The sequence below is a fragment of the Burkholderia paludis genome (genome assembly GCF_000732615.1).
GTDB classification, from domain to species: domain Bacteria; phylum Pseudomonadota; class Gammaproteobacteria; order Burkholderiales; family Burkholderiaceae; genus Burkholderia; species Burkholderia paludis.
On sequence record NZ_JPGL01000055.1, the window covers coordinates 1 to 57,671 of the forward strand.

General features: G+C 69.0%; 43 protein-coding genes and 1 riboswitch (1 of these 44 running past the window's edge). Of the genes, 16 read left to right on the forward strand and 27 right to left on the reverse strand.

Features of this window, described 5'->3' with window-relative positions; genetic code table 11:
- Positions 1-131: 131 nt before the first annotated feature.
- The 8 genes from GQ56_RS0128180 to GQ56_RS0128215 form a co-directional block, all read right to left on the reverse strand.
- The gene (locus tag GQ56_RS0128180) at positions 132-515 is read right to left on the reverse strand and encodes a VOC family protein (RefSeq protein ID WP_031401838.1); all 384 of its coding nucleotides are present in this window, start codon (positions 513-515) and stop codon (positions 132-134) included.
- Between the two features lie 123 nt (positions 516-638).
- Positions 639-3,947, reverse strand: a complete 3,309-nt coding sequence (locus tag GQ56_RS0128185; RefSeq protein WP_031401839.1) for an efflux RND transporter permease subunit — start codon at positions 3,945-3,947, stop codon at positions 639-641.
- An 83-nt stretch (positions 3,948-4,030) separates the two neighbouring features.
- Positions 4,031-7,144, reverse strand: a complete 3,114-nt coding sequence (locus GQ56_RS0128190) for an MdtB/MuxB family multidrug efflux RND transporter permease subunit (protein ID WP_031401840.1) — start codon at positions 7,142-7,144, stop codon at positions 4,031-4,033.
- A 15-nt stretch (positions 7,145-7,159) separates the two neighbouring features.
- Complete coding sequence (locus GQ56_RS0128195) at positions 7,160-8,497, reverse strand: MdtA/MuxA family multidrug efflux RND transporter periplasmic adaptor subunit (RefSeq protein WP_031401841.1); 1,338 nt, start codon at positions 8,495-8,497, stop codon at positions 7,160-7,162.
- A 253-nt stretch (positions 8,498-8,750) separates the two neighbouring features.
- Positions 8,751-9,575, reverse strand: a complete 825-nt coding sequence (locus GQ56_RS0128200) for an IclR family transcriptional regulator (protein ID WP_031401842.1) — start codon at positions 9,573-9,575, stop codon at positions 8,751-8,753.
- Positions 9,576-10,182: 607 nt separating this feature from the next.
- Positions 10,183-12,147, reverse strand: a complete 1,965-nt coding sequence (locus GQ56_RS0128205) for a PhoX family protein (protein WP_031401843.1) — start codon at positions 12,145-12,147, stop codon at positions 10,183-10,185.
- Between the two features lie 159 nt (positions 12,148-12,306).
- The gene (locus GQ56_RS0128210) at positions 12,307-13,500 is read right to left on the reverse strand and encodes an ammonium transporter (protein WP_031401844.1); all 1,194 of its coding nucleotides are present in this window, start codon (positions 13,498-13,500) and stop codon (positions 12,307-12,309) included.
- Between the two features lie 264 nt (positions 13,501-13,764).
- On the reverse strand, positions 13,765-14,100 hold the full coding sequence (locus tag GQ56_RS0128215) for a hypothetical protein (RefSeq protein ID WP_031401845.1): 336 nt from the start codon (positions 14,098-14,100) through the stop codon (positions 13,765-13,767).
- A gap of 193 nt (positions 14,101-14,293) precedes the next feature.
- Here GQ56_RS0128215 and GQ56_RS0128220 point away from each other — a divergent pair, with 193 nt between their 5' ends.
- From GQ56_RS0128220 to GQ56_RS0128235, 4 genes are all read left to right on the forward strand, one after another.
- Complete coding sequence (locus tag GQ56_RS0128220) at positions 14,294-14,722, forward strand: hypothetical protein (RefSeq protein WP_031401846.1); 429 nt, start codon at positions 14,294-14,296, stop codon at positions 14,720-14,722.
- 90 nt (positions 14,723-14,812) lie between these two features.
- Positions 14,813-15,268, forward strand: a complete 456-nt coding sequence (locus tag GQ56_RS0128225; protein ID WP_031401847.1) for an Rrf2 family transcriptional regulator — start codon at positions 14,813-14,815, stop codon at positions 15,266-15,268.
- Between the two features lie 134 nt (positions 15,269-15,402).
- The gene (locus tag GQ56_RS0128230; RefSeq protein WP_031401848.1) at positions 15,403-16,044 is read left to right on the forward strand and encodes an NAD(P)-dependent oxidoreductase; all 642 of its coding nucleotides are present in this window, start codon (positions 15,403-15,405) and stop codon (positions 16,042-16,044) included.
- 232 nt (positions 16,045-16,276) lie between these two features.
- Positions 16,277-16,747, forward strand: a complete 471-nt coding sequence (locus GQ56_RS0128235) for an Lrp/AsnC family transcriptional regulator (protein ID WP_031401849.1) — start codon at positions 16,277-16,279, stop codon at positions 16,745-16,747.
- Between the two features lie 60 nt (positions 16,748-16,807).
- Here the strand turns inward: GQ56_RS0128235 and GQ56_RS0128240 are convergent, their stop codons facing one another.
- Genes GQ56_RS0128240 through GQ56_RS0128250 form a run of 3 tightly spaced genes read right to left on the reverse strand, consistent with a single transcriptional unit; the run spans position 16,808 to position 20,307 of the window.
- Positions 16,808-17,581, reverse strand: a complete 774-nt coding sequence (locus tag GQ56_RS0128240) for an ABC transporter ATP-binding protein (protein ID WP_031401850.1) — start codon at positions 17,579-17,581, stop codon at positions 16,808-16,810.
- Between the two features lie 4 nt (positions 17,582-17,585).
- On the reverse strand, positions 17,586-19,274 hold the full coding sequence (locus tag GQ56_RS0128245; RefSeq protein ID WP_031401851.1) for an ABC transporter permease: 1,689 nt from the start codon (positions 19,272-19,274) through the stop codon (positions 17,586-17,588).
- Complete coding sequence (locus GQ56_RS0128250; protein ID WP_031401852.1) at positions 19,264-20,307, reverse strand: Fe(3+) ABC transporter substrate-binding protein; 1,044 nt, start codon at positions 20,305-20,307, stop codon at positions 19,264-19,266. The genes GQ56_RS0128245 and GQ56_RS0128250 overlap by 11 nt, the downstream gene beginning before the upstream one ends.
- A gap of 241 nt (positions 20,308-20,548) precedes the next feature.
- On the opposite strand from GQ56_RS0128250, the gene GQ56_RS46105 reads away from it, so the two are divergent.
- Positions 20,549-20,710 (forward strand): hypothetical protein, encoded by a 162-nt coding sequence (locus GQ56_RS46105; RefSeq protein WP_006476417.1) that lies wholly within the window; start codon positions 20,549-20,551, stop codon positions 20,708-20,710.
- Positions 20,711-20,856: 146 nt separating this feature from the next.
- Here the strand turns inward: GQ56_RS46105 and GQ56_RS0128260 are convergent, their stop codons facing one another.
- A complete protein-coding gene (locus GQ56_RS0128260; RefSeq protein ID WP_031401853.1) occupies positions 20,857-22,224 on the reverse strand; it encodes an amino acid permease in 1,368 nt (455 codons plus the stop codon).
- A 286-nt stretch (positions 22,225-22,510) separates the two neighbouring features.
- Positions 22,511-24,802, reverse strand: a complete 2,292-nt coding sequence (locus tag GQ56_RS0128265; protein ID WP_031401854.1) for an FUSC family protein — start codon at positions 24,800-24,802, stop codon at positions 22,511-22,513.
- A 182-nt stretch (positions 24,803-24,984) separates the two neighbouring features.
- Between GQ56_RS0128265 and recC the strand changes: the two genes are divergently transcribed.
- From recC to arfB, 4 genes are read left to right on the forward strand one after another with little or no spacing between them, the layout of a single operon-like run.
- Positions 24,985-28,323: an exodeoxyribonuclease V subunit gamma gene (gene recC / locus GQ56_RS0128270; RefSeq protein WP_031401855.1), complete on the forward strand. Its 3,339-nt coding sequence runs from the start codon at positions 24,985-24,987 to the stop codon at positions 28,321-28,323.
- On the forward strand, positions 28,320-32,027 hold the full coding sequence (recB, locus tag GQ56_RS0128275; RefSeq protein WP_031401856.1) for an exodeoxyribonuclease V subunit beta: 3,708 nt from the start codon (positions 28,320-28,322) through the stop codon (positions 32,025-32,027). The genes recC and recB overlap by 4 nt, the downstream gene beginning before the upstream one ends.
- The gene (locus tag GQ56_RS0128280) at positions 32,024-34,363 is read left to right on the forward strand and encodes an AAA family ATPase (protein WP_031401857.1); all 2,340 of its coding nucleotides are present in this window, start codon (positions 32,024-32,026) and stop codon (positions 34,361-34,363) included. The genes recB and GQ56_RS0128280 overlap by 4 nt, the downstream gene beginning before the upstream one ends.
- The gene (gene arfB, locus GQ56_RS0128285; protein ID WP_031401858.1) at positions 34,360-34,764 is read left to right on the forward strand and encodes an alternative ribosome rescue aminoacyl-tRNA hydrolase ArfB; all 405 of its coding nucleotides are present in this window, start codon (positions 34,360-34,362) and stop codon (positions 34,762-34,764) included. The genes GQ56_RS0128280 and arfB overlap by 4 nt, the downstream gene beginning before the upstream one ends.
- Before the next feature lie 73 nt (positions 34,765-34,837).
- Here arfB and GQ56_RS0128290 read toward each other — a convergent pair whose 3' ends face one another.
- From GQ56_RS0128290 to thiC, 5 genes are all read right to left on the reverse strand, one after another.
- The gene (locus GQ56_RS0128290; protein WP_031401859.1) at positions 34,838-36,118 is read right to left on the reverse strand and encodes a sensor domain-containing phosphodiesterase; all 1,281 of its coding nucleotides are present in this window, start codon (positions 36,116-36,118) and stop codon (positions 34,838-34,840) included.
- A 410-nt stretch (positions 36,119-36,528) separates the two neighbouring features.
- Positions 36,529-37,455 carry a DMT family transporter gene (locus GQ56_RS0128295; RefSeq protein ID WP_031401860.1) on the reverse strand — a complete coding sequence of 309 codons (927 nt, stop codon included), beginning with the start codon at positions 37,453-37,455 and terminating at the stop codon, positions 36,529-36,531.
- Positions 37,456-37,599: 144 nt separating this feature from the next.
- Positions 37,600-37,845: a hypothetical protein gene (locus GQ56_RS0128300; RefSeq protein ID WP_031401861.1), complete on the reverse strand. Its 246-nt coding sequence runs from the start codon at positions 37,843-37,845 to the stop codon at positions 37,600-37,602.
- A 205-nt stretch (positions 37,846-38,050) separates the two neighbouring features.
- Entirely contained in the window at positions 38,051-38,263 is a 213-nt protein-coding gene (locus GQ56_RS0128305) for a glycine zipper 2TM domain-containing protein (protein ID WP_031401862.1), read from the reverse strand.
- Positions 38,264-38,497: 234 nt separating this feature from the next.
- A complete protein-coding gene (gene thiC, locus GQ56_RS0128310) occupies positions 38,498-40,429 on the reverse strand; it encodes a phosphomethylpyrimidine synthase ThiC (protein ID WP_031401863.1) in 1,932 nt (643 codons plus the stop codon).
- 124 nt (positions 40,430-40,553) lie between these two features.
- Positions 40,554-40,670: riboswitch (TPP riboswitch) on the reverse strand.
- Between the two features lie 268 nt (positions 40,671-40,938).
- Between thiC and GQ56_RS0128315 the strand changes: the two genes are divergently transcribed.
- The 3 genes from GQ56_RS0128315 (at position 40,939) to GQ56_RS0128325 (ending at position 42,722) form a co-directional block, all read left to right on the forward strand.
- Positions 40,939-41,184, forward strand: a complete 246-nt coding sequence (locus GQ56_RS0128315) for a pentapeptide MXKDX repeat protein (RefSeq protein WP_031401864.1) — start codon at positions 40,939-40,941, stop codon at positions 41,182-41,184.
- Between the two features lie 87 nt (positions 41,185-41,271).
- The gene (locus GQ56_RS0128320; RefSeq protein ID WP_031401865.1) at positions 41,272-41,904 is read left to right on the forward strand and encodes a cytochrome b/b6 domain-containing protein; all 633 of its coding nucleotides are present in this window, start codon (positions 41,272-41,274) and stop codon (positions 41,902-41,904) included.
- A 29-nt stretch (positions 41,905-41,933) separates the two neighbouring features.
- Positions 41,934-42,722, forward strand: coding sequence for a molybdopterin-dependent oxidoreductase (locus GQ56_RS0128325; RefSeq protein WP_031401866.1), 789 nt, complete (start codon positions 41,934-41,936; stop codon positions 42,720-42,722).
- A 30-nt stretch (positions 42,723-42,752) separates the two neighbouring features.
- Here GQ56_RS0128325 and GQ56_RS0128330 read toward each other — a convergent pair whose 3' ends face one another.
- Positions 42,753-44,471 carry a methyl-accepting chemotaxis protein gene (locus tag GQ56_RS0128330; RefSeq protein WP_031401867.1) on the reverse strand — a complete coding sequence of 573 codons (1,719 nt, stop codon included), beginning with the start codon at positions 44,469-44,471 and terminating at the stop codon, positions 42,753-42,755.
- A 583-nt stretch (positions 44,472-45,054) separates the two neighbouring features.
- Here GQ56_RS0128330 and GQ56_RS0128335 point away from each other — a divergent pair.
- Positions 45,055-46,245 (forward strand): EamA family transporter, encoded by a 1,191-nt coding sequence (locus tag GQ56_RS0128335; RefSeq protein WP_031401868.1) that lies wholly within the window; start codon positions 45,055-45,057, stop codon positions 46,243-46,245.
- A 21-nt stretch (positions 46,246-46,266) separates the two neighbouring features.
- Here GQ56_RS0128335 and GQ56_RS0128340 read toward each other — a convergent pair whose 3' ends face one another.
- From GQ56_RS0128340 to GQ56_RS0128375, 8 genes are all read right to left on the reverse strand, one after another.
- Positions 46,267-47,466 (reverse strand): MFS transporter, encoded by a 1,200-nt coding sequence (locus GQ56_RS0128340; RefSeq protein WP_031401869.1) that lies wholly within the window; start codon positions 47,464-47,466, stop codon positions 46,267-46,269.
- 156 nt (positions 47,467-47,622) lie between these two features.
- Complete coding sequence (locus GQ56_RS0128345) at positions 47,623-48,447, reverse strand: phosphodiesterase (RefSeq protein WP_031401870.1); 825 nt, start codon at positions 48,445-48,447, stop codon at positions 47,623-47,625.
- Positions 48,448-48,534: 87 nt separating this feature from the next.
- Positions 48,535-49,566, reverse strand: coding sequence for an ABC transporter ATP-binding protein (locus tag GQ56_RS0128350; protein ID WP_031401871.1), 1,032 nt, complete (start codon positions 49,564-49,566; stop codon positions 48,535-48,537).
- 13 nt (positions 49,567-49,579) lie between these two features.
- Positions 49,580-50,476, reverse strand: a complete 897-nt coding sequence (locus GQ56_RS0128355; protein ID WP_031401872.1) for an ABC transporter permease — start codon at positions 50,474-50,476, stop codon at positions 49,580-49,582.
- 10 nt (positions 50,477-50,486) lie between these two features.
- Positions 50,487-51,311 (reverse strand): ABC transporter permease, encoded by an 825-nt coding sequence (locus GQ56_RS0128360; RefSeq protein WP_031401873.1) that lies wholly within the window; start codon positions 51,309-51,311, stop codon positions 50,487-50,489.
- Between the two features lie 17 nt (positions 51,312-51,328).
- Positions 51,329-52,357, reverse strand: coding sequence for an ABC transporter substrate-binding protein (locus GQ56_RS0128365; protein WP_031401874.1), 1,029 nt, complete (start codon positions 52,355-52,357; stop codon positions 51,329-51,331).
- A gap of 67 nt (positions 52,358-52,424) precedes the next feature.
- Positions 52,425-53,450, reverse strand: a complete 1,026-nt coding sequence (locus GQ56_RS0128370) for a LacI family DNA-binding transcriptional regulator (RefSeq protein ID WP_031401875.1) — start codon at positions 53,448-53,450, stop codon at positions 52,425-52,427.
- 226 nt (positions 53,451-53,676) lie between these two features.
- Entirely contained in the window at positions 53,677-54,255 is a 579-nt protein-coding gene (locus GQ56_RS0128375) for a TetR/AcrR family transcriptional regulator (RefSeq protein ID WP_034197863.1), read from the reverse strand.
- Positions 54,256-54,587: 332 nt separating this feature from the next.
- Here GQ56_RS0128375 and GQ56_RS0128380 point away from each other — a divergent pair, with 332 nt between their 5' ends.
- The 3 genes in view from GQ56_RS0128380 to GQ56_RS0128390 are tightly spaced (at most 42 nt apart) and all read left to right on the forward strand, a layout consistent with a single transcriptional unit that may run on beyond the window.
- Positions 54,588-55,391, forward strand: a complete 804-nt coding sequence (locus GQ56_RS0128380) for an SDR family NAD(P)-dependent oxidoreductase (protein WP_031401877.1) — start codon at positions 54,588-54,590, stop codon at positions 55,389-55,391.
- A 42-nt stretch (positions 55,392-55,433) separates the two neighbouring features.
- On the forward strand, positions 55,434-56,555 hold the full coding sequence (locus GQ56_RS0128385; RefSeq protein WP_031401878.1) for a DUF5938 domain-containing protein: 1,122 nt from the start codon (positions 55,434-55,436) through the stop codon (positions 56,553-56,555).
- 27 nt (positions 56,556-56,582) lie between these two features.
- A protein-coding gene (locus GQ56_RS0128390; RefSeq protein ID WP_031401879.1) for an AMP-binding protein crosses the window boundary here: on the forward strand, positions 56,583-57,671 show its 5' portion. The gene runs 453 nt beyond the window's last position; 1,089 of the gene's 1,542 nt are visible here — the first part of the coding sequence; the start codon lies at positions 56,583-56,585; its stop codon lies off the right edge, out of view.

Genomic DNA, 57,671 nt, shown 5'->3' on the forward strand with positions numbered 1-57,671 from the left:
ATGCGGTAGCCAATCCGCGGATATCAGCGTGATCCACCGTCGAGACGTACTGCTACGCCGCCCTCAGGAAATTCGAATGGAACCTCTCAGAGAGAACTGAAAGCCGATCCCAATTGACAGCGGGAGTCATATCAGCCGTTCATCGCATACGGCCGCGTCATCACTTCGAGGAAGTGGCCGTCCGGATCGTCGAAATACACGCCGCGGCCACCGTTGTGACGGTAGATGTCGCCGGCTTGCCGCCTGGCCGGATCGGCCCAGTGCGCCAGCCCGCGCTCGCGAATGCGGGCGAGCACGCGATCGAAGCCGGCCTCGTCGATCAGGAACGCGTAGTGCTGCGCGTCGATCTTCCCCGTTTGTTCGTAAAAATCGAGCGACACGCCGTTGTCGAGCGGGACGACCAGCATCGCGCCGAACGGCGTCGGCGGCGGCAACTCCAGAAGCTCGGTGAGGAAGCGGCTCGACACGTGCTTGTCGCGGCACCAGACGATCGTATGGTTGAGCTGGACGTTCATGGTGTGGCCCCGTGAAGGGCACCGCGATGGGCATGCACACACGATAGCCGATAGCGGCCGCGGTTCAAGCGGGACAAGCCTGACAAGCGCGACAAGCGGCCGCCGGACGGGCGGCCGCTTCGATTACTCGCCGGCGATGGCCGGCCCGCCGGTATTGCCGCGGCGGTTGCGCCGCTTCTCGGCCCATACGCGGAAACGGTCCATGTACAGGTAGACGACCGGCGTCGTATAGAGCGTCAGCACTTGCGACACGATCAGGCCGCCGGCGATCGCGATCCCGAGCGGCGCGCGCAGCTCGGCGCCGTCGCCGTTGCCGAACGCGAGCGGCAGCGCGCCGAGCAGCGCCGCCATCGTCGTCATCATGATTGGGCGGAAGCGCAGCAGGCACGCCTCGTGGATCGCGTCGAACGACGACTTCCCGTTGTTGCGCGTCTGGTCGATCGCGAAGTCCACCATCATGATCGCGTTCTTCTTCACGATGCCGATCAGCAGGATCACGCCGATCAGCGCGATGATGCTGAATTCGGTCTTGAACAGCAGCAGCGCGAGCAGGGCGCCGACGCCGGCCGACGGCAGCGTCGACAGGATCGTGATCGGGTGGATATAGCTCTCGTACAGGATCCCGAGCACGATATAGACGGCCAGCAGCGCGGCGAGGATCAGGATCGGCTGGTCGTTCATCGACTGCTGGAACGCCTGTGCGGTGCCCTGGAAGCTGCCGACGATCGTCGGCGGGACGCCGATCTCGCCCATCGTCTGGTAAATCACCTGCGTGGCCTGCGACAGCGACACGCCCGGCGGCAGGTTGAACGAGATCGTCGTCGCGACGAACAGCCCCTGGTGGTTGACCGACAGCGGCGTCGTGCTCGGCCCGAACGTCGCGATGGCCGACAGCGGGATCATCGTCGACTGCGAGGTCGACACGGACGCGCCCGACGACGCGCTCGACTTGCCGCTCGACGCGATCGAGTTGAGCGCCTGGTTGCGCGCGGAATCGGACGCGATCGCCGCGGCGCTTTGCGCGGCCGTGCCGGCGCTCGACGTGCCGGCCGACGTCGCGACGTAGGTGCCGGCGGCCGCGTTGGTGGTCTGCGAACCGTTCGCGCTGCCGCCCGTCGTGCTGATCCACACCTGGTTCAGCATTTCCGGGTGCTGCCAGTATTTCGGCGCGACTTCCATCACGACGTGGTACTGGTTCAGCGGGTTGTAGATCGTCGAGACCTGGCGCTGGCCGAACGCGTCGTACAGCGTGTTGTCGATCTGCGACGGCGTGATGCCGAAGCGCGCGGCCGTCGCGCGGTCGATCGTGACCATCGACTCGAGGCCGCCTTGCTGCTGGTCGGAGTTCACGTCGGTCAGCTCGGGGAGCTTCTGCAGCGCCTCGGTCAGGATCGGCCCCCACTTGTACAGCTCGGTGCTCGAATCGCCGAGCAGCGTGAACTGGTACTGCGCGTTGCTCTGCCGGCCGCCGACGCGGATGTCCTGTGCAGCCTGCAGGAACGTGCGGGCGCCCGCGACGTCCGACAGCGGCGCGCGCAGCTGCTGGATCACCTGGTCGGCCGACAGCTTGCGCTCGGAACGATCCTTCAGCGTGACGAACATGAAGCCCGAGTTGGTCTGCGTGCCGCCGGTGAAGCCCGCGACGCTCTTCACGTTCGGGTTGTGCTGCACGATCCGCATCATCTCGGAGAACTTCAGCTTCATCGACTGGAACGACGTCGCCTGGTCGGCCTGGATGCCGCCGATCATCAGCCCGGTGTCCTGCTGCGGGAAGAAGCCCTTCGGCACGACGATGTACAGGTAGACGTTCAGCCCGACCGTCGCGACCAGGGTCAGCATGATCAGCAGCGGCCGGCGCAGCGCCCACGACAGCGAGCGCTCGTAACCGCGCTGCATGCGGCTGAAACAGCGTTCCAGGAATCGCGCGAAGCGCCCTTCGCTCTGCGGCGTGTGCGACTCGGGCAGCAGGCGCGCGCACATCATCGGCGTGACGGTGAGCGACACCGCGAGCGACACGGCGATCGCCAGCGACAGCGTCAGCGCGAACTCGCGGAACAGGCGCCCGACGATGCCGCCCATCAGCAGGATCGGCAGGAACACCGCGACGAGCGAGATGCTCATCGACAGCACCGTGAAGCCGACCTCGCGCGCGCCGTCGAACGCGGCCTGCATGCGGGTCTTGCCGTTTTCGATGTGCCGCGAGATGTTCTCGAGCACGACGATCGCATCGTCGACGACGAAGCCGGTCGCGACGATCAGCGCCATCAGCGACAGGTTGTCGATCGAGAAGCCGAGCAGGTACATCGCGCCGAACGTGCCGATGATCGAGATCGGCACCGCGACGCTCGGGATCAGCGTCGCGCGCCAGTTGCGCAGGAACAGGAACACGACCATCACGACCAGGCTGACCGCGATCAGCAGCGTGTGCTCGGTGTCCTTCAGCGACGCGCGAATGGTGGTCGAGCGGTCGAGCACGGGCGTGACGGTGATGTCGGCCGGCAGCGACGCGGTGAGCTGCGGCAGCGCGTCGCGCACGCGGTCGATCGTGTCGATGATGTTCGCGCCGGGCGAGCGGTAGAGGATCACGAGCACCGCGCGCTTGCCGTTCGACAGGCCGAGGTTGCGCAGGTCCTCGACCGAATCGACGACGTCGGACAGGTCGGACAGCCGGACGGCCGCGCCGTTGCGGTACGCGACGACCAGGTCGCGGTATTGCGACGCCTCGGACGCCTGGTCGTTCGTATAGAGCTGGTAGTGCTGCGGGCCGAACTCGATCGCGCCCTTCGGCGCGTTGGCGTTCGCGGAGGCGAGCGCCGCGCGCACGTCCTCCAGGCCGATCCCGTAGTGGAACAGCGCCTGCGGCTCCAGCTCGACCCGCACGGCCGGGTTCGCGGAGCCGCTCACCGACACCTGGCCGACCCCGTCGATCTGCGACAGCGACTGCTGCAGCACCGTCGACGCGGCGTCGTACAGCTTCGCGGCCGACGTGGTTTCCGACGTCAGCGACACGATCATGATCGGCGAATCGGCCGGGTTGACCTTGCGGTAGGTCGGGTTGCTCTTCAGCGCGGCGGGCAGGTCGGCGCGCGCCGCGTTGATCGCGGCCTGCACGTCGCGCGCGGCGCCGTCGATGTCGCGGTTCAGGCCGAACTGCAGGGTGATCCGCGAATTGCCGACCGTACTCGTCGACGTCATTTCGGTCACGTCGGCGATCGAGCCCAGGTGCCGCTCGAGCGGGCTCGTCACGCTGGTCGCGACGGTTTCCGGGCTTGCGCCCGGCAGCGACGCCTGCACCGAGATCGTCGGGAAGTCGACCTGCGGCAGCGGCGACACCGGCAGCTTGACGAATGCGAACAGGCCCGCGAGCGCGACGCCGATCGCGAGCAGCGTCGTCGCGACGGGGCGGGTGATGAAGGGGCGCGACAGGTTCATGTCGGCACTCGCTGGGCCGCCCCAAGGGGGCCGACCGCCCCCTTGGGGGGCAGCGAACGAAGTGAGCGTGGGAGTCGTTTCATTTACGCATCCGTGCGCGTGCCGGCGTGGGGGCCGTGGCGTTCGAACCAGCCGCGCACGCGGCGCGCGAGCGAGTCGAAGCCGAGGTAGATCACGGGTGTCGTGAACAGCGTCAGCACCTGCGACACGATCAGGCCGCCGGCGATCGCGATCCCGAGCGGCTGGCGCAGCTCGGAACCGGCGCCGGAGCCGACGATCAGCGGCACCGCGCCGAGCAGCGCGGCGAGCGTCGTCATCAGGATCGGCCGGAAGCGCAGCAGGCACGCCTGGTAGATCGCCTCGCGCGGCGGCTTGCCTTCGACGCGCTCGGCCTCGAGCGCGAAGTCGATCATCATGATCGCGTTCTTCTTCACGATGCCGATCAGCAGCACGATGCCGATGATCCCGATGATGTCGAGATCGTGCCCGGTGATCATCAGCGCGAGCAGCGCGCCGACGCCGGCCGACGGCAGCGTCGACAGGATCGTGATCGGGTGGATGTAGCTCTCGTACAGCACGCCGAGCACGATGTACATCGTGACGATCGCGGCGAGGATCAGGAACAGCTGGTTCGACAGCGACGCCTGGAACGCGAGCGCCGCGCCCTGGAAGCGCGTCTGGAACGACGCGGGCAGGCCGATGTCCTTCTCGGCGGCCTCGATCGCCTTGACGGCCTCGCCGAGCGACGCGCCCGGGGCGAGGTTGAACGACACGGTGGTCGACGGGAACTGCGACAGGTGCGCGACCAGCAGCGGCGACGGCCGCTCGTGGAACGACGCGATCGACGACAGCGGCACCTGGCCGCCGCCCGCCGACGGCAGGTAGATGTCGTTCAGCGATTGCGCGTAGTGCTGCTCCTTCGGCTCGGACTCGAGGATCACGCGGTACTGGTTCGACTGCGTGAAGATCGTCGACACGATGCGCTGGCCGAACGCGTCGTACAGCGCGTTGTCGACGGTCGCCGGCGTGATGCCGAAGCGCGCGGCGCTCGCGCGGTCGATCTCGATGTAGACCGACTGGCCGTTGCTCTGCAGGTCGGTCGCGACGTCGGCGAGCGACGGCTCCTGCTGCAGCCGGGTGACGAGCTTCGGCACCCAGGTCGCGAATTCGTCCGGGTTCGGGCTCGTCAGCATGAACTGGTACTGCGTCGGGCTGACGGTCGAGTCGATCGTCAGATCCTGCACCGACTGCATGAACAGCGAGATGCCGGTCACGTCGCGCACGCGGTGCTGAAGGTCGCGGATGATCTGCGCGGCCGTTTCGGAGCGGTCGTCGCGCGCCTTCAGGTTGATCAGCATCCGGCCGCTGTTCAGCGTGATGTTGCTGCCGTCCACGCCGATGAACGACGTCAGGCTGTCGACGTTCGGATCCTTCAGGATCTCGGTTGCGAGCGCCTGCTGACGTTCGGCCATCGCGCCGTACGAGATGGACTGCGGCGCCTGCGTGATCGCCTGGATCACGCCGGTATCCTGCGCGGGGAAGAAGCCCTTCGGCACGTAGACGTAGAGCAGGGCGGTCAGCGCGAGCGTCAGCAGCGCGACGACGAGCGTCGAGCGCTGGCGGTTCAGCACCCATTCGAGCGCGACCGCGTAGCGCGCGATCACCCAGTCGATCGCCCGGTGCACGCGCGCCTCGAAGCGATGGCTCTCGGGCGGCGGCGAATGGCGCAGCAGCTTCGCGCACATCATCGGCACGAGCGTGAGCGACACGATGGCCGAGATCACGATCGTCACCGCGAGCGTGATCGCGAATTCATGGAAGAGGCGCCCGACCACGTCGCCCATGAACAGCAGCGGGATCAGCACCGCGATCAGCGACACCGTCAGCGAGATGATCGTGAAGCCGATCTGCCTCGAGCCCTTCAGCGCGGCCTCGAGCCCCGACTCGCCTTCCTCGACGTAGCGCGCGATGTTCTCGATCATCACGATCGCGTCGTCGACGACGAAGCCGGTCGCGATGGTGAGCGCCATCAGCGACAGGTTGTTCAGCGAGAAGCCGGCCAGGTACATCACCGCGAGCGTCCCGATCAGAGACAGCGGTACGGACAGGCTCGGGATGATCGTCGCATAGATGTTCGCGAGGAACAGGTACATCACGAGTACGACGAGCGCGACCGCGAGCAGCAGCTCGAACTGCACGTCGCGCACCGCGGCGCGGATCATCGTGGTGCGGTCGGTGACGATCTGCACGTCGAGCGCGGCCGGCAGCGTTTCCTGCAGCTTCGGCAGTTGCGCCTTGATCGCGTCCACCGTCTGGATCACGTTCGCGCCCGGCTGGCGCTGCACGTTCAGGATGATCGCGGGTTCCGAATTCACCCATGCGCCGAGCTTGGTGTTTTCCGAGCCGGCGACGACGGTGGCGACGTCGGTGAGCATCACCGGGCGGCCGTTCTTGTAGGCGACGACGGCGCTGTTGTACTGGTCGGCGCTCGTGAGCTGGTCGTTCGCGTTGATCGTGTACGCGCGCGACGGGCCGTCGAAGTTGCCCTTCGGCGTGTTCACGTTCAGGTTCGAGATCGTCGTGCGCAGGTCGTCGAGGTTCATCCCGTACTGCGCGAGCGCGGTCGGGTTCGCCTGGATGCGCACGGCCGGGCGGTTGCCGCCCGACAGGCTGACGAGGCCGACGCCCGCGATCTGCGAAATCTTCATGGCGAGGCGCGTGTCGGCCAGGTCCTGCACCTGCGTGAGCGGCAGCGTCTTCGACGTGACGGCGAGGGTCAGCACCGGCGCGTCGGCCGGGTTGACCTTCGCGTAGATCGGCGGGGCAGGGAGGTCGGACGGCAGCAGGTTGCCGGCCGCGTTGATCGCGGCCTGCACTTCCTGTTCGGCGATGTCGAGCGGCAGGTCGAGCGAGAACTGCAGCGTGATCACGGACGAGCCGGCCGAGCTTTGCGACGACATCTGGTTCAGCGACGGCATCTGCCCGAACTGCCGTTCGAGCGGCGCGGTGACCGACGAGGTCATCACTTCCGGGCTCGCGCCCGGGTAGAAGGTCTGGACCTGGATCGTCGGATAGTCGACTTCCGGCAGCGCGGCGAGCGGCAGGAAGCGCAGCGCGACCAGACCGGCCAGCATGATCGCCGCCATCAGGAGCGCGGTGCCGACCGGCCGGAGAATGAAGATACGGGAGGGATTCATCGGGCGGCCCGCGCGTTATTGGGCCGCTGCCTGCGACGCGCCGTGCCGGTGTCCGTGATGGCCGCCGGCGCCCGAGGCCGCATGCGCGCCCGACGCGCCTTTCGGCCGGTCCGCCGGGATCGCGATCTTCGCGCCTTCGCGCAGCCGGTCGGAGCCGTCGGTCACCACGCGCTCGCCGATCGCGAGGCCGCTGACGATGCTCGTGCGCTCGCCGTCGACCGGGCCGGGCGTGACCTTGCGCACCGTCACCGTGTTGTCGGCGTTCACGACGTAGACGAACTGGCCGATCGAGCCGCTCAGCACGGCCGAGGTCGGCACGATCGTCGCGTTGCGCATCACGTCGACCAGCAGCCGGGTGTTCACGAACTGATTCGGAAACAGCATGCCGGCCTTGTTGTCGAAGTTCGCGCGCAGCTTGACCGTGCCGGTGCTCGTGTCGATCTGGTTGTCGAGCGTCGCGAGCGAGCCCGTCTCGAGCGGCACCGTGTTGTTGCGGTTGTACGCGGTGACCGACAGCGTCTGGCCGGCGTTCACCTGCTTGAGGATCTGCGGCAGGTTGTCTTCCGACGTCGTGAAGATCACGCTCATCGGCTGCAGCTGCGTGATCACGACGATGCCGTTGGTATCGCCCGGCGTCACGTAGTTGCCGGGGTCGACCTGGCGCAGGCCGACGCGGCCGGATACCGGCGCCGTGATGCGTGCATACGTGAGGTTCAGTTTCGCGGAATCGATCGCGGCCTGGTCGGTCTTGACCGCGCCTTCGTATTGCTTGACGAGCGACGCCTGCGTATCGACCGTCTGCGACGCGATCGAGTCCTGCGACAGCAGCGTCTGGTAGCGCTTCAGGTCGAGGCGGGCGGTCGCGAGCAACGCGGCGTCGCGCGCGTACGTGCCGTCGGCGTTCTCGAGGGCCACCTGGTACGGGCGCGGGTCGATCTGCGCGAGCAAGTCGCCTTTCTTGACGATCTGGCCTTCCTGGAACGCGACCGACTGCAGGTAGCCCGACAGCTGGGTCTTGACCGTCACGTTCGCGAGCGGCGTGACGGTGCCGAGTGCGGACAGCACGATCGGCATCTCGCCCTGCGTCGCGGTCGCGACCTGCACCGGCTGCGGAATGTTCGCCATGGCAGCGGGGCCGCCGCGGCCGCGATGGCCGCCGCCGTTGCCGCCGGAACTCGCGCCCGCGCCGCTCGCGGCGCTGCCGGCAGCCGGCGTGCGGCTCCACGGGTGCCACCACAGCAGGCCGCCGATGACGACGACCGCGAGCGCCCCGATCATCAGCTTACGGCGCGGTGGCCGTGCGTGGGGCGCGGGATCTTTCGAGGGAAGCGTGGGCTTTTGTTCGTTATCCATCGTGTTCTGTCAGGAAGACGGCGCGGCGTGCCGGGAATCGGACTGCTGGGCTGCGCGGGAGCGGGCGGTGCCGGTAGGGGCGGCCCGGCTCGGTCCGGGGCCCCGCCGGCGCGCGCGGGAAAAGAGCGGTGCGCGCCGCGAATGCGGCGCGACGATGGGCATGATGCTACGTCCCGTCCCCGTTAGAGTCCAGTGGTCTATCTTTCACTGGGTTACGGTCGTTACAGAACACGACAGGATGATGACGAAACGATTACACGCGGACGCGCCGGGCCGGCGCGCCGCCGATCTCGCGGGTGATTTTCGCGATGCATTCGTGCAGGGCGGGCACCACGTGTTCCCGCAGCCAGTCGGGCGGGCACTGATGCGACGCGCCGCCGCAATTCACCGAATAGCGCTGCCCCGACGGGCCGACGAAGCCGGCCGCGACGGCATTCAGGCCTTCGCGCCATTCGCCGATCGCGATCGCGTGGCCGTCGCGCATCGCGTCGTCCAGCGCGGGGTTGAGCCGCGCGGACACGTGCGGCCAGTCGTCGCCGGCCGTGGTGCGCAGCGAGTCGATCAGCAGGCGGCGCTCGTCGTCCTCGAGCGCGGCGAGATAGGCTCGGCCCACCGCGGTGCGCGCGATGTCCATCCGCGAGCCGATCTCGAGGCGCGTGACGAGCACGGCCGAGCGCGGCCGGATCACGTCGATCGCGACCATGTCGAGCCGGTCGCGCACCGCGAGGTGCACGGACAGCGACGTACGCTCGGCCAGCTCGATCATGAACGGCCGCGAACGCGCGCGGATGTCGAAGTTGCGCAGGAAACCGTGGCTCAGTTCGAGCACCGAGGCGGTGAGCACGAAGCGCTCGCTGTCGGGCAACTGGAACAGGAAGCCGGCGCTGACGAGCGTCGCGGTGATGCGCGAGACGGTCGGCTTCGGGATGCCGGTCAATTCGGCCAGCTCACGATTGCTGACGGGCGCATCGGCGGCCGCGATGCGGCGCAGCACGGCGAGGCCGCGGGCGAGTGCCGTGATCTCGTCGGGCGACGATTCACGGTCCCGGGACGCGGAAGGGGTTACAGTTGTGGACACGAGGGATTCTCTCTATTTCCGAAACTCAATTTCAATTTTGTTGGTATTGTAGGACTATTGTCAAAAGATGCATGTTCCGCGGGCGAACCGGTCACTGGATGATATTTTACGGGTTCACCCTTGGTTTATTAGGAAAACGCTCAAATGAGCGTTGCTGAAAAGTGCGTGAACCGGTGCAAATACCGCTTGACTTGTCGGGCGGAAACGGAAAGAATGTCTCACGTTTTCGAAACATCGTTTCAGGAGTTTAACCGGCAACGGTGTTTCGCGCAGTCTCTCAGGTTCTAGCACGGCCCTCGGAATGGCTAGAACTTTTTTAGCGCCACGGTCTCCGTGGCGCTTTTTTTTGCCTGTTTTACCGCGCATCCGCCCGGACGCGTCAGACCCGCATTATCCCCCGATCGTTGCAAACACCCGTTCGAACCCGCGCGGCGCATGCCGGCATGTACGGTTCGTGCGATTCGCGCGCGCAAAAAAAAGCGCGACACCCGCACTGGGCATCGCGCATGAAACGGCGTGGAGCGCCGACGAATGAACGGTGATGAAGAAAGTGGCGGCCGGCGAGGTCCGGCCGGCCAGCGGAGGCGGGCCTCCTCGCGCGATCCGGTCAGGCCTTCACGAGCTTGATGCCGGTCTGCTCGGCGGTCAGGTAGCCGACGCTCGCGCCGAAGCGGTCCTTGAAGTTCGCGCGCACGAGCGGATCGAGCGTCGGCTTGACCTTGTCGTGCAGCGGCGACTCCCAGTCGCCCGCATGCTGGAAGTTGCTCATGATGTAGGTCCAGCCGTTGATCTCGTCGACCGCGTGCAGGCCGGTCGATTCCGCGCCGGCCGGACACGACAGCACGCGCACGAGCGACTTCGTGTCGACGTTGTAGGCCCACAGGAAGTTGTTCACGTGCATGCCCGAGTCTTCGCCGATGAAGAGCGTGCGCAGCTTTTCGGAGTACTTCAGGTTGTCGGGGTTCGCGATCTTGTCCGGGTTCGCGAGGTTGCCGAGCCCGTCGGCCGCGGCGAGATCCTCGCCGACGAGCGCGGCAGGCGCGCCCATGTCGACCGGCACCCACTCGCTGTCGATCGCGCCGCCCGTCGTGTCGCGCTGGCTGCCCTTCAGGTTCAGCGCGTAGACGGCGCCCGCCGCGATCTTCTTGTCGACCGCGACGTCGCGCGATACGGCGTTGCCCTTGACCATCGACGTCTCGATTCGCGACATCGCGGTGTAGACGATCTTGTCCTTCGCGTTCACGGTCGTGCCTTCGAGCTTCGTGAAGCCCATGCTGCCGCCGAGCAGCGCCGCGTAGCGGTGTGTCTCGAGGAACGCGGCGGCCTTTTCCATCCCCGGCTTCACGCGCATCCAGTTGAACTTGCCGCCGAAGTGGATCTTCGTAAAGCCCGGATCGTTCGGGTCGGTGGTCGTCAGGTCCATGATGTCCGACGCCTTCAGCGTGTTCGCGAGCGTTTCGATTTCGCCGCTCGTCGCGTGGCCGATCCGGATCCACGTCAGCGTCGCGGTGCCTGCGCCGGCGGACGACGTCTGCGCCCACTTCGCGACGTACAGCGTGCCGGCCGACAGGTCGGCCGCCTTGTCGGCGACGAACATGAACAGGCCGCCGTTGGTGGCGTCGTCACCCATCATCACGGTGCGCTGGTCCGGCATCACCTGGATCAGTTCGTGCGAGATGCGGCCGAGGCAGTAGTGCTTCTTCACGGTGCCCGTGCCGTCCGGATTCACGGTGATCTCGGGCAGGTGGCCGTAGTGGTAGGGGTTCGCCTTCGTTTCGTCGCCGAACGTGTTCTTGCTGAACGCCTTGAACTGCGCGTCGGTAGCGACCTTCGTCGCGTCCGGCTCGTATTCCTCGCTCGACAGATGCGTGCCCCACGGCGACAGGCTCGCGCCGCAGGTGATCCACAGGCCGTGCGCCTTCGACGTGTCGACGTTGTGATACTTGACGACCTTCAGCGCGCCGTTGGCCGGATCCTGATCGAGCGTCAGCACCGCGATCGGCGAAGGCAGCTGCCCGTACTGCGATGCGCTGGCCTGATCGCGCGTCGTGTATTCGAACTGCACGACCGCGAACACCGTATTGCCTTTCACGCCGGGCACGTTCGCGTTCTTCAGCGTGAGCAGCGAACTGCCGTCAGGGCAGTCGGAATAGAACTGGCGCTCCTTGCCGGGCACCGAACGGTCGATGATCGGCTGGTTGTTGATGTCGTAGTAGCCGCCCGCGAGCGTCGTGCCGCCCTTGCCGTCCGGCAGCAGGTCGCCCGTCACGAAGAACGGCCGGTACGCCAGCTTGAAGTTGCGCGTCGAGCCATCCGAAAAGGACACCGACAGCGTCGAGCCGACCGTCGTCGTCGCCATGGCGGCCGCGTTGTCGAGCGTGGGCGCGGCCATCGCCGAGAACGCTGCCGACGTGTAGGCGGCGGCCACCGGGGCCGGCGTCGACGCCGGATTGTCGTCGCCGCCGCAACCCGTCAGCAGGGCCGGCAGCGCGAGACCGGAAAGGGGAAGCATCGGCGCACCGGCGAGGATCTTCAGGGCCTGACGACGGGAAGCATTGGGCAACGCGGGCATGTGGAGTCCAGTTTCAGTTGTTGGAAGAATGGCCTTCGCGAAGCAGGCGAACAGCAAGCTTCGAGAAGGCAAATTGAAAACTGGACGGAAGTGTAAGGACGCTGGATGAAAGTTTTTTGAATTGAAAACGTAATGATGCTTCGGATGTTCGTCAGGTGCTCAATCGCGCTCGGGGGTTGCCGAGATGCGATGGATCGACAGGTCCGCGCCGTCGAATTCGGCTTCGCGGTCGAGGCGCAGTCCGACGGTCGCTTTCAGCGCGCCGTAGACGAGCGTGCCGCCCGCGGTCGCGATCACGATGCCGCCGAGCGTGCCGACGAGTTGCGACATGAACGACACGCCGCCGAGCCCGCCGAGCGCGGGCAGGCCGAACACGCCGGCCGCCAGGCCGCCGAGCGCGCCGCACATGCCGTGCAGCGGCCACACGCCGAGCACGTCGTCGATGCGCCATCTGTTCTGCACGCAGGTGAACATCGCGACGAACAGCGCACCGGCCGCCGCGCCGGTGACCAGCGCGCCGATCGGGTGCATCACGTCGGAGCCCGCGCACACCGCGACGAGGCCCGCGAGCGGCCCGTTGTAGGTGAAGCCCGGATCGTTGCGGCCGGCCATCCACGCGGCGAGCGTGCCGCCGACCATCGCCATCAGCGAGTTCACGGCGACGAGGCCGCTGATCTTGTCGAGCGTCTGCGCGCTCATCACGTTGAAGCCGAACCAGCCGACCGCGAGCACCCACGCACCGAGCGCGAGGAACGGGATGTTCGACGGCGGGTGCGCGGCAATCCGGCCGTCCTTCGCATAGCGGCCATGGCGTGCCCCGAGCAGCAGCACCGCCGGCAGCGCGACCCAGCCGCCGAACGCATGCACGACGACGGAGCCCGCGAAATCGTGGAACGGCGCGCCGAACGCATGCGTGAGCCAGGCCTGCACGCCGAACCGTTCGTTCCAGGCGATTCCCTCGAAGAACGGGTAGATGAAGCCGACGATGATCAGCGTCGCGACGAGCTGCGGGTTGAACTTCGCGCGCTCGGCGATACCGCCGGACACGATCGCGGGAATCGCCGCGGCGAAGGTCAGCAGGAAGAAGAAGCGCACGAGCGCGTAACCGCTGTGCTGCGACAGCGTGCCGATGTCGTCGAAGAATTCGACGCCGTACGCGATGGTGTAGCCGATGAAGAAGTACGCGAGCGTCGACACGGAGAAGTCGACCAGGATCTTCACGAGCGCGTTGACCTGGTTCTTCTTGCGGACCGTGCCCAACTCGAGGAATGCGAAGCCCGCGTGCATCGCGAGCACCATGACGGCGCCGATCAACAGGAACAGTGTATCGACGCCGGATTTCAGACCATCCATGCCGTGGCTTCCTTGCGCAAAAAACGGGCAAGGAACGCAAGTATCGAGCCAACCTGGTGAACGACTGCGTGAAATTGGTGCTCAGGCAATGCGCGATGCGGCATTCCGGTGAATCGTGCACGGGATCGGGGCGCTCCCGGCATGAGGCGGGCGCCGTGCCGGGTGCCCGCGCGTGGTGCGGCAGGTACGGAACTGGTGCGTGAACGGGCGCGGGCGCCGCGGCGTGGTGCGCGATGGTGCGCCATCACGCACCGATCTGGCGCGTCAGTAGCGGGCGAACAGTGGCTGCGGCCGGCGCAGCCGCAGCGCGCACGCCGACCAATAGGCCGCGACGGTCGACAGCCCCAGCGCGGCGAATGCGAGGGCGGCGAAGCCTGCAAGCGACTGGCCGTCGCCGTCGGGGCCGAGGATGCCTTCCGCCACGATCAGCGCGGCTGTCCAGAAGCCGATTATGGCCTGCGTGAGCAGGCGGGCGCATGCGACGCGGCGCGGGCGCCCGGATTCGGCCAGACGGCGCGCCGATGGCGGGCGCAGGCACAGGAACAGGGTGGCTGCGAGCAGCGCGGCGAGGGCGATGAACCAGTCGATGAGGAAAGCCATGAGAAAAAAGGGACACGTATGAAGCGGGTTGAAGCATGCCCACTTTAGTGTCATCGCACCTGCGATTAAATCAGACAAATCCGAAATTGGAAGGTATTTTTAATGTGCCGGCGACATTGGGCCCGTTTCAGAGGCGGTATCATCGACACTGGTACAACTACGAGGTCGTGTCACGCACGGCTGGAGATTGTTGATGAAGATGAAGATGTCGCGGGCGCGTCGCGTGCCCGGGTCCCTGCTGGCCGCTGCGGCCGCCGGCGCGTTGCTGTTGCTCGCCGGCTGCGAGAAGTCCGCCACGCCGGTGGCGCAACCCGATACGGCCGCCAGCGCGGCCGCCGATGCCGCGGACCATGCGGCCAAGGCGCTCGACCAGATGGCGAGCACCGTCAACCAGCAGCTCAACGCCGCGAAGGCCGGCATCGCGTCCGCGGCGTCGGCCGTGCCGCCGTTGTCCGCGAGCGGCCTCGCGTCGGCGGCGCAGGCGCAGATCGACGCGACGGCTTCCGCGGTCGTCGCGCACGCGGCTTCCGAAGCCGGCGCGAAGATCGCGGAAGCCGGCAAGAAGCTCCAGCAGTGGAGCCAGCAGAACGCCGCGGGCGCCAAGCCCGCGAGCGGCGAGTAACGCGGACTTGCATGATCCGCTAAATGTAATTATAGTAGTTACACATGTCGCCGGCCGCGGGATGGGCCGGCGTCGACGAGTGAGTCAGGAATGAATACCAGCAGCCGGTTCGCGTTTGCCGTCCACGTGCTCGCCTTGCTGTCGATGCAGGAAGGGGTGCCGCTGTCGTCCGACATCATCGCGGGCAGCGTGAACACGAATCCGGCGCTGATCCGCCGGCTGTTGTCGATGCTCGCGGCGGCCGGGCTGACCACGTCGCAACTGGGCGCGGGCGGCGGTGCGCTGCTGGCGCGCGAGCCGGGCGAGATCACGCTGTTCGACGTCTATCGCGCGGTCGACGATGCGCAACTGTTCGCGCTGCACCGCGAGGCGCCGAATCCCGCGTGCCTGGTCGGCCGGCATATCCAGGGCGCGCTGATCGGCTATATCGGCGACGCGCAGCGTGCAATGGAGGCCTCGCTCGCAACGCGCACGCTGGCGGACGTCACGGCCGACATGCTGGATTGCGAGCAGCGCACGCAGCACGCGACGCAGGCCGGCGGATAGCCGGTGGCGGCAGGCAGGGCAGGAAGCCGGGCGGCGCGCATGCGCGGCGGCCGGCGCAACAGGGGCTTTGCCCCGTTTTTTTCGACCTTTTGTGTAATTAATTCGGTTACATTTTTTCTTTCTGGAGAATCGACATGACGCAACGTACCTTGAATATCGCGCTGTTCGGCGCCACCGGCACGATCGGCTCGCGCATCGCGGCGGAAGCCGTGCGACGCGGCCATCGCGTGACCGCGTTGTCGCGCCGTCCCGGCGCGGCCGGCGACGGCATCGCCGTGCAGGCGGCCGACCTGTCCGACGCGGCCAGCATCGCGGCCGCGCTGCCGGGCCATGACGTCGTCGCAAGCGCGTACGGCCCGAAGCAGGAAGACGCGGCGAAGATCGTCGCGGCCGCGAAGGCGCTGGTTGCCGGCGTGCGCCAGGCGGGCCTGAAGCGCCTGGTCGTGGTGGGCGGCGCCGGTTCGCTCGAAGTCGCGCCCGGCAAGCAGCTGGTGGACGGCGAGGGCTTCCCGGAAGCGTACAAGGCAGTCGCGCTCGCGCATCGCGACGCGTTCGACTACCTGAAGACGGTCGGCGATCTCGACTGGACGTTCTTCGCGCCGGCTGCGCTGATCGCGCCGGGCGAACGCACGGGCACGTTCCGCACCGGCGTCGGCAAGCTGATCGTGGATGCGCAGGGCAACAGCAAGATCTCCGCGGAAGACTACGCGATCGCGTTCGTCGACGCGCTCGAGCAGGGCAGCTTCGTGCGCGAGATCGCGACGGCCGCGTATTGAGCGGCACACCGGCCGGCGGCGTACGTGCGCCGGAGCGGTCGCGGCGTGCGGGCCGCCCGGTGCGGCCACTTCGGGCGATTCCACCCTGACGGGCGGTGTCGCCCGATCGGTTTGGCGCGAGCGGCGTGCCGGATCGGTGTTTATCCCGGTCGACGCGGCGAGGCGGTTTTCATATTGTTCCCCGTTGTGCAGGATGCATAGAATAAATTTCTATCGACGAGGGACTGGGGAAATGGACGCCATCGATCGCAAGCTGCTGGAGTTGCTGCAGGCGGATGCCACACTGCCGATCGCGGAACTGGCGCAGCGCGTGAACCTGTCGCAGACGCCGTGCTGGAAGCGCGTGCAGCGGCTCAAGGAAAGCGGCGCGATTCGCGCACAGGTCGCGCTATGCGATCCGCGCAAGCTCGGGGTCGGCACCACCGTGTTCGTCGCGATCCGCACGAACCAGCACACCGAGGAATGGGCGCAGCGTTTCACGCAGGCGGTGCGCGACATGCCGGAAGTGGTCGAGGTGTATCGAATGAGCGGCGAGACCGACTACCTGCTGCGCGTCGTGGTGGCCGGCATCGACGATTACGACCGCGTCTACAAGCAACTGATTCGCGCGGTGCCGTTGTTCGATGTCAGCTCGTCGTTCGCGATGGAGCAGATCAAGTATTCGACCGCGCTGCCCGTGCGCGATCTCGCCGAGCCGGCGTAGCGGGGCGGCGGCGCGGCACGGACGCAACCCGTGCCGGGCGACGCGGGCGGCGGTGCGGCGTCAGCGGCCGCGCGCCAGTGCGCGCGCGCGTTCGTCGGCCAGCGCGTCGCGGCGCACGAAATCCGCGACGAACGGGCTGGCCGGGTGGTGGTGCAGCGCATACGGCGTATCCCATTGCGCGAGCCGGCCATCCTTCATCACGCCGATCCGGTCGGCGATCGCGAATGCCTCGGCCTGGTTGTGCGTGACGAGGATCGCCGTGTGACCGGTGCGTTTCAGGATGTCGCGCAGTTCGAACGCGAGCCGCTCGCGCGTATCGACGTCGAGGTTCGAGAACGGCTCGTCGAGCAACAGCAGCTCCGGCGACGGCGCGAGCGCGCGGGCCAGTGCAACGCGCTGCTGCTGGCCGCCCGACAGCTCGTGCGGAAACGCATCGCCGGAATCGGCCAGGCCGACGAGCGCGAGCATCTCCGCGACCCGCCGGCGCCGTTCGGCCTTCGGCTTGCGCCGCAGACCGAACGCGACGTTGTCGGCCGTGCTCAGGTGCGGGAACAGCGCGTAATCCTGGAACATCATGCCGATGCGCCGGCGTTCGGGCGGCACGTCGAGCGACGGCGCGGCGACGGGCGAGCCGTCCAGCATGATGCGCCCCATGCGCACCGGTTCGAAGCCGGCGATCGCGCGCAGCACGGTGGTCTTGCCGCAGCCCGACGCGCCGAGCAGGCAGCCGATGTCGCCGCGCGGCAACGCGAGACTCAGCCCGTCGACCACCGTGCGGCGGCCGTGCGGCGTGTCGTAGGCGAGGCAGAGGTCGTCGAGTTCGAGCAGGTTCACGGGTTCAGGTTCCGATCTGGTGGCGGGTGCGCGCGAGCAGGATCACGGGCACGAGCCCGGCGAGCACGATCGCGAGCGCGGCGACCGCGCCTTCCTCGTAGGTGCCGCGCGCGGCTTCCGCATACAGCCAGGTCGCGAGCGTGTCGAAGTTCAGCGGCCGCAGCAGCAGCGTCGCCGGCAATTCCTTCATCGCATCGACGAACACCAGCAGCGCGCTCGTCGTGAGCGCGGGCCGCAGCAGCGGCAGGTGCACGCGGCGCAGCGTGCCGCCGGCCGTTTCGCCGAGCGAGCGCGATGCCTGTTCGAGCGACGGCGGAATGCGCGCGAGGCCGGCCTCGATGCTGCCGGCCGGGATCGCGAGAAAGCGCACGGTATAGGCGATCACGAGCGCGGCCGCCGAACCCATCAGCAGCAGCCCGTCGCGATCGAACGCGGCGCCGAACAGCCGGTCGGCCGCGGTGAACGGGATCAGCAGGCCGATCGCCAGCACGGTGCCCGGCACCGCGTAGCCGAGGCTCGCGATCCGCGCGCACGCGCGGCCCGGGCCCGCATGGGCGCTGTCGCGTTGCGCGCGCGCGGCCCAGGCGACGACGAGCCCGCAGGCGAGCGTCGCGGCGGTGGCGGCCGCGGCGATCGTCAGCGTGTTCGCGAGCCCCGTCATCAGTTGGGCGGACACGCCGCCGACCAGATGCAGCCGCGTGGCCGTCTCCACCGCGAGGTACGCGGCCGGCGCGCCGAAGCCGAGCAGCACGGGCAGCCAGCCGAGCGCGGCGGCGCCCCATGCGGCCGCGCCGTTCAGGCGGCGCGGTGAGATCGGCCGCATGCGCCGGCCGTGCGCGTAGCGCTGGCGGCGCCGCCCGTAGCGTTCGAGCACGATCATGCCGACGACGATCGCGAGCATCGCGAGCGCGATCTGCGCGGCGCCGGCGAGATCGGAGCGGGTGATCCAGGTCGTGTAGACGGACACGGTGAGCGTCTGTACCCCGAGGAATTCCGACGCGCCGATGTCGTTCAGCGTCTCGAGCAGCGCGAGACTCACGCCGACCGCGATCGCGGGCCGCGCGAGCGGCACCACGACGCGCCAGAACGTCGCGATGCGTCCCGCGCCGAGCGTGCGCGCGGCTTCGAGCAGGCTTGCCGACTGCGTGACGAACATCGCGCGCGTGCTCAGGTACACATACGGATACAGCACGAAGCCCAGCACGAAGATCGCGCCGGGCAGCGAGCGCAGGTCGGGCAGGCGGAACTGGCGCGGGCTGTCGAAGCCGAGCAGCCAGCGGATCGCGCCCTGCACGGGGCCGATCGGGTGCAGCAGGTCGAGATAGGCGAACGCGACGATGTAGGTGGGCACTGCCAGCGGCAGCAGCAGCGCCCACGTCAGCATCCGCCGGCCCGGGAAGTCGTAGGCGGTCACGAGCCATGCGCAGCCCGTGCCGACGATCGACACGATCGCGCCTACGCCCGCGAGCAGCAGCAATGTATTGACGAGCGCCCGCGGCAGCACGAATTCGGCGAGATGGCGCCAGTGCGCGAGATCGGCGCCGAGCGCGGCGGCCACGAGCACCGCGAGCGGCGCCGCGACCGCCGCGGCGATCGCCAGCGCGGCGAGCAGCCACAGGCTGTCCGCGCGCGGCCGCAGGCGCGGCCGGAACGGGACGCGATGCGCGCCGGCGGGCGACGCGTCAGTTGTCAAAACCGACCTTGTCGACGAGCTGGCTGGCCTGCTTGCGATGCTTCGCGATGTCGGTCAGCGGCAGCGGATCGATCTTCAGCATACCGAAGCCCGCGATCACCGGGTCGAGCTTCACGTTCGCGCGTACCGGGTATTCGTAGTTCGCCTGCGCATACAGTGCCTGCGCTTCCGGCGATACGAGGTATTCGAGCAGTTTCACCGCGTTGGCCTTGTTCGGCGCGTACTTCGCGACCGTCGCGCCGCTGATGTTGACGTGCGTGCCGCCGCTCTTCGCGTTCGCGAACGTCGGCCGGACGACCTTGATCGCGTCGCCCCACTTGCGCGCATCGCTGCCGGGCTCCGCATGCTTCATGTGGCCGACGTAATACGCGTTCGCGAGGCCGACGTCGCAGATGCCGCCGAGGATGTCGCGCGCGACGTCGCGGTCGCCGCCCGTCGCCTTGCGCGCGAGGTTCGCCTTCACGCCGCGCAGCCACTTCTCGGTCGCGGCTTCGCCGTCGTGCGCGATCATCGCCGCGACGAGCGCCGTGTTGTACGGATGCTGGCCCGAGCGGATGCAGACCTTGCCCTTCCATTTCGGATCGGCGAGATCCTCGTAGCGGAACGTGTCGACCTTCAGGTCCTTTTCGACGTACAGCACGCGGTCGCGCAGCGACAGCGCGTACCAGTCGCCGTTCGCGCCGCGCAGGTTCGCGGGAATCGCGTCGTCGAGCACCTTCGAGCGCACCGGCTGCGACAGGCCGCCGTCGACGAGATCGAGCAGGTTGCCGACGTCGACCGTCATCAGCACGTCGGCCGGCGACTGCGCGCCTTCCGCTTTCACGCGTTCGAGCAGGCCGTCCTTCACGAACACCGTGTTGACCTTGACGCCGCTCTGCTTCGTGAACGCGTCGATGAGCGGCTGGATCAGTTTCGGCTCGCGTGTGGTGTACAGGCTCACTTCCTCGGCCGCCTGGGCCGGCGGCGCGAATGCGGCCGCGGCAAGGGCGAGGGCGCCGGCAAGCGGCAACAGGCGGGGGCGCGGATTCGACATGAAGACTCCGGAGCGGCAGTGGACGATGGGAGCGTTCCGGGGCGCACCTGCCGCTCAGGCAACCCGAAACATTACAAAATGAAAGATTCCGGATTCTAGATCGAAATGGGAATGGTTATCAAATGAAAGCGCGCGCCGGCAGGCGCGGAAGACGGGAAGGCGAGGGGAAACGGCGCGTCGCGGCGGGGGCGCAAGCGCGTAGAATGCCGGCTTCGACGAATTTGACGGAACCGCCCCGACCATGAACGATCAGCGCAAGAAGAACCCAGTCCGCAACGTGAGCATCCTGATCGTCGTCGCCGTCCTGCTCGTGATCGGGACGATCCTGTACAACGCGATTTCGCAGAAGCACGCGTACGACGAGGCCCATCCGGCCGAGGCCGCGAGCGCCGCATCGCACTGACGCACCGGTCGCGGCCCGGTCGGGCCGCGCACGGTTCGTGCGGCAGGTGGGAGAGGGGGCGGCTTCCGGCACGGCAGGCGCCGGGCGAAGCCGTGCAACGGACGGGCGCCCGCGCGGGCGCGCCGCGCAGGGGGATCAGCCGTGCGTCAACGTGACGCAGGTGCGAACTTCGGGCGGATCCGTGCGTAGAACACCGCCGCGAGCAGCGCGAGCCAGGCCGCGCCGACGTACAGTGCGACGCGCGTGTCCTCGAACCAGCCGAGCATCACGATCACGAAGCCCATGAACGCGATCGTCAGCGCCGGTGCGACCGGCCACATCGGCACCTTGAACTTCAGCGCCGCGATTTCGGCGTTCGACAGGCGGCGGCGCATCGCGACCTGCGACAGCAGGATCATCAGCCAGACCCACACGGTCGCGAACGTCGCGATCGCCGCGACCATCAGGAACACGTCCTTCGGCATCAGGTAGTTGAGCAGCACGCCGACGAGCAGCGCGACCGCCATCACGAGCACGGTGACCCACGGCACCCCGTGCCGCGAGGTCGTCATCAGCACGCGCGGCGCCTGGCCCTGCCGCGCCATCCCGAACATCATCCGGCCCGCGCCGAAGATGTCGCTGTTGATGGCCGAGATCGCCGCGCTGATCACGACCAGGTTGAGGATTGTCGCGGCCGACTTCACGCCGAGCGCGGAGAAGATCTGCACGAACGGGCTGCCGTCGCTGCCGACGCCCGTCCACGGGCTGATCGACATCAGCACGACCATCGTCAGTACATAGAACAGCAGGATCCGCGCGGGCACCGCGTTGATCGCGCGCGGAATCACGCGCTCCGGGTCCTTCGCCTCGCCGGCGCTCATCCCGATCACCTCGATCCCGCCGTACGCGAAGATCACGACCGACAGCGACGCGATCAGCCCGCCGATCCCGTTCGGCAGGAAGCCGCCGTGGTTCCACAGGTTCGCGAACGTCGGCGCGTCGGCCGAATGGCCGAAGTGCATGCCGCTCAGCAGGATCGCGACGCCGCCGCCGATCATCGCGACGATCGCGCCGACCTTGATGATCGACAGCCAGAATTCGAGTTCGCCGAACACCTTCACGTGGCACAGGTTCAGCCCGCAGATGATCGCGACGACGCCGAGCACCCAGATCCATTGCGGGACATCGGGAAACCAGAAGCCCATGTAGATGCCGAACGCGGTGATGTCGGCGATCGCGACGATCACCATTTCGAGCGTATAGGTCCAGCCGGTGACGAAGCCCGCGAACGGGCCGAGGTTCTCGGTCGCATAGTGGCCGAACGAGCCGGCGACGGGATCGCGCACGGCCATCTCGCCGAGTGCGCGCATCACCATGTAGACGGCCGCGCCGCCGAGGAGGTAGGCGAGGATCACGGCCGGGCCGGCGAGCTGGATCGCGGACGCCGAGCCGTAGAACAGGCCCGTGCCGATTGCCGAACCCAGCGCGAGGAAGCGGATGTGCCGCGCGCTCAGGTGGCGCTGCAAGTTTTTCATCGAGTCTCCGATATCGTTATGCGGCGGATCGGGCGACCGAAGCCGGCCCGACTGGCTCAAGTTGTCTATACAACTTAAATATGAACAAATGATAACAAGCCGGGCCGGTCGGCCGGAATCGGGTATTCCCTGACTGGCGCAACGGACGCAACAGGGGGCCGGGCGAGCGCGCGACGGGCGGGCGTGTCGCGTGGAGCGGGCGGGTCATGCTTCGGGGGACTGGATCAGGGGCGCCGGGGCCGCTGCGCTGCATGCGCGGGCGGCCGCCGGCCGGGTCTGGCTGTGCTCAGGCGGGCAGGCGGATCACGCTTGCGTCCTTGCGGATCAGCAACGACGACGCGAGCATCTGCTTGCACTGGTGCGCGAGCACTTTCAGGTCGTGCGTGAGCTCGGCGCCCACCGCGTCCGACCGTTCCGCGGACACGACCATGGCATCGAGATCGCGCGTGATCTGCTTGCTTGCCTCGAGCTGGTGGGCGGGCGGCGGCTCGCCGGCCTCCGCTTTTTCGAGATTCTCGAGTACCGCCGCGAGGCCGCGGTGCAGCGCGTCGTCGTGGACGAGGCTGTCGTCGGCCGAGCACGCGTTGCGGATCAGCGGGGCGGCGGCCGTGATCTGCGCGCCGAGCACGTGCGTCTGCACGAGCAGGTCGTTCAGTTCCGGCACGAAGCGCTGGTGCGCCTTCGGCTCGATCATCATGCGCTGGAATGCCTGGCCGAGGTTCGCGAACGCGATGTGCACGTCCTTGCGCGCGAGGCGGTAGCGGTAGTCGTCGTCGAGCGTCGCGGCCGGGGTTTCGACCGCCGCGGCCACCCCGGGCACGACGGCCGCGCCGTCGGCGGCCGGCACGGGCGGCGGCGACGCGCCGCGCCCGGCACGCCAGACGGCCTCGAAATACTTGCGCGTGGCGGTGAGCATGTCGGCAACCTGCTTGCCCATCAGCCGGTATTCCCAGTACGGGAACAACCGGCTCGCGGCGATCGCGATCATGCAGCCGACCACGGTGTCGATCGCGCGCTCGCCGATGATCCGCATGCTGCCCGGCGCGAGCAGGTGGAACATCAGCAGCACGTACGACGACGTGAACACGACGCTCGCCGCGTAGTTGAACAGCAGCAGGCTGTAGCTCATCACCATCGACCCGAACATGATCGCGATCAGCAGGTGCGGCTCCTTCACGGTGTAGATCAGCGCGATGCTCGCCGCACAGCCGATCAGCGTGCCGATGATCCGCTGCGCGTTGCGCTGCTTGGTGAGCGAATAGCCGGGCTTCAGGATGATGATGGTCGTCATCACGATCCAGTAGGCGTTCGTGAGCGGCAGCAGCCGGCCGATCCAGAAGCCGACCGCGACCGCGATCGTCACGCGCAGCGCGTGACGGAAGCTCGGCGAGCGCATGTTCAGGTTCGAGAAGATCAGCAGCGGCGACATCCGGCGGCGCTGCAGGAAGCGCGTGAGCGCCTTGTCGATCTTCAGTTCGGTTTTCTGCGGATCGGCGTGACCGGACAGGTTGCGGCGCATCCGGTCGATCAGGCGCGTCGCGCTCCAGATGCGCCGGAACGTCGCGAGCACGGCCGCATAGGCTTCCGCGTTGGTGGCCGCGAAGTTCTTCTTGCGCATCAGCTCGATCTCGTATTCGATCGCGCGCAGTTCGGCCTTCACGCTGATCCGCGAATGCGGTGCGCGGTTCTCGAGCACCGCGAGGCCAATCTCCTCGAGGTCGGCCGCCGCCTTGCGGATCAGGTCGCGATAGAAAATGATCAGATCCGAGCCGCCGAACGTGTTGCGCACCAGCGGGTAATCGGTGTGCGCGCCGACGAACAGCTCGTGCAGATCGACGCTGTTGATGAACAGGTTGTACATCGTCGTGCGGCCGGGATCGAGCTTGCCGCGCCGCAGCTTCGGCAGGTTGCGCAGCACGATGTCGCGCGCGGTTTCCTGCGTTTCGACCGCCGTGATCTGCTTGGCGACCAGGTTGCGGTAGCACTCGTCGAGATCGGCGTCGAGATCGTAGAACTGCGCGCGCGCGAGCAGGTAGTCGGCGCACGCGAACAGGCTCTCGGCGAGCGCCTGCTGCTCGATCCGGCGCGCCTGCCATTGCGACACGAGCGTGGCCCAGTACGTGTACCAGAGGCCGCCCGCGAGAATCCAGCCGGCGTTGACGAACGCCTGCAGCGGCGTGAATTTCTCCTCGAGCGTCATCACCATCATGAACAGCGTCGCGAAGCTGATCTGCGGCCAGCGGTTGCCGTAGACGACGATCAGCGACAGCACGAACGTGAGCGGCACGATCGTGAGCCACAGCGCGAAGATGTTCGGCGTGGCGAGGCCGGTTGCGAGCGCGGCGAGGAAACCGATCACGCTGCACGCGAGCATTTCGTTCTGCTTGTACTTGAGCGGGCCCGGCATGTCGACGACGCAGGCGCCGAGCGCGCCGGTCGAGATCGTGAAGCCGAGCTCCCGGTTGTTGAACACGATCAGGCACAGCACGGCCGGCAGCGAGACGCCGATCGCGATCCGCAGGCCGCCGAAAAAGTACTGGCTGTAGAAAAACTTTCTGATTTCGACCGAATAGCGCATCGATGGGCTGAATGGCAGACGAAGACGCCCGGAGGCGGCGTATTGACTGGCGACGAGTCTATCGTATTTCACGGCGCCCAAACCCCTGGCCTTCCGGCCGATTCTCGCGGCCGCGGCCCTTTGCTATCCTTGGTGCTCCTGTTCGCCCGGCTGGCCCGGCGCGACGTACCGACGCCCGCTTCATGCTCCATCTCTTCTATTCGAACCGTCACGAGACACTGGCCGACGCGCTGCTCGAGGATCTGGCCGCGTTCCCGGCCCGCAACGGGCCGTGGGCGCCGCAGCAGGTCATCGTGCCGAGCGCGGCGCTGCGCCGCCGTCTCGAGCTCGACATCGCCGCGCGCAACGGCGTGTGCGCGAACGTCGAGTTCACGTATCTCGCGCAATGGCTGTGGGCGCAGATCGGCCGCGTGCTGACGGTGCCCGCGCGTTCTCCGTTCGCACCCGACCGCCTCGTGTGGCGCTGCTACCGGCTGTTCGCGCAGGCGGCCGGCGGCGCGCCGTGGCTCGCGTCGCCGCGGCTGGCAGCGTATCTGTCCGCGTCCGACGACGCGATGCGCTACGAGCTCGCGCACCGCGTCGCGGCCGTGCTCGACCATTACCTGACCTATCGCCCCGAATGGCTCGCGGCGTGGCAGGCCGGCGAGTCGGTGCTCGCGGGCGACGCCGCGCCGCGCGGGATCGGCGATGCCGCACGCGACGACGAACGCTGGCAGGCCGCGCTGTGGCGCGCGCTGCTCGCCGAACTGAGCGACAGCGGCACGCCGCCCGCGCACCGCTTCCTCGTCGAGGCGCGCCACCTCGATCCTGAAACCGTCGCGCGCGCCGACTGGCCGGAATCGGTCAGCGTGTTCGCGCTGCCGACCATGCCGCCGCTGCATGTCGCGCTGCTGCGCGAGCTGTCGCGCTGGATCGACGTGCGCGTCTATGCGCTGAACCCGTGCCGCGAATTCTGGTTCGACATCGTGACCGCCGCGCATGCCGAGGCGCTCGACGCGGCGGGCCGGCTCGACTACCAGGAAGTCGGCCACCCGCTGCTCGCCGAATGGGGCAGGCAGACGCAGGCGCAACTGCACATGCTGCACGAACTGACCGAAAGCGCCGCATCGGGCGATGCGTCGCGTTTCGTCGAGAATCCCGCGCCGACCTGGCTCGCGCGCGTGCAGAACGCGATCCTCGAACTGCAGCCGGAGGCGCAAGCCGGCGGCGCGCCGGCCGAGCGCGGCATCGAGGTGCACGTGTGTCACAGCCTGGCGCGCCAGCTCGAGGTGCTGCACGACCGGCTGCTCGCGTGGTTCGACGCCGACGCGAGCCTGCAGCCGTCCGACGTGCTGGTCGCGGTGGCCGACCTCGCGGCGGCCGGGCCGCTGATCGACGCGGTGTTCGGCACCGCCGGCGCCGGCGGCGCGCGCGTGCCGTACCGGATCACCGGCCTGCCGCCGTCGCAGGCGAACCCGGTCGCGCGCGTGCTGCTCGACTGGCTCGCATTGCCGGAGCGGCAGGTCGGCGCGCCGGAGCTGGTCGAATGGTTGCGCGTCGACGCGGTGGCGGCGCGCTACGGCATCGACGCGGCCGCGCTCGAGACGGTGCAGACCTGGCTCGCGGCAGCCGGCGCGCGGCGCGGGCTGTCGCCGCTCGCGAGTGACGACGCGGCCGTGCCGTCGCCGCGCCATACGTTCTCCGATGCGCTCGCGCGGCTTTTTCTCGGCTATGCGATGCCGGAAGGCGCGGCGCCGGTCGGCGCATGGCTGCCGATCGAGGCGGCCACCGGCAGCGAGGCCGAGCTGCTCGGCCGGCTCGCGCGCTTCACCGACGATCTCGACGGCTTCGCGCGGCAACTCGGCGAAGCGCACACGCCGCGCGGCTGGAGCGAACTCTTCGCCGACACGCTCGCACGTTTCTTCGATTCGGGCGCCGCGCATGCGGACGCGCTCGCGGGCGTGCGCGACGCGCTCGACGCGATGCTGGCCGCGATGACGGAGGGCGCACCCGACGAAGCGCTGCCGGCGGCCGTCGTCCGGGCGGGGCTGGCCGCCGCGCTCGACGATCCGGCGCGCGGCGGGGTGCCGTGGGGCGGCGTCACGTTCTCGTCGCTGACGAGCTTGCGCGGCCTGCCGTATCGCGTCGTCTGCCTGCTCGGGATGGACGACGGCGTGCTGCCGAGCCTCGCGCGCGCGGACGAATTCGACCTGATGGCCGTGTTGCCGAAGCTCGGCGACCGGCAGCGCCGCGACGACGAGCGCAACCTGTTCCTCGACCTGCTGCTCGCCGCGCGCGACCGGTTGCTGATCGCGTACACGGGCCGCAGCATCCGCGACAACGCGCCGTTGCCGCCGGCGGCGCTCGTCGACGAACTGCTCGACCACCTGGCGCTCGTCACGGCCGGGCCCGACGCCGCGCCGGACGCGGTCGATGCCGCGCGGCGCGCGTTCGTCGTCGAACATCCGCTGCAACCGTTCGCGGCCGCGTATTTCCAGCCCGGCAGCGGGCTCGCCTCCTATGACGCCGAGCGCGCGACACTCGCGTCGCTGCTGGCCGCCGAGGCGGCGCGCGACGCTCCGCGCGAGCAGCCGTTCTTCGCGCAGCCGCTGCCGGTCGAACCGGTCGAGCCGGTCGCATTCGGCGAGTTCGAACGTTTCTGGCGGCATCCCGCGCGTGCGCTGCTGCGTGCACGGCTGGGCATCGTGCTCTCCGACGTGCAGGCCGAACTGCTCGACACGGAGCCGTTCGCGCTCGACTTCGCCGGCAGCGACGCGCTCGCCGAGCGCGTGCTGCCGCTGCTGATCGAATCGGGCGACGGGGCCGTGCACGATCACGCGCTGCGCATTGCGGACGCGAGCCCGGAATTGCCGGGCGGCGCGACGGGCGCCGTATGGCGCGACCAGGCGCTCGGCTCGATGTCGCAACTGGCGTCGAACGTGCGCCGCGCGCTGGCCGAGGGCATGGAACGTCGGCCGTTCTCGCTCGTCGTGGTGCCGGCGTGGCCGGATACGGATCAGGCGCTGTTCGGCGCCGACGACGCGATGCTGTCGGCCGACGCGGTAAGCGCACCGCTCGAATTGCACGGCACGCTGAACCGGCTGACGCCGGCCGGGCAGATCATCTATCGCTATGCGCGGCCGAGTGCGCGCGACTACCTGTCCGCGTGGCTCGCGCATCTCGTCTATTGCGCGGTCGAACCGGACGGCCCGCGCCGCACGTTGTGGTTCGGCAGCGGCGGCGCGTTCGAGCTGACGCCCGTCGCGGCGCCGCTCGAGCGGCTCGCGCCGCTGGCCGCGCTGTTTCGCGCCGGGCGGCGCATGCCGCTGCGGTTTTTCCCGCGCAGCGCATGGGCGAGGGTGTCCGACGGGGAGGCCAAGGCCGCGAGCGTCTGGATCAACGAGCGCGTCGTGAGCGAGGCCGACGATCCGGCCATCGCGATCGCATGGCGCGGCGCGCATGCGTCGCTCGACGAGCCGTTCGGCACGCTCGCGCGGCTCGTGTTCGAGCCGCTCGTCGAGCATCTGAAGGAGGTCGCATGAGTGTCGTGACGCAGCAGTCCGCGCTCGAACTCGACGTGTTCGCGTGCCCGCTCGACGGCGTCAACCAGATCGAGGCGTCGGCGGGCACCGGCAAGACCTGGAACATCTGCGCGCTGTACGTGCGCCTGTTGCTGGAGAAGGACCTCGGCGCGGACGAGATCCTCGTCGTGACCTTCACGAAGGCAGCGACGGCCGAACTGCACGAGCGGATTCGCAGTCGGCTCGCGCAGCTCGCGCACGCGCTCGACACGGGGGACGACGGCGGCGATCCGTTCATCGGGCGCCTGCTCGACACGACGCTCGGCGAACACGGCGCGCTCGATCCCGAAACCGCCGCGAAGCGGATCCGGCGCGCGCTGCGCGCATTCGACCAGGCCGCGATCCATACGATCCACGCGTTCTGCCAGCGCGCGCTGCAGGAAGCGCCGTTCGCGGCCGCGATGCCGTTCGCGTTCGACATGGAGGCCGACGATGCGGCGCTGCGCTTCGAACTCGCGGCGGATTTCTGGCGCACGCGGGTCGAACCGGCCGCCGCGCGCTGGCCGGGCTTCGCGATCTGGCTGGTCGAGTCGGGCGCGGGCCCGGCCGCGCTCGATGCACAGCTCGCGCGCCGGCTGAAGAAGCCGCTCGCGGCGCTGCGCTGGGACGGCGTGACCGAGCCGGACGAAGCCGCCGAGGCGGCCGCGGCCGAATGCTTCGCGGAGGCCGCGCGGATGTGGGCGGCCGAGCGCGATGCAATCGGCGCGTTGCTGCACGCGGCGCAACCCGTGCTCAACCAGCGCTCGCACAAGCCCGACGCTGTTGCCGATGCGCTCGACGCGTGGGCCGCGCATTTCGCGCAGGGCGAAGCGGCGGCCGCGTTGCCGAAGGCGGCGCTGAAGCTCACGCGCACCGCGCTGGCGAAGGCGACGAAAAAAGGCGGCGCGACGCCCGAACATGCATTCTTCGACGTGGCCGACGCGCTCGAGGCGGCCGTGGCGGCAGCCGAGGCCGCGCAGCGCGCGCGCTGGCTCGCGCTGATCGCCGACTGGCTCGACATGGCGCCGGGCGAGCTGGCCGAGCGCAAGCGCACGCGGCGCATCGTGTCGTTCGACGACCTGCTCGCGAACCTTTACCACGCGCTGCATGCGCACCCGTGGCTCGCGCAGACGCTGCGCGCGCGCTATCCGGCCGCCCTGATCGACGAGTTCCAGGATACCGACCCGCTGCAGTTCGCGATCTTCGACCGGATCTTCGCGCCGGGCGGCCCGCTGTTTCTCGTCGGCGATCCGAAGCAGGCGATCTACAGCTTCCGCGCGGCCGACCTGCACACCTATCTTGCCGCGCGCGCACGTGCGAGCGCGTGCTATACGCTCGCGGTCAACCAGCGCTCGACGCCGGCAATCGTCGATGCGTGCAACCGCTTCTTCATGTCGAATCCGCGCGCGTTCGTGCTCGACGGGCTCGACTATTACCCGGTGCGCGCGGGCACGCGCGTGCGTGCGCCGTTCGTCGACGAAACCGATCCGGGCCCGGCCGGCGACTTCCGGGTCTGGGCATTGCCGGGTGGCGAGGGCACGCTGCTCAAGCGCGACGCGCAGGCGCAGGCCGCCCAGGCCTGCGCGGCCGAGATCGCGCGGCTGATGCGCGGCGCGCGCGAGGGGCGCGTGCGGCTGGGCGACGCGCCGTTGTCGCCGGGCGACATCGCGGTGCTCGTGCAGACGCACCGGCAAGGCAGCCTGGTGAAACGCGTGCTGGCCACGTGGGGCATCGGCAGCGTCGAGCTGGCGCAGGCCTCGGTGTTCTCGACCGGCGACGCCGAGCAGCTCGAACGCGTACTGGCGGCGATCGACGCGCCGGGCGACCTGCGGCGTCTGCGCGCGGCGCTCGCGTCCGACTGGTTCGGCCTCGATGCCGGCGCGCTGTGGCGAATGGAGCAGGGCGACGGCGATGCGGCGCGCGAAGCGCCGGCGGCCGACGGCGCCGACGCGATGAGCTGGGTCGAGCGCTTCTCGCGCTATCGGCTGTTGTGGCGCGAGCGCGGGTTCGCGGTGATGTGGCGCACGTTCACGCGCGAGCTGCGGATCGCCGAGCGGCTGATGGCCGGCGCGGACGGCGAGCGCCGCGTGACCGACCTCAATCACCTGGCCGAACTGACGCAGGCTCGCGCGTCCGCCCAGCCGGGCATCGCGCCGACGCTGCGCTGGCTCGCCGCGCAGCGGCTCGACGGCGGCGGCGAGGAAGCGCAGTTGCGGCTCGAATCCGATCGCAACCTCGTGCAGATCGTCACCGTGCACAAGTCGAAAGGCCTGGAGTATGCGATCGTCTTCTGTCCATTCCTGAACGACGGCGGGTTGCGCGAGCCGCCGTCGTCCGCGTTGCCGGATGCCCGCGAGTATCACGACGACGCGGGCGACGCGGTGCTGCATTACGGATGCGACGACGAGGCGGCCGCGCACGCGGCAAGGCAGGCGATGCGCGAGCAGGCCGCGGAACGCGCCCGGCTTGTCTACGTGGCGCTCACACGCGCGGTGTATCGCTGCTATGTCGTCGCCGGGCCGTACCTGTCGTCGCGCTCGACGCGCGAGGCGCGGCGCAGCGTGCTGAACTGGCTGGTCGCCGGCGCCGGCCAGCCGTTCGACGCGTGGCTCGACGAGCCGCCCGACGAAGCCGCGCTCGACGCGGCGTGGCGCGCGCTCGCGGGCGGCCCCGTGAGCGTCGCGCCGCTGCCAGCGCCCGCGCGCCGCGAGCGTCTCGCGGCGGGGCACGACGCAGCGCAGACGCTCGCGGCGCGCCACGCGACGCGCATGCTGCGCGATGCGTGGCGGATGGCGAGCTTCAGTTCGCTGACCGCATCGATGGCGCGCGAGGAGGCGGGCGTCGCGGCCGTGCCGGACGACGAACTGCGGCCCGATCACGATGCGCTCGCCGAGGTGACGCCCGATGGCGCGTCGCTGCTGGCCGACACGGTGGCGCCCGAACCGCCGGACGACGACATCCTCGTGTTCCCGCGCGGCGCGGCGGCGGGCGAGTGCCTGCACCGCCTGTTCGAACTGAGCCGGTTCACGCAGCCCGACTCGTGGCACGCGGCCGCGCTCGGCGCGCTGCACGACCGGCCGGTCGAGGCCGAGCCCGAACTCGCGCCGCGCCTGCCGGCCATGATGGCGCGGCTGGTCGGCGATGTCGTGTGCACCGAGCTCGTGCCGGGCATGCGGCTCGCCGATCTCGATCCCGCGAAGCGGCTCGACGAAATGGGTTTCCTGTTCCCGGCGCCGGCGCTCGACCTGACGGCGCTGCGCCGGCTGCTGGTCGCGCACGGCTACCCGGACGTTGCACTCGAGGCGGGCACGCTCGCCGGTTTCATCAAGGGTTTCATCGACATGATCGTCGAACACGACGGCCGCTTCTGGATCGTCGACTGGAAGTCGAACCATCTCGGCACGACGCCGGATGCCTACGGCCCGCGCGCGCTCGACGTCGCGATGGCCGACCACGCCTATCACCTGCAGGCGCTGCTCTATACGGTCGCGCTGCATCGCTACCTGCGCGGGCGGCTGCCCGACTACGATTACGACACGCACATCGCGGGCTACCTGTACCTGTTCGTGCGCGGCGTGCGGCCCGACTGGCGCAGCGGCGGCGAGCCGGCCGGCGTGCATGCGCGGCGGCCGGCGCGCGAACTCGTCGACGCACTCGACCGGATGATGGACGGGGGCCGCGCATGAACGCATCCGACGACACGCTCGAATTTACCGGCGGCCTCGTTGCACGGCTGCCCGAACCGGCCGATTTCGGCATCGCGCTCGCGGAAGGCTTTGCACGTCGCATCGGCGACCTCGCGCGCCGCGCCGGCGCGCCGGCCGCGTCCGCGCGCTGGGCGGCGCGCGCCGCGTTCGCAACGAGCCGCGCGACCGCCGGCGGTCACGTCTGCGTCGCGCTCGGCGCGCTCGCGCAGCGCTACGAAGCGCCGCTCGACGACGTGCGCGCGGCGCTTGCCGCGAGCGGCGTGGTCGCGTTCGGCACGCTCGCGCGCGGCGACGAGCGGCCGCTGATCGTCGACCGGCACGACCACCTGTACCTGTCGCGCTATTTCGACTACGAGCGGCGCCTGGCCGATGCGCTCGTGGCGCAGGCCGGGGCGGCGGCGCCGGACGGCGGCCTGTCGCCCGACCGGTTGCGCGACAGCCTCGCGCGCTACTTCGGGCCCGCGACCGGCGAGGTCGACTGGCAGCGCGTCGCGGCGATCGTGGCGCTGACGGGGCGCGTGACGATCGTCAGCGGCGGCCCCGGCACGGGCAAGACGACGACCGTCGTCGGCGTGCTGGCGTGCCTGCTCGATGCTCACCCGGGTTTGCGCATCGCACTGGCCGCGCCGACCGGCAAGGCCGCGCAGCGGATGCAGGAAGCGCTGCATGCGCGGGCCGGCGACCTGCCGCCCGAACTCGCGGCGCACCTGCCCGACACGTCGTACACGCTGCATCGGCTGCTGGGCGGCGGCGGGGCGGCCGGCTTCCGGCATCATCGCGACAATCCGCTGCCGTACGACCTGATCGTCGTCGACGAGGCGTCGATGATCGACGTCGCGCTCGCCGCGCATCTGCTCGACGCGCTCGCACCGGGCGCCCGGCTCGTGCTGCTCGGCGACAAGGATCAACTGGCCGCGGTCGAGGCGGGCGCCGTGTTCGCGGAGCTGAGCGCGCGGCCGGCGTTTACCGCCGCGGCGCGCACGCGCATCGCGCAGGCGCTCGGCATCGACGAGGCGGCGTTCGTCGCGGCGTTGCCGGTGCCGGACGAAACGGCAACCGCCGCGGTTCCGGCGGCGAATCCGGTTGCCGCCGCGACCCGTGCCCCGGCATCTCCGCCGGCATCCGCCGTTGCCGTCGCAGCCGTTCGCAAACGGGCGGCGCGGCCGAAAGCCGATGCGCGACAGGCATCGCTGTTCGACGACGAGCCGCAGGATGACGATGCATCCTCGGCCGAAGCGGGGGCGCCCCCGGCCGCCGGCCCGATGCCGGCCGAAACCGGCGAGGCGGCTGGAGCGGGCGTCGCGGGCGTCGTGGGCGACGACTCCGCGTGGATCGGCGCCGACGAACTCGCGTGGCTCGATACCGTCGAGCTGCCGCCGTTCGACGCAGGCGACGCGGCGCTTGCGTCGGTCGCGTCGGCCTGGCCGGGCGACCCTGCCGCCGCTTCCGCCACGCAAGTGCCTGCCTCCGCGCCCGCGCCGCTCGCGGACTGCGTCGTCTGGCTCGAGCGCAATTACCGCTTCGGTCTCGATTCGCCGATCGGGCGGCTGTCGCTCGCGATCCGCCGCGGCGACGTGCAGGCCGCGCTCGATGCGCTCCCCGCGGACGACGCGGCTGCCGCGTCGTTCCACGACGATGCGGGCGATACGCTCGCATCGTCGACGGTCGAGCGGCTTGCGCGCCGGTTCGGCGCTTACCTCGATGCGTTGCGCGACGCGCTGGCCGCGCCGGCGCCCGATCCGCTGCCGCTGTTCGATGCGCTCAACCGGTTCCGGATCCTGTGCGCGACCCGCAACGGCTCGCGCGGCGCGGAGCACGTCAATGCGCTCGTGGCCGCGCATGTGCGGCATGCGGCGCGCGTGCCGCTGGCGGTCGGCGCGCACTGGTTTGCCGGGCGGCCGATCATGGTGACCCGCAACGACTATGCGCTCGGGTTGTTCAACGGCGATATCGGCATCGCGTTGCCCGACGCGCACGGTGTGCTGCGCGTGTGGTTCAGGCGTGCGGACGGCACCGCGCGCGCGGTGTCGCCGGCCGCGCTGCCGCCACACGAAACCGCGTTCGCGCTGACGGTCCACAAGTCGCAGGGCTCGGAATTCGACGAAGCCTCGCTCGTGTTGCCGGCCTCGTTCAGCCGGGTGCTCACGCGCGAACTCGTGTACACGGCCGTCACGCGAGCCCGCTCGCGCGTGCAGGTGATCGGGCCGCGGCGCGTGCTGGCGCAAGCGGTCGCGACGCGCACGCAGCGCGATTCCGGGCTCGCGGCCCGGGTCGACGAAGCGCTCGCCCGGCATCGCATGGAGGTGTCGCGATGATGATCCGCTATACGCTCGATCCGGCCGACGTCGAATGGACGGCCGTGCGCGCACAGGGTGCGGGCGGGCAGAACGTGAACAAGGTCTCGAGCGCGATCCACCTGCGCTTCGATATCCGTGCGTCGTCGCTGCCGCCCGTCATCAAGGAGCGGCTGCTCGCGCTGTCCGACCAGCGCATCACGCGCGACGGCGTCGTGGTGATCAAGTCGCAGGAATATCGCACCCAGGAGAAGAACCGCGAAGCCGCGCTGGCGCGGCTCGATACGCTGATCGGCAGCGTCGCGTTCACGCCGCGCGCGCGGGTCGCCACGCGGCCGACGCGCGCATCGAAGGAACGGCGGCTCGAGCACAAGTCGCGCCGCAGCGCGGTGAAGTCGGGAAGAGGGCGGGTGGACGACTGACGAACGGAAGCGCAACCGCAACCGCAACCGGCGGCAGGCGTGCCGGCCGCCTGGTCGCCCGCCGCCGCGCCGGCTATCGCATCACGGTTCCGGCGCTGTCGAGCACGAAGTCGACGCAGAACACGACGAGCCGGCTCTGCGCGCGGATCGCGACGGCGGCCGTGTAGCAGTCGCGGCCTTCGGTCAGCGAGAAATGCGGGCCCATCAGCGCGACGCGCCCGGGCGCGGCGATCGCGCGCTGGAAGTACGGGCGCCGCGACCAGTTGCTGTGGGTTTCCGGAAACAGCGGCGCAAGCCGGGTGGCAGCCGACTGGCCGTCGTCGGTGTGCGCGCCGATCGACGGCAGGAACTGCTCGCCGGTTTCGTCGGTGACGAACACGCGGCGCGCGGCCGGCACCGCGAACACGCGTTGCGCGGCGTCCTGCAGGTTGCCGCTCGCGGAAAACGCGGCCGCGCCGGTGAGCACCAGCCGCTCGATTGCGTCGAAGCCCGGCTGCTCGGCGGCGACCGGCGTGTGCCGGCGGGCGATGAAGCGTTGCCACGCGGCGTCGAGCATCGCGGGGGCGGCCGCGCTCGCGTGCGCGATCGATGCATCGGGCTGGCCGAACTGGAAACCCTGCACGAAATCGATATCGGCTTCCATCAGCGCCTGCAGTGCGTCGTCGCTTTCGACGCCCTCGGCGAGCACCATCGCGCCGGCCTGATGCAGCATCGACACGAGGTGGTGCATGATGCGGCGATCGTCGGTCGACCCGGTCGAGCGCTCGACGAGCGAGCGGTCGAGCTTGACGATGTCGGGCCGCGTGCGCCACACGCGGTCGAAGTTCGAGAATCCCGTGCCGAAATCGTCGATCGCGATCAGGAAGTCGCGATGCTGGATCATGTCGATCGTGCGGGCGAGCGCGGCTTCGTCGCGCGCCGGTTGCTCGACGACCTCCAGCACGATGCGGTTCGGCGGCAGCGTGAAATGCCGGCACAGCGCCTCGACGAATTCGCGCTGCACCAGGCCCGAATCGAGCACGCGCGGCGTCACGTTCAGGAACAGCCAGCCGTCGCCGATGCCCTGCGCGACGAAGTTGGCCGTGTGCAGGCAGCGCGCGAGCCGGTCGAGCAGCAGCGCGTCGGCGTCGGCGCGGGTCTTGTCGAACAGCGCGGCGGGCGAGATCAGCGTGCCGTTCGCATCGACGACGCGCAGCAGCGCCTCGTAGCCGACGACCCGCTTGTGCGTGATCGACAGTACCGGCTGGAACACGCTGCGCAGCGTCGTGGTGCGATAGGTGGCGATCCAGCCGCCTGGCGTCGGCGTGAGGCGTTCGAGCAGGGAGTCGAGCGAGAGGTCGCGGGCGGTCTTCATGTCAACGGCGCCCTGGCGCGAACGGCGGGGCGGCAGCGCGCCGCCGTGCCGAAGCAGTCGCACGCGCCGGCGGACGCGAAAGGACGAGGCACATCGTGACCGCCTTCTGCGGGTAAGTGTTCGCAGTGTAGCGGGAATGCGGCGGCTCGCGTATCAGGGAAACTCCAGACGGGCTGCAGTGCGGGCTGCGGCCGGCCGCGCGCGTGCGCGCCGCGAAGCGGAGGGCGTCGCCGCACGTGAGCCCATGGTGTCACGGCGTGGGCGGAGCGCGAGGCGGGATATTCCGGCTGCCGCGAAGGCCGCCCGGACAGGACGCCGTCTGATGAATGCCGGCGGCGCGCCGGGGAAGCGGCGCACGGCCGCCGCGCTTCGCTTCACGCGCGACGGCGGTGCGCGCCTCCGGATCGTCGTCAGGCCGCTCCGTTGCTGCGCGGCCGCAGGCCGGGAATCCGCCTGATCGCGCCGGTGGCGAGCGCGGTGCCGACGAGCACGATCGCGCAGCCTTCGATCATCACGGCCGACACGTGTTCGCCGAGGAACAGCGCGCCCCACAGCAGTCCGAACACGGGAATCACGAACGTCACGGTAATCGCGCGGGCGGGGCCGACGTGCGCGATCAGGTAGAAGTAGATGAAATACGCGATGCCCGTGCACGCAACGCCGAGGGCGAGCACCGAGCCCCATGCGTGCGCGCTCACCGGCGCCGCCGGCCAGGTGGCGATCGCGAACGGCAGCAGCAGCACGGTGGAGCCGATCATGCTGCCGGTCGCGTTGACGAGCGGATCGACGCCGCTCAGCTTGCGCTTCGTGTAATTGGCCGCGATGCCGTACAGCAGCGTCGCGCCGAGTGCGGCGGCGGCGGCGAGCGCGGTGGCCGTGGCACCGGTGTCGCCGTGCGCGGTCGCGACCTGGTTCCAGACGAGCGTGAGCACGCCGGCGAAACCGATCACGAGGCCGAGCGCGCGCGGCAGCGACAGCTTGTCCTTCAGCCACAGGTAGGCGACGAGCGCGCCCCAGAGCGGCGTCGTCGCATTGATCACCGACGTCACGCCGGCCGACAGCGTCAGTTCGGCAAACGCGAACAGGCAGAACGGGATGCCCGAGTTCAGCGCGCCGACGACGAACAGCGGCCATGCGCGACGGCGCAGCTCGGCGCCGAGGTCGGCGGGTTTGAAGCGGGTCAGCGCGAAGCCGGCGAGGAACAGCGCGCCGATGCCGACCCGCAGCGCCATCAGCGGCGCGACGCCCAGATCGACGACGCCGATCCGGATAAACAGGAACGACGCGCCCCACAGGGCGGCGAGCACGGTCAGCAGCAGGGCGTTCTTGGGCGACATCGATCGTGAGGGCGGGGGGAAGGGATGGAGGGCATCTTACACCCCGCCGGCACGCCGTCGTTTCAGGTTTGGATGAAACGACAAGAAACGGGAAGTTTGCCGGTTGCCGGCCCGCTGCGATCGGGGGCCGGCAGTCGCACGCGATCAGTGATGACGCCAGCCGCCGCGTCCGCCGAAGCCGAAATCGAGCGAGACCGACGGTCCCCAGTAGCCGCCGTACGCGGGCACGTAGGCCGGCGCCGGATAGTAGTAAGCGGGGCCTGGATCGACGTAGACGGGCGCCGCCACGGGCGCCGCCGTGTAATAGCCGCCAGGATAGTAGCCGTACGGGTAGTAGCAGCCGGCGAGTGTCGCACCGGCGAGCGCCGCGGCGACGAAGGTCCTGTTCATGATGTTTCTCCGGCGGAGCCGGCAATCGGCCGATGCTCAGGGCGTGAACACACCCCAAGCTTAGGCCGCGCCCCAATGACACGGTGTGCCAAACGGTAACGGATCGTTTCCGCGCCCGCTGCGGGCCACGTTGCGGCGCCGCATGCGAAAACGGCGCCGCCGCGCCGCGGAAACGCCGTCCGGCCGAAAAGTCGCGGCGCGCCGCTTACTTGCCGACCTGGTTGCCGATGATGCCGCCGGCCGCCGCGCCGCCCAGCGTCGACAGCGCGCTGCCGCCGATCGCCGCGCCGGCGACGCCGCCGATACCCGCGCCGATGGCCGTGTCGCGCTGGCGCGTCGTCATCGAGTCGCAGGCCGACAGGCCGGCCACCGTTGCGACGACGAGCGCGCATGCCCCAATACGCCGAATCGCATTCATGATCGTTGTCCTTGCGGTAGTGAACGGAGAGGGTGCACGACCGGCTGGCGGCCACGCACGAATCCAATCTACGCGGCGTGCCGCGGCGCTGCTGTAAGGACTTGTTAAGGCTCGCGCGGTTTCGTAATCAATTGTTTCCAGCCGGCCGGCCGGCGCGCGGCATGCGCAAAAAAGCCCGCTCGAAAGCGGGCTTCGTGCAGCGCGCGGCGATCCGGTGCGGATCGCAACGTTCGCTTACTGGCGGTGATAGATCTCGGCGCCGGTCTTGACGAACTCGACCGCCTTGACCTCCATCCCCTTCTTCAGCGCGTCGGTTTCCGACACGCCCTGTTGCGCCGCGAACTCGCGCACGTCCTGCGTGATCTTCATCGAGCAGAAGTGCGGGCCGCACATCGAGCAGAAGTGCGCGACCTTCGCCGAATCCTTGGGCAGCGTTTCGTCGTGGAATTCGCGCGCCTTGTCCGGATCGAGACCGATGTTGAACTGGTCTTCCCAGCGGAACTCGAAGCGCGCCTTCGACAGCGCGTTGTCGCGCACCTGCGCGCCCGGGTGGCCTTTGGCGAGGTCGGCGGCGTGCGCGGCGAGCTTGTACGTGATGATGCCTTCCTTCACGTCGTCCTTGTTCGGCAGGCCCAGGTGTTCCTTCGGCGTCACGTAGCACAGCATCGCGGTGCCGAACCAGCCGATCATCGCGGCGCCGATGCCCGACGTGATGTGGTCGTAACCCGGCGCGATGTCGGTGGTCAGCGGCCCGAGCGTGTAGAACGGCGCTTCCTTGCACCAGTCGAGCTGGAGATCCATGTTCTCCTTGATCAGCTGCATCGGCACGTGGCCGGGGCCTTCGATCATCACCTGCACGTCGTGCTTCCACGCGATCTGCGTGAGTTCGCCGAGCGTCTTCAGCTCGCCGAGCTGCGCTTCGTCGTTCGCGTCGTAGATCGAGCCGGGGCGCAGGCCGTCGCCGAGCGAGAAGCTGACGTCGTACGCCTTCATGATCTCGCAGATCTCTTCGAAGTGTTCGTACAGGAAGCTTTCCTTGTGATGCGCGAGGCACCACTTCGCCATGATCGAGCCGCCGCGCGACACGATGCCCGTCATCCGGTTCGCGGTGAGCGGCACGTACTGCAGGCGCACGCCCGCGTGGATCGTGAAGTAGTCGACGCCTTGCTCGGCCTGCTCGATCAGCGTGTCGCGGAAGATTTCCCAGGTCAGGTCCTCGGCCTTGCCGTTGACCTTTTCCAGCGCCTGGTAGATCGGCACCGTGCCGATCGGCACCGGGCTGTTGCGGATGATCCACTCGCGCGTTTCATGGATGTGCTTGCCGGTCGACAGGTCCATCACCGTGTCGCCGCCCCAGCGGATGGCCCACGTCATCTTGTCGACTTCCTCGCCGATCGACGACGTCACGGCTGAGTTGCCGATGTTCGCGTTGATCTTCACGAGGAAGTTGCGGCCGATGATCATCGGCTCCGATTCCGGGTGGTTGATGTTCGCGGGGATGATCGCGCGGCCGCACGCCACTTCCGAGCGCACGAATTCCGGCGTGATCTCGGCCGGGGCGTTCGCGCCGAACGCGCTTGCACCGAATGCCTGGCCCGGGTGCTGGCGGCCCATCATCGCGGCCAGCTTCGCGCCGTTCGGGCCGCTGGCCTTGAGGCTTTCCAGGTATTCGGCGCGGCGCTGGTTCTCGCGGATCGCGATGTATTCCATCTCCGGCGTGACGATGCCCTGGCGCGCGTAGTGCATCTGCGTGACGTTCTTGCCGGCTTGCGCGCGGCGCGGGTTGCGGTGCAGGCCCGGGAAACGCAGATCGGCGGTGGCCGGATCGGCCGCGCGCTCGAGGCCGTACCGGCTCGACAGGCCCGGCAGCGCCTCGGTGTCGCCGCGGGTGTCGATCCAGCGCTGGCGCAGCGCCGGCAGGCCCGCGCGGATGTCGATCTGCGCGTCCGGGTCGGTGTACGGGCCCGACGTGTCGTACACGTAGATCGGCGGGTTCTTCTCGCCGCCGAAGCCGGTCGGCGTGTCCGACTGCGTGATCTCGCGCATCGGCACGCGGATGTCGGGCTGCGAGCCGGTCACATAGACCTTGCGCGAATTGGGCAGCGGCGCGACCGCGGCGGCGTCGACGTGGGCGTCGGCGGACAGAAACTTCGGATTGGCGTTCATGCAATCTCCTGTATGAGCGCCGGGCAGGCGCTTCGGCGCTTGCCCGGAGCCCTTGACGAATGTGGGGCTCGAGCTAAGCAGGAGACGAGGCTTGGTGAGGCGGCGGATTTCGTCAGAGGGATGGCGGCGAAATCCGTACGCTTCCCTGCGCTGGCATTATCCAGATCAGGTTCAAAGGGTATTTCTCACCCGCAATGCCGGTTGTTTGACCGAGCGCATTGCAGGACCCCCGCGTTAGCAGCGCACACGATACACCGGCTTCGCGGCGGTTTCAACCGGGGGCGGATCGGTTGCCCCGGTGCGGCCGCAGCATCGCGGGCGGCACGACGGCCCGTCGAAACGCCGGCGCGCGTCGCTGCCGCACGGCCCGCGGTTCGGCCGGCGGTGCGGAAGCGGTGCAGCATGGCGCGCCTTCGCGCGGTCCGGAAAAAACTTTTCGCGGCGGCTGTCATTTCCCGCGGCGTCGTCCGTCTATTCGACTCCTTAAACCCATGTTCGGGAGAGATGTGATGAAAAAAGTACTGATCGCCGCCTGCGTCGCCGCTTTCGCCTCGATCGCCACCGGCGCGTATGCGCAGAACGACGCGATGTCGCAGCAAGGTTCGTCGATGTCGAAGGACGCGATGTCGAAGGATGCGATGGGCCATGACGCGATGAAGAAGGGCGGCATGAAGAAGCACGCGATGAAGAAGGACGCGATGGCGCACGACGCGATGGGCAAGGCGTCGGGCGACAAGATGGCGCCGTCGAACTGACGAGGGCGGACGCGGCGCGGCCGGCGCGTGCGTCGCACGGCGGCCGCCCGCACGGCGTCTCGGCGACGCATTCCGGGAGTCTCGATCATGCAACCCGTACCCGCTGGCGGGCGCGCGGCCGCCACGCCGCCCGCGCGCCCGATCCATCCGCCATGGGTGCGCGCGAGCCACTGGCTGAACGCGCTCGCGGCGATCCTGATGGCGCTGTCCGGCTGGCGCATCTATGATGCGTCGCCGCTCTATCCGCGGTTTGCGTTTCCTCCCGGCCTCACGCTTGGCGGCTGGCTTGGCGGCGCGCTGCAATGGCATTTCGCGGCGATGTGGCTGCTGGTCGGCAACGGGGTCTTCTATCTCGCGATGTCGATCGCGACGGGCCGCTTCGCGCGCAAGATGCTGCCCGTCACGCCGGCCTCGGTGTGGCGCGACCTGCGCGCCGCGCTCGGCGGGCGGCTGTCGCACGACGATCCGGGCGTCTACAACGCGGTGCAGCGCGCCGCGTACCTGATCGCCATCGTCGATCTCGTCGTGCTGGTGCTGTCGGGGCTCACGATCTGGAAGTCCGTGCAATTCCCGCTGCTGCGCGAACTGTTCGGCGGCTACGACAACGCGCGGGTCGTGCATTTCTGGGCGATGTCGCTGCTCGTCGCGTTCTTCGTCGTGCACGTCGCGATGGCGCTGCGGGTGCCGCGCTCGCTGTTCGCGATGCTGCGCGGGCGCTGACCGGTCAACCCCGGGTGAAGGAACGCATCATGTCGGAATCCGAAAACACGCGCGACGGCTCGCGCTGGACGCTCGACCGGACATCGCTCGAACTCGACCTGCGCCGCGAGCTGGCGATGCCGTCGCGGCGGCTGTTCAACCGGCGCCTCCTGACGCTCGGCGGGCTGACGATGCTGACCGGCTGCACGTTGCAGGACGATGCGTCGGTCGAGACGTTCCTCGCGACGGTGTCGCGCATGAACGATCGCGTGCAGGCCTGGCTGTTCAGCGGCGAACGGCTCGCGCCGACCTACACCGAAGCCGACCTCACGCGGCCGTTCCCGTTCAACGCGTACTACGGGATCGACGACGTGCCGCACGTCGACGCGTCGACCTATCGCCTCGTGCTGTCGGGCCGCGTGACCGGCAAGCGCGTGTGGACGCTCGACGAGCTGTATGCGCTGCCGCACGCGGAGCAGATCACGCGACATATCTGCGTGGAAGGGTGGAGCGCGATCGGGCGCTGGGGCGGCACGCCGTTCGGCGCGTTTCTGCGGCGCGTCGGCGCGGACACGAGCGCGAAATACGTCGGTTTCAAATGCGCGGACGACTATTACGAAAGCATCGACATGCCGACCGCGCTGCATCCGCAGACGCTGCTGGCGTTCGAATACGACGGGCGGCGGTTGCCGGCGGAGTTCGGCTTTCCGATGAAGCTGCGGATGCCGACCAAGCTCGGCTACAAGAACCCGAAGCACATCATGGAGATGTTCGTCACCGACACGTATCCGGGCGGGTATTGGGTCGACCAGGGATACAACTGGTTCGGCGGGTCGTAGGCGGCCCGCACGCGGGCCGCCTGCGTGCGATCAGAACGTTTCCCAGTCGTCGCGGCCCGCCGCGCCCGCGGTCGCGAGCGTGGTTGCCGGCGCCGGCGCCGGCGCCGGCGCGCGCGGCGCGGCGACGCGGGCCGGGGCCGGGCGGCGCACGACCTTCGGTGCGCCGTGCGCGGGCGCGGCTGCCGCCGCTGCCGTGCCTTGATCGCCGGCAAGCTTGAATACCGCGACCGCGCGCTTCTGTTCGGCGGCCTGCTGTTCGAGCGATTGCGCGGCCGCCGACGCCTGTTCGACGAGCGCCGCGTTCTGCTGCGTGACTTCGTCCATCTGGCCGACCGCGACGTTGACCTGCTCGATGCCGCGGCTCTGTTCGTCGGACGCGGCCGAGATCTCGGCGTTGATGTCGGCGACCCGGCGGATCGCCTGGCGTACGTCGCCCATCGTGCGGCCGACCGCCTCGGCCTGGTCGGAGCCGTCGCGCACGGTTTCGACCGACTGCTGGATCAGTTCCTTGATTTCCTTCGCGGCGCTCGACGCGCGCTGCGCGAGACTGCGCACCTCGCCCGCGACGACCGCGAAGCCGCGCCCCTGTTCGCCGGCGCGCGCGGCTTCGACCGCGGCGTTCAGCGCGAGGATGTTGGTCTGGAACGCGATGCTCTCGATGAGGCCGGTGATGTCGGCGATCTTCGTCGAGCTCGCGGTGATGTCGTGCATCGTCGACAGCATCCGCTCGACGACTTCGCTGCCGGAGTCGGCGACGTCCGACGCGTTGGTGGCGAGCGTCGTCGCCTGGCGTGCATTCTCCGAGTTCTGCTTGACCGTCGCGGTCAGCTCTTCCATGCTCGCGGCGGTTTCTTCGAGCGACGCGGCCTGCTCCTCGGTGCGCGACGACAGGTCCATGTTGCCCGCGGCAATTTCGCCGGACGCGGTCAGGATCGAGTCGCTCGACGTCTTGATCCCGCGCACGACGCGCGCGAGCTGCGTATCCATCTGGCGCAGCGCGTCCAGCAGGTGGCCGAACTCGTCGTTCGAGCGGATCTCGATCGAGTTCTCGAGGTGGCCGTCGGCGATGCGCTGCGCGGTGTTCATCGCGATGCCGAGCGGCTGCGTGATCGCGCGCTGCAGATACCACCATGCGGCGGTCGCGACGACCACGCCGATCGCGAGCGTGCCGAGCGACGCCCACAGCAGCATGTGGAACGTGTCGCTGCCCTGGTCGGCGGAATCCTTGACCTGCTTCGCGTTGATCGCGATGTCCTCGTCGATGCTGTCGGTGAGCGTGCTGCCGAGCGGGCGGACCTTGTCCAGCGCCGCAGTCGTCGCATCGGCGTTGCCCGATTCCGCCGCGCCGAGCGCGGTCGACGCGAGCGAGCGGAAATCGCCGAGCTGGCTGGCGATGCGGTCCGCGACCTTGCGCTCGTCGTCGGCCGTCACCTTCGCGGGGTAGTAGTCGTTCCACGCGGACAGCATCTTCTTCTCGCGCTCGCGGATGCGGTCGACGACGGCCTTCGCTTCGGTCGCGTCATGCGTCGCGGCGAGCCGCTCCAGGTTGAGGCGCATCTGCAGCGCACCCGCCTGCGTGCTCGCCAGATCCTCGATCGGCACCGTGCTGTCGGTGTACATCGAACTCATGTCGCCGCTCAGCGTCGCGAGCCCCCGTATTCCTTCCGTACCGATTGCGATCATCACGATCACGCATGCGGCGAACGCAACCACGATCTTGAACTTGATGCTGCCAGTCAGCTTGTTCATGCCCCGCTACCCATGTAAGAAAAAACCTGTCATGTCCCGGTCCGCATCGACGCATTCTTCAGATAAAAATCCATGACGCGGGCAGGGTTGATGGCCGGGTATACGGCAACGGGACTGGCGACATTAGGGGAAATGCACCAATCCGGTCAAATATTCAGCGTTTCGATAAAACATCAGTGCACCACCTTTCGGACGTGTCCCAATCTGCTTTCGAATGGCATGTTCGATTGCCGTCGTTCCGTCCGGGCGGGGGGCGGCCCGGACGGTCCGGATTCCGGACGATGTCGTGCGGCCGCCGGCATGAAACTGTCGCGCCGAAACGTCAGTCGGACACCTTTCAGTCAGGTCCGGGGATGCTTTCGAATCCGTGATGCCATAATGCCGACACGTGCGCAGTCGTTCCGGGTGCGCACGTTTTCATGTCCGTCTGCCGCCGGCCCTGCCGGTTCACATCGTCGCCGTTCGCACTGTCATGTCGTTCCGCACGTTCGCTCTCGCCGTTCCGACCCGATCCGGGTCGTCTGCCGGGTTTCCCGGCGTCTTTCAACAGGGCACGCGGCACGCCGTGCGGGCAGGCTGAACGATGACGCCGCTCGACCGCCTCCTCGATTTCCTTTCCCGCCTTTCGTTCCGCATCCGCCTGCCGCAAAGCCGCGGCGGCCGCGTCGCGCTGGCGCTCGTGTTCATCTATTTCGTCTGGGGTTCGACCTACAGCGGCCTGCATTTCGCGCTGCAGTCGTTCCCGCCGCTGCTGCTGTCGGGGCTGCGCAACCTGCTCGGCGGGATCGGCCTGTTCGTCTTCGCGCTGCGGCGCAAGCCCGAATGGCCGACGCTGCTCGAAATCCGCAATGCGGGGATCGTCGGCACGATGCTCGTCGCGCTGTCGTCGGGCACGATCGCGCTCGGGATCAGCTCGGTCAGCAGCGGCTCGGCCGCGGTGATGGTCGCCACGGTGCCGCTGTTCGCGACCGTGATCGCGGCGGTCGCCGGGCGGCCGGTCACGAAAGGCGAGTGGGCGGCCGTCGCGCTCGGGATGGTCGGCATCGTCATCCTGAATTCGGGCGGCGCGGCCGCGCAGAACTCGGCGCTCGGCACGATCTGCGTGCTGGCCGGCGCACTGTTCTGGGCCGGCGGCGCGCATCTCGCGACGCGGCTCAAGCTGCCGTCCGACCTGTTTCTCTCCACGTCGCTGCAGATCGGCCTCGGCGGCCTGATCTCGACGCTCGTCGCCTGGCTGATCGGCGAACGGATCGAACACGTGATGGTGGGGCCGGTGTTCGCGTTCGTGTACCTGATGGTGTTCTGCACGATGGCCGCGTACGTCGCGTACGGCTATCTGATCCGCCACACGAGCCCGATCATCGCCAGCAGCTGCATGTACGTGAACCCGATCGTCGCGGTCGCGCTTGGCGCGCTGCTGCTCGGCGAGCCGGTGACGACGTCCACCGTGGTCGCGACCGTCGCGATCCTCGGCAGCGTCGGGCTGTCGTTCGTGTTCGATCCGGCGCGCCGGCCGGCGGCGCGCGCGGCAGCGGCCGCTGGGCCTGCCGTGGCGACCGCGACCGCGACCGCGACGGCGCCGGCGGCGGACGCCGCGTCCGCTTCCGAGCCGATCGCGGTACCCGATGCGGCGCCGATCCTGGCGCCTTCCGCCGTGCCGCTTGCCGTGCCGGCACCGGCCGCGGTGGTCGACCCGGCGGCGGTCATGGATCCGGCGCCGGCGTTCGCCGCGCCGCCGGTCGACCAAGCGGCGGCGCCCCGCGCCGACGCGTGACGCAGCTGCGGCCGGCCGCGGTCAGCCGCGCCGGCCGTTGCGATGGTGGAACACGCCCGCGCACAGCGTGAGCGCCAGCCCGGTCGCGCACATGCCGATCCAGCCGAACGCGTGCCACGCGGCGACGCCGGCCGACGAGCCGATCGCGCCGCCGATGAAATAGCACACCATGTACACCGTGTTGACGCGGCTGCGCGCCTCGGGCTTCAGCGCATAAATGCGCGACTGGTTCGAGATCTGCGCGGCCTGCACGCCGACGTCCAGCACGACCACGCCGATCACGAGCCCGACGAGGCTCGCACCCGACAGCGCGAAGATGACGAACGACAGCGCGAGCAGCGCGATCGCGAGCGAGATGATCGCGCGCGGGCCGCGCTGGTCCGCGAAACGGCCTGCGTACGGCGCCGCGAGCGCGCCTGCCGCACCGACGATCCCGAACAGGCCGGCCGCCTGCGGGCCCAGATGGAACGGCGCGCCGGCGAGCAGCAGCGTGAGCACGGGCCAGAATGCACTGAACGCCGCGAACAGCAACGCGCCCGTCAGCGACGCTTCGCGCAGCCCGCGCAGTTCGGCCGCCAGGTGCCACATCGAGCCGAGCAGCTTGCCGTACGGCAGGGTCGAGGTCGGCGAGCTGCGCGGCAGCCGCGCCACGATCACGGCGGCGAGCGCGACGAGCGCCACGACCGAGGCGGCGAATACCGCCCGCCAGCCGAAGTATTCGGCGATGAAGCCGGCGGCCGTGCGGGCCAGCAGGATGCCGAGCAGCAGGCCGCTCATCACCGTGCCGACCGCCTGCCCGCGCTCGGCCGGCGGCGCGATCTCGGCGGCGAACGGCACGGCCTGTTGCGCGATGGTCGCGAGCACGCCGATCGCCAGGCTCGCGGCGGCGAGCACGGCCAGCGACGGCGCGCTGGCGGCCACGATCAGCGCGACCGACAGGCCGGCGATCTGCATCAGGATCAGCCGGCGGCGGTCGAAGCGATCGCCGAGCGGCGCGAGCAGGAACATGCCGGCCGCATAGCCGAGCTGCGTCGCGGTCGGCACGACGCCGATCCACGCAGCGCCGCCGGAAAAGCTCGAACGGAAGCTGTCGAGCAGCGGCTGGTTGTAGTAGATGTTCGCGACGGATACGCCCGCGATCGTCGCGAGCAGCAACAGCAGGCTGCGCGAGTAGTGGGGCGAGGCGTCGTCGGACGGATGGTCGGTGGAGGCGCTGGACATGGCGGCACGAGGCGGAGTGGGCAGGCGCGGGCACGCGGGCGGGCCGGGCGCCGGTCGAGGCTGCCGATCATACCGGAGCGCCGTGAATCGTGCCGGGGCGGGCGGCGAACCGGCGCAACCGGCCGGCCGTCGCCCGTCGTCGCGCGCGTCGCCTTCTCAGTCGACCAGTTCGCCGGTCGGTTCGTAGAACGGATAGGGGCCGGCGCCTTCATCCACATACACATGGTGCGACGTCATGCCGGTATCCGGCGCATAGCGATGCACCGCGAATGCCGGCGGTTCGAGCCGGAACGCGGACGGCGCGTCGGCCCGCAGGTCGAATGCGACCTGATGCGCGGGCGACGGCACCGCCGCCGCGAGCGTGCCGCCAAACCGCGTGAACATCGTGCGGTGCACGTGGCCGCACAGCACGCGCTCGACGTTCGGATGGCCGCGCAGCAGCGCGTCGAGTTTCGAGGCGGCGGCGGGGGCGAGGCGCAGTGCATCCATGTGGCCGATTCCCGAGACGAACGGCGGATGATGCAGCGCGACGATCACCGGCCGGTCGCGCGCGGCGTCGAGCTGCGCGGCGAGCCATGCGAGCCGCGTGTCGCACAGGTCGCCGTGGCTGGCGCCGGGCACCTGCGAATCGAGCGCGAGCACGCGCACCGCGCCGAGATCGAGCGCGTACTGCACGAATTCGCCGTCGTGCAGTTCGGCGCGCTCGGCGAACGCGCGGCGCAGCCCGGCGCGGTCGTCGTGGTTGCCGATCATCAGGTAGTACGGAATCTCGAGCGCCGCGAGCAGCCCGCGCAGGTTGCCGTACTCCTCGTCGTGGCCGAAGTCGGTCAGGTCGCCGGTGACGAGCACCGCATCGGGACGCGGCACGAGCGCGTTCAGTTTCGCGATGCAGCGCGCGAGCGCGGCCGCCGTGTCGACGCGCCGGTACGCGAGCTGACCCGGACGCTTGATGTGGAGATCGCTGATTTGAGCAAGCAGCATCGTCGTTTTCCGGAATTGTCTGGTTATCGTGGGGGCGGCGTCGTGCGCCGCGACAGGGTGGTGCATGAATGATGCACGAATGACGGATTACGCGCCGAGCGCGATCAGGCCTTCCGGTGCGATCGTCATGCCGACCGCCGTGCCGCGCGCAAGCGCGATGCGGCCGGGGACGTCGATCACGAGCGCGTCGGGCGCCGCATGCTCGATCGTGAGCCGCGTGCGCTCGCCGAGGAACGCGCACGCGCCGACCGTGCCGCGCAGCGGCGCATGCGCGGGATCGACGAGCTGCGCGTCCTCGGGGCGGAAGAACCATTCGTCGGCGGCGTGCGGCGTCGCGATCGCCCCGCCCGTCGTCACGAGCGCGCCATCGCGCCACTGGCCCGCGAGCCGGTTCAGCGTGCCGATGAACTGCGCGACCGTGCGGTTCGCCGGCCGGTAGTAGATGTCGCGCGGCGTGCCGATCTGTTCGATGCGGCCGGCGCCCATCACGACGATCCGGTCGCCGAGTTCCATCGCCTCGGCCTGGTCGTGCGTCACGTAGACGGTCGTCACGCCGAGCTCGCGCAGCAGCGCATTCATCTCGCGACGCAGCGCATCACGCAGCTTCGCGTCGAGCGCGGTCAACGGTTCGTCGAGCAGCAGCACGCGCGGCCGCACCGCGAGCGCGCGCGCCAGCGCGACGCGCTGGCGCTGGCCGCCCGACAGTTGATCGATCGGCTTGTCCGCGTGCGCGTCGAGCCGCATCATCGCGAGCAGTTCGTCGACGCGCTCGCGCAGTGCGCGCGGCGCGGTCTTGCGGATCTTCAGCCCGTAGCCGACGTTGCCGCGCACGGTCAGGTTCGGAAACAGCGCGTAGTTCTGGAACACCATGCCGACCTGGCGGCGCTCGATCGGCAGCGTGGTGACATCGTCGTTGCCGAACGCGATGGTGCCGCCGGCGTCCGGCGTGTCGAGCCCCGCGATCAGGCGCAGCGTCGTGGTCTTGCCGCAGCCCGACGGCCCGAGCAGCACGAGCGTCTCGCCGGCGCCGATCGACAGGTCGAGCGGCTCGAGCACGCGCGTGCCGCGGAAGGTCTTCGCGCAGCCGGTCAGGGTGATGGGAGTGGAATCGAGTTTCATGTGAGCGGGAAAGTCAGCGTGCGCGGCGCTTGAGCGCGCGCGTGCCGGACGGATCGACGCCGAGCCACTGCATCGCGACGAGGAGCGGCAGCGTCATCAGCAGGAACAGGATCGTGTACGCGCTGCCGACTTCGAGGCGCAGCGACGCATACGTATCGGCAAGCCCGACCGGCAGCGTCTTGGTGTCGGGCGTGTGCAGCATCCACGTGAGGTTGAATTCGCCGATCGACAGCGTGAGCACCGCCAGCGCACCCGCGACGATGCCGGGGCGCAGGTTCGGCAGCACGATCGTGACGAAGCGCGTGACGAACGACGCGCCGAGGCTCGCCGCACCTTCCTCGAGCGTGCGCAGGTCGGCGCCGGCCGCCACCGCCGCCACCGCGCGCACCATGAACGGCAGCGTGAACACGACGTGGCCGACGACGATGAACCACAGGCTCATCCGGAACGCGGTGAAGCCGCCGTAGACGACGAGCAGCGCGAGCGCCGACGCGAGTCCCGGCAGCGCGACCGGCAGCACGAGCGCTTCCTCGATCGCGCGCGCGACGCGGCTCTTGCTGCGCGCGAGGGCGTAGCCGGCGGGCACGCCGACCGCCAGCACGATCGCAAGCGTCGCGAACGCGACGTAGAGCGACAGCGCGACCGAGCCGTGATACTGCTCCCAAACCTGTTCGAGCCAGCGCAGCGTGAGCCCGCTCGACAATCCGCGGAAATAGTTGACGGTCAGGCCTGCGAGTACCGACATCACGACGGGCACGATCAGGAACGCGCACAGCAGCAGCGTGACGCCCCACTGGAGGGCGGCGATCGCGCGCGTGCCCGTGACGCGCGGGGCGCGCCGAGCCGTGCCGTTCGCCTGTGCGGGAGCGGGCGCCGGCGACGGCGTGGACGAGCCGGAAAGCGATTGCATGGAGGACTCCTCAGGCCGCAGCGGCGGCGGTGTGGCCCGTGAACCGGCGCGCGAGCGCGAGCACGGCCCACGTGACGATGCCGAGTACGATCGACAGGCCGGCCGCCGTCGCGATGTTTGCGTTCAGCGTGAACTCGGTATAGATCGTCATCGGCAGCACGTTCAGGTCGGTGGCGAGCGTGAACGCAGTGCCGAAGGCGCCCATCGCGGTCGCGAAGCAGATCGCGCCGGCTGCGATCAGGCCGGGCGCGAGCGCGGGCAGCACGATGTCGACGAAGATGCGCCACGGCGACGCGCCGAGCGAACGCGCGGCTTCCTCGAGCGACGCGTCGAGCTTCGACGCGGCCGCGATCACGGTGACGATCACGCGCGGAATCGAGAAATACAGGTAGCCGACGAACAGCCCGGCGACCGAATACGCGAATACCCACTTGTCGCCGGTGAGCTTCGCGGACAGCATGCCGATCAGCCCCTGGCGCCCGGCAAGCATGATCACCATGAAGCCGACCACGACGCCCGGGAACGCGAGCGGGAACGTGAGCAACGCGAGCAGCACGCGCTTGCCCGTGAATTCGCGGCGCGCGAGCAGGAGGCCGGCGATCGTCGACAGCACGAGCGTCGCGAGCGTGACGCCCGCGGACAGCGCGATGGTCCCGCCGAGGCTCCTCATGTAGCGCGCGTTGCCGAGCAGCGCGGCGTACTGCGAGAAGAACGCGCCGTCGGCGGACACCTGCACGAGCGCCGCCATCGGCAGCAGCCAGAACGCGGCGAACACCGCAAGCGCGGGCGCGACGAGCGCGACGCGCCAGCGCAGCGGGAAGGTCAGGTCGAGCATCGGTCGGGACCCGCCGCTTATTGCATGACTTGCAGGTACTGCTGGCCGAACGCCTGCTGGCCGGCCGCCATCTTGCCGAAGTCGACCGACCTGGCCCGCGCGTATTCGCTCGCCGGCAGGAACTTCGCGGCGATGTCGGCGCCGAGCGCCTGCGCGCGCACCGGGCGCAGGTAGGCGTTGGCCCACAGCTTCTGGCCTTCGTCCGACAGCACGAAATCGAGCACCTTCTTGCCGTTCGCGTCGTGCGGCGCGCCTTTCACGAGGCTCATCACGTACGGCACCGCGATCGTGCCTTCCTTCGGAATCACGAACTCGACGTTCGCGTTGTCCTTGTACTTCGCGCGATACGCGTCGAAGTCGTAGTCGAGCAGGATCGGAATCTCGCCCGACAGCACGCGCGCATATGCGGTCTGCTTCGGCACGATCGGCGCGTTCGCCTTCAGCTTCCGGAACCAGTCGAGCGCCGGCTTGAAGTTGTCGAGGCTGCCGCCGAGCGCCTGGTTCACGGCGACCGCGCCCGCATAGCCGACGAACGCGCTCGACGGGTCGAGATAACCGACCATGCCCTTGTATTCGGGCTTCAGCAGGTCGGCCCACGAACGCGGCACCGGCTTGCCGTCGAGGGCGTCCTTGTTCACGAAGAAGCCGAGCGTGCCCGAGTGGATCGCGAACCAGTAGCCTTGCGGATCCTTCAGGTTCGCGGGGATGTCGTTCCAGTGCGCGGGCTTGTACGGCGCGATCACGCCCTTGTCCTTCGCCTGGAACGCCGACGACACGCCCAGGTAGACGACGTCGGCGACCGGGCTCTTCTGTTCGGCGATCAGTTGCGCGATCGACTGGCCCGAGTTCTTGTTGTCGAACGGTACGCGGATGCCCGTCTTCTGCTTGATCGCGGCGATCTGCGCGGCCCAGTCGGCCCATTCGGGCGGGCAGTTGTAGCAGATCGCCGTTTCATCGGCGTGGGCGGCGGGCGCGCCCGCGATGAGCGCGGCGCAGGCGACGGGCGCTGCGAGCGCGCGCAGCAGCGAGGTCAGGCGAAAGGACACGGTGGGTCTCCGGGCGAGGGTGTGGCGCTGGGTGGTGGGTTGGGTGCGCGCCGGGTAGCGCGCGCGTTCAGGCCTTGTGCAAGTGCAGGTCGGCGGCCGGCGGTGCGATCGTCGCACCGTCGCGCACCGCATGCGGCAGGATCAGCGACGTGCGCTCGAGGGTCGCGCCGCCGATGCATTCGACGAGACGCTGCCACGCATGGCGGCCGATCTCGCGGTTCGGCGTCGCAACGCTCGCCAGCGGCGGCGCGAGCAGTTCGCCGATCGCGATCCCGTCGAAGCCGAGCACCGACAGATCGTCGGGAATCGAGAAGCCCGCGCGGCGCAGGCCGCGCATCACGACCATCGCGAGCAGGTCGTTGCTGCAGAAGAGGGCGGTCGGGCGCGTCGCGTCCGCTGTCAGATGCGCGAGCACCGCATCGGGCAGCTCGGGCGCGTTGAAATCGACTTCGACCGGCGGCAGCGTCGCGACGCCGCTTTCCTCGAGGGCCTGCGCATAACCGAGATGGCGCTGGCGCGCGCGGTCCGACGCGGCGAGCGAGCCGGCCAGCATCAGCACGCGGCGGTGGCCGCGCGCGATCAGCAGCCGGACACCGTCGTAGGCGGCGCGACGGTTGTCGACCGAGACCGACGGGCGCCGCCGCGTGTCGTTGTGCATCAGCACATAGTGCGGACCGTCGTGGTCGAGCATGTCGAGCAGCGGATGCGTGTCGGCGTCGGCGACGGTGAGGATCAGCCCTTCGACGCGCTGCTCGCGCAGCGTCTCGATCGCGTGGCGCTCGCGCGCCGCATCGTATTCGGTCGTCATCAGGATCAGCTTGAAGCCGGCCGCGGTCGCGAGTTCGTCGACGCCCTGCAGGCAGTCGGCGAACACCGGATTCGACAGCGTCGGCACGACGACGCCGACGAGCCGCGTGCGCTCGCCGCGCAGTTGCCGGCCGAGCGGGCTCGGCCGGAACTGCAGCGTGTCGATCGCGGTGCGGATCGTCTGCAGCGTGGCGGGGCTGACGGTGTGCGGCGCGTTGATCGCACGCGAGACGGTGGCGATCGAGAAGCCCGCGAGGGCAGCGACGTCCTTGATGGTCGAGGTCATGAAGTAACGCGATGTAAACGTTTTCGGCCGGAAAATTATCGAAAACGTTTGTGACTGCGCGATGACGCTCGCGACGCCTGTTTCGTGAAAAGCACGACACAAACGTCAGACGGTTGTGCCCGCCGGACGACGTGGAAACGATTGTATCGGGGATGGTGCGGCGCGGGAGGAAGTATGAAGGCGGCGCAGCGGGCAGGCGCGGCCCGCCCGCATGCCGCCGGGTGCGTTACACGAGCCGCGGCAGCAGCGTGCGCACTTCGTCGAGCAGTCGGGCAATCGCGTCGGGCTGGTTCGACACGTGCAGCAGCAGGTGTTTCTGGAAGAGCCCGTCGAGCAGCGCATAGGCGGCGCCCGGCGTGATCGACGGCTGCCGGCCGCCGAGTTCGGCATAGCGCATGACGACTCGCCAGACCATTTCCTCGAGGCTCTTGTCGATCTCGTTCACGACGTCGCGAAACGCGTCCTCGAACAGCGCCTGTGCGCGCAGGTCGTACCAGAGGCTGTGCATTTGCGGCTCGTCGCGGATCGTTTCCGCGAGCTTGTCGAGGAAGCCGTTCATCAGCGCTTCCTGCGACTGCGCGGCGGCCGTCACCACGTCGTAACGCGTCGCGCACTGTGCCTTGAATTGCCGGATGCTGCAGCGGATCAGGTCGAGCTTGTCTTCGAAGTAGTAATGCAGCACCGCATGCGTGTACTCCGACTTCTGCGCGATTTCGCGCAGGCTGGTCTTGGCGTACCCGAGCTCCGCGAGTGTGTTCAGCGCGGCTTCCGCGAGTTCGACGCGACGCGCTTCGTACTTGTCCACGGGATCGCGCCTCGGGCGTGCCGAACGTTGTCGCGTGGCAGTGGGCGCGGGGTCGTGCTGCTTCGTCATCCTGCTGTCGTCTCCTGTCGAGCGGTTGCGCCGCACGATGCCGCGCGGCTTGCGCGGCGCCGTCGTCGGTCGGCCATTGCATTGTGCAAAGCAGCGAAACGACTGTCAAGAAAAAACCGGACGGTTGTAAAAATAAATCTTGACACGCGGATAGCAATATCTAACCATTCGTAAAAATTTATCTTTCCAGTTGGTTAGATGTTGTCGGGCCCGACGGCCGTTCCGGGCGTCGCCCGGCGTAACGTTGAAGCGTGGAGGGAGACATGGAGAACGGCAGGCTGGCAGGACGCAAGGCACTGGTGACGGGCGGCGCCCGCGGGATCGGCGCCGCGGTGGCGCATGCGCTCGCGCAGGCGGGGGCGGACGTGATGATCGGCGACGTGCTTGCCGATCTCGCCGCCCAGACCGCGCACGACATCGCGCAGAAGGGCGTGCGCACGGGCGTCGTCGCGCTCGACGTCGGCAACGACGAGCATTGGGGGCACGCCGCCGGCGCGATGGTCGGGGAGATGGGCGGCTTCGACATCCTGATCAACAACGCGGGGATCGAGATCACGTCGCTCGTCGCGGACCTGCAGGCGGCCGACCTGCGCCGCATGTGCGACATCAACATCGTCGGGGTTGGCCTCGGCCTGAAGCATGCGTTTCGCGCGATGCGCCCGGGCGGTGCGGCGGGGCGGGGCGGCGTCGTCGTCAACGTGTCGTCGGTCGCGGCCACGATCGCCTATCCGGCCATCGCCGGCTATTCGGCCACCAAGTCCGCCGTGGATCGCCTGACGCGTGTCGCGGCGATGGAAGCCGGCAAGCTCGGCTACGGCATTCGCGTCAATTGCGTGTACCCGGGCCTGACGCCCACCGAGATGGGGATGAAGCTTGCCACCGATATCGTCGCCAACGGGCTGGCGCCCGACGTCCAGGGCGCCGTGTCCGCCGTCGTCGCGCAGACGCCGCTCGGGCGCCTCGCGACGGTCGACGAGATCGCCGACGCGATCGTCTTCCTGTGCTCCGACGACGCCCGCTTCATCACCGGCGCCGGCATGCCGGTCGACGGCGGCATGGGCATGTAACGAGAGACGGGGACCGGATTTTTCTTTGATGAAGGAGGAGACATGAGCGACAAGAAGCCCGTGGTCGTCTACGGCGTGTCGGGGTACACCGGCCGCCTGGTATGCGAATACCTGCGCGAGTACAACATCCCGTTCATCGCGGCGGGACGCGACCGCAAGCGCATCGCGGAAGTCGTCGAGCGCATTCCCGGTATCGAGACCGCAGACTACGAAATCGTCGAGGTCGAGCATTCGGTGGCCGCGCTCACGGAGCTGTTCAAGGGGGCGAAATTCGTCAGCAACATGGTCGGGCCGTTCATCAAGTACGGGCCGGAGGTGGTCGAGGCGTGTCTTGCGGCCGGCTGCCACTACTCGGACACGACCGGCGAGCAGGACTGGGTGCTGCTCGCGAAGGAGCGCTGGGGCGACGCGTTCGCGAAGAAGGAATTGCTGCTCGCGCCGAACGTCGCGCAGATGTACACGACGGGAGAGATCGCGGCGAACCTGTGCCTGGAGACGCCGGGACTCGACACGCTCGATATCCTGGTGTTGTGGAAGGGCTTCCCGACCTATGCGTCGACGCAGACGATCTTCACGATCCTGAAAGCGACCTGGTACTACCTCGAGCAGAACAAGTACGTCACATGGGAGCCGACCGCGCATGCGGAGGTGGCGGTGCCGGGGCAGCACGAAACGGCGATCGCGATGCCGTGGGGCGGCACGGCGCACCCGGTGTGGTTCAAGGACGATCCGCGCGTGGCGAACTGCCGCGCGATCGGCGGCGTGATGGCGCGCGCGGTCATGGAGGGCGTACAGAAGACGACGCGGATGTTCGACGAGAAGATCCGCCCGCTGCCGCCGGCCGAACAGGAAGTCGCGCTCGCCGAGATCGCGAACAGCCTGCAGGCGAGCATGCCGCCGCGCGAGAACCCGCGCCTGAACACGACGATCGACTCGGTGCATGCGTCGGGCCCGCTCGGCCGCGCGCACTGCGTGATCCACGGCGTCTGCAACTACAAGCAGACCGGGCTGCTGCAGGCGTATGCCGCGTTCTCGCTGCTGCAGACGCCGCCGAAACGGGTCGGCTTCGCATCCGGCTGCCAGGCGTTCGGCCATCACGCGCTGCTCGGCCAGTTGCGCAGCTTCGGCCTCGTCATGAAGCCCGTGCTGACCGTGCAGGACTGACGCGTCGCACTTTCCGGGAGAATCGTCATGCGTTTGACCCGCTATCTCGACAAGGGCGCGTCGCTCGGCGCCGACCGGCCGTGCCTCGTCGCCGACGACGAGACGCTGACCTACGCGCAGGTTCAGCGCCTCACCTACCGCGTCGCGCGCGGGCTCGCCCGCTCGGGCGTGGCCGCCGGCGACACGGTGGCGATCCTGTCGGGCAACGATCCGGTCGCGTTCGCGTGCGTGTTCGGCATTGCACGGGCGGGCAACGTCTGGTGCCCGATCAATCCGCGCAATGAAGTTGCCGAGAATCGCTTCGTGCTCGAGACCTTCGCGTGCCGCGCGCTGCTGTTTCACAGCGCGTATGCCGCGATGGTCGAGAAGATGTTGCCGGGGCTGCCCGCGTTGAGCGTGGCCGTGTGCCTGGATGCGACACTGCCGTTCGCGCCGTGTCTCGACGACTGGCTGGACGGCTTGCCGGACACGCCGTACGAACGCGAGCCGGTGAGCGACGTCGCGATGCTGCCGGGCACCGGCGGCACCACCGGCGTGCCCAAGGGCGTGATGCTGTCGGAACGGAACCTGGAGACGATGACGGCGCTCACGCTGATGAGCTACCCGTTCGACGGTCGGCCGGTGTATCTGGCGTTCGCCCCGCTTACGCATGCGGCCGGCGTGCTGTGCCTGCCGGTGATGACGCTCGGCGGCAGGATCGTCGTGATGCGCCATCCCGACGTCGGGGCGTTTCTGGCGACGATCGCACGGGAACGCGTCACGCATACGTTCCTGCCGCCGACGGTGATCTACATGCTGCTCGACCACCCGGACCTGCCCGCGACCCGCCTCGATTCGCTGCAGTGCTTCTGGTACGGCGCCGCGCCGATCTCGGTCGAGCGTCTTGCCGAGGCGCTCGAGCGGATCGGCCCGATGGCGCAGTTGTTCGGCCAGACCGAGGCCCCGATGATGGTGTCGACGCTGGCGCCGGCCGATCACTATCGCCCGGACGGCTCCATCGCGATCGAGCGACTGTCGTCCGCCGGCCGGCCGACGCCGCTCGTCGAGGTCGGCATCATGGACGGGCAGGGGCGTCTGCTGCCGACGGGCGAGCGCGGCGAGATCGTCGTGCGCGGC

Bases quoted from the DNA above. Each gene is read 5' to 3' on its own strand.
- GQ56_RS0128180 (WP_031401838.1), bottom strand. From the start codon at position 515: ATGAACGTCCAGCTCAACCATACGATCGTCTGGTGCCGCGACAAGCAC.
- GQ56_RS0128185 (WP_031401839.1), bottom strand. From the start codon at position 3,947: ATGAACCTGTCGCGCCCCTTCATCACCCGCCCCGTCGCGACGACGCTG.
- GQ56_RS0128190 (WP_031401840.1), bottom strand. From the start codon at position 7,144: ATGAATCCCTCCCGTATCTTCATTCTCCGGCCGGTCGGCACCGCGCTC.
- GQ56_RS0128195 (WP_031401841.1), bottom strand. From the start codon at position 8,497: ATGGATAACGAACAAAAGCCCACGCTTCCCTCGAAAGATCCCGCGCCC.
- GQ56_RS0128205 (WP_031401843.1), bottom strand. From the start codon at position 12,147: ATGCCCGCGTTGCCCAATGCTTCCCGTCGTCAGGCCCTGAAGATCCTC.
- GQ56_RS0128210 (WP_031401844.1), bottom strand. From the start codon at position 13,500: ATGGATGGTCTGAAATCCGGCGTCGATACACTGTTCCTGTTGATCGGC.
- GQ56_RS0128215 (WP_031401845.1), bottom strand. From the start codon at position 14,100: ATGGCTTTCCTCATCGACTGGTTCATCGCCCTCGCCGCGCTGCTCGCA.
- GQ56_RS0128220 (WP_031401846.1), top strand. From the start codon at position 14,294: ATGAAGATGAAGATGTCGCGGGCGCGTCGCGTGCCCGGGTCCCTGCTG.
- GQ56_RS0128225 (WP_031401847.1), top strand. From the start codon at position 14,813: ATGAATACCAGCAGCCGGTTCGCGTTTGCCGTCCACGTGCTCGCCTTG.
- GQ56_RS0128230 (WP_031401848.1), top strand. From the start codon at position 15,403: ATGACGCAACGTACCTTGAATATCGCGCTGTTCGGCGCCACCGGCACG.
- GQ56_RS0128235 (WP_031401849.1), top strand. From the start codon at position 16,277: ATGGACGCCATCGATCGCAAGCTGCTGGAGTTGCTGCAGGCGGATGCC.
- GQ56_RS0128250 (WP_031401852.1), bottom strand. From the start codon at position 20,307: ATGTCGAATCCGCGCCCCCGCCTGTTGCCGCTTGCCGGCGCCCTCGCC.
- GQ56_RS46105 (WP_006476417.1), top strand. From the start codon at position 20,549: ATGAACGATCAGCGCAAGAAGAACCCAGTCCGCAACGTGAGCATCCTG.
- GQ56_RS0128260 (WP_031401853.1), bottom strand. From the start codon at position 22,224: ATGAAAAACTTGCAGCGCCACCTGAGCGCGCGGCACATCCGCTTCCTC.
- GQ56_RS0128265 (WP_031401854.1), bottom strand. From the start codon at position 24,802: ATGCGCTATTCGGTCGAAATCAGAAAGTTTTTCTACAGCCAGTACTTT.
- recC (WP_031401855.1), top strand. From the start codon at position 24,985: ATGCTCCATCTCTTCTATTCGAACCGTCACGAGACACTGGCCGACGCG.
- recB (WP_031401856.1), top strand. From the start codon at position 28,320: ATGAGTGTCGTGACGCAGCAGTCCGCGCTCGAACTCGACGTGTTCGCG.
- GQ56_RS0128280 (WP_031401857.1), top strand. From the start codon at position 32,024: ATGAACGCATCCGACGACACGCTCGAATTTACCGGCGGCCTCGTTGCA.
- arfB (WP_031401858.1), top strand. From the start codon at position 34,360: ATGATGATCCGCTATACGCTCGATCCGGCCGACGTCGAATGGACGGCC.
- GQ56_RS0128290 (WP_031401859.1), bottom strand. From the start codon at position 36,118: ATGAAGACCGCCCGCGACCTCTCGCTCGACTCCCTGCTCGAACGCCTC.
- GQ56_RS0128295 (WP_031401860.1), bottom strand. From the start codon at position 37,455: ATGTCGCCCAAGAACGCCCTGCTGCTGACCGTGCTCGCCGCCCTGTGG.
- GQ56_RS0128300 (WP_031401861.1), bottom strand. From the start codon at position 37,845: ATGAACAGGACCTTCGTCGCCGCGGCGCTCGCCGGTGCGACACTCGCC.
- GQ56_RS0128305 (WP_031401862.1), bottom strand. From the start codon at position 38,263: ATGAATGCGATTCGGCGTATTGGGGCATGCGCGCTCGTCGTCGCAACG.
- thiC (WP_031401863.1), bottom strand. From the start codon at position 40,429: ATGAACGCCAATCCGAAGTTTCTGTCCGCCGACGCCCACGTCGACGCC.
- GQ56_RS0128315 (WP_031401864.1), top strand. From the start codon at position 40,939: ATGAAAAAAGTACTGATCGCCGCCTGCGTCGCCGCTTTCGCCTCGATC.
- GQ56_RS0128320 (WP_031401865.1), top strand. From the start codon at position 41,272: ATGCAACCCGTACCCGCTGGCGGGCGCGCGGCCGCCACGCCGCCCGCG.
- GQ56_RS0128325 (WP_031401866.1), top strand. From the start codon at position 41,934: ATGTCGGAATCCGAAAACACGCGCGACGGCTCGCGCTGGACGCTCGAC.
- GQ56_RS0128330 (WP_031401867.1), bottom strand. From the start codon at position 44,471: ATGAACAAGCTGACTGGCAGCATCAAGTTCAAGATCGTGGTTGCGTTC.
- GQ56_RS0128335 (WP_031401868.1), top strand. From the start codon at position 45,055: ATGACGCCGCTCGACCGCCTCCTCGATTTCCTTTCCCGCCTTTCGTTC.
- GQ56_RS0128340 (WP_031401869.1), bottom strand. From the start codon at position 47,466: ATGTCCAGCGCCTCCACCGACCATCCGTCCGACGACGCCTCGCCCCAC.
- GQ56_RS0128345 (WP_031401870.1), bottom strand. From the start codon at position 48,447: ATGCTGCTTGCTCAAATCAGCGATCTCCACATCAAGCGTCCGGGTCAG.
- GQ56_RS0128350 (WP_031401871.1), bottom strand. From the start codon at position 49,566: ATGAAACTCGATTCCACTCCCATCACCCTGACCGGCTGCGCGAAGACC.
- GQ56_RS0128355 (WP_031401872.1), bottom strand. From the start codon at position 50,476: ATGCAATCGCTTTCCGGCTCGTCCACGCCGTCGCCGGCGCCCGCTCCC.
- GQ56_RS0128360 (WP_031401873.1), bottom strand. From the start codon at position 51,311: ATGCTCGACCTGACCTTCCCGCTGCGCTGGCGCGTCGCGCTCGTCGCG.
- GQ56_RS0128370 (WP_031401875.1), bottom strand. From the start codon at position 53,450: ATGACCTCGACCATCAAGGACGTCGCTGCCCTCGCGGGCTTCTCGATC.
- GQ56_RS0128380 (WP_031401877.1), top strand. From the start codon at position 54,588: ATGGAGAACGGCAGGCTGGCAGGACGCAAGGCACTGGTGACGGGCGGC.
- GQ56_RS0128385 (WP_031401878.1), top strand. From the start codon at position 55,434: ATGAGCGACAAGAAGCCCGTGGTCGTCTACGGCGTGTCGGGGTACACC.